Raw genomic sequence first — 56,748 nt, 5'->3', positions numbered from 1 at the left:
AACCAGTTATTCTAGAGAGACCACCTACGAAAGAAGAAAAGAAAACCCCACCTCCAATTACGAAGGAAGGGAAAGGGTCTATCATTAAGCGAGGCGATAATGTAGATTCGAAACCATCAGTAGGTGATAAGGGAAGTATTACTGAAAAAGGAAGTAATACGACGCCCCCACCTTCTACTGGAAGCAAGGGTAAAATTACAAAAACACCAGGTGGTTCAAGTGGATCAGATGTGAAGCCGAAATCATCTATTAAAACGCCGCCAAGAAATACATCTCCTCCGAAAACGAGGGTCGGTGGTTCAGGGAAAATTACGAAGAGAAGATAGTAGAGAGACCGAAAAGTGTAAGTTGCTTTTTGGTCTTTTTTCTTGTTATAGGAACTAATTCCTTTCGGGTGGTGCAATTTAGGCGTAAGAGGGGAGAGTAAAAATATATCAGCGATTATTAGAATATATCGACCACAACTCAAAATATATCAGCGATTATTGAAATATATCGACTTACCGACAAAAACTGACAACGATAGCAACTTAATAATAAGAAGAGGGTGTGCCAAAATTTTAGCACACCCTCTTTTTTCATAATGATTAATGAATATCACGTTTCTTGAAATTACCGCCTTTTACTTCTGCTACATCATAAACGGTAATAAAGGCATTAGGATCGATTTCATTAATAAGTTCTTTCATTTTACTTTCTTCTAAACGGTTAATTACGCAAGAAATTTCTTTGAATTTCTCTCTTGAATAACCACCGTATACTTCGTTATATGTTGCACTTCGGCCTAAACGATCACGAATTGTTTCTACCATCAATTCAGGCTCTTTTGTAATGATTTTAAATGCTTTCGAACCACTTAAACCAACTTCAACGATATGAATCACTTTCGAAGCGATAAAGTAAGCAATTGCCGAAAGGATAGCTCCTTGAAGACCGAATACGGTTGATACGAAAATAAATACGAACATGTTTAAGAATAAAATAAGGTCACTCGTTCCAAATGGTAACTTACGAGAAAGCAATACAGCAAGCATATCGATTCCATCTAATGCCCCACCGTTACGTAATGCTAGTCCCATACCAAAACCGATGATAATACCACCAACAACTGTAACTAATAATGTATCGCCTTCAATAATAGCTGGTATTCCGTGCATGACAACGGTACCTATTGCTAATGAAGCAATCCCGATAATGGAATAAATCGCAAAGCTTTTACCGATTTGCTTATACCCTAACCAAACGAAAGGAATGTTAATAACTGCGATTAGAGCTCCTAATGGCAATCCAAATAATCTTGAACTAACGATACTTAAACCAGTCACACCACCGTCTGATACGTTATTTGGAATTAATACTGCTTCTAATCCGTACGCTGTGATAAATGCCCCAATAATAATCATCAAAGCTTTCGAAGCAATTTTTAGCTTATTGGGCTTGTTTTTGATAATTTTCTCCATGTAATTTCCTCGTTTCAAACTAGTTTCTTATTTGTTACGTAATTCACACCTAAATTCCATTTTAACATTTAATTTGAAAAATTTCTCCTTTAATGGATGTATGCAGGGAATATTATGACCATATTATCTTTAAAATATTTTTGAAATCAGTATAAGAAATCCCATCCTTTCAAAGGATGGGATGCTATTAAGAAAATATAAAACTAAGTACTGATACGAATAAAGCGAAACCTAAAATAGTTCCACATATTTTCATATGACGCTTACGTCCCATTACGACAATCGCAACATATTCACGGATCATTGCGTTAGGCCAGTAATAAAATGCAGTTTTTGATCCAATACCTTGGCTATTAAGACCGGCTTGTCTTGCATATATACCAGCACGGAAAAGGTGGAAATTATTCGTTGTAAAAATACTTTTATATTTACCTTCTGGTTTTAAAGAATCCATAATTTCTTTAGAGAACAGCATATTTTGATATGTGTTTACAGAGCGATTTTCCTGGACTGTATGTTCAAGAGGAATTCCTTTTTCAACAGCGTAACTTTGCATCGCTTCCGCTTCTGGAAGACCTTCATCTGGACCTTGTCCACCAGAAAAAATAATTGTTGGTGGTGTATTAACAGCGGCTTGTTTCCAATAGAAGTCAATCGCTTTATTAATGCGGCTTGCAAGTAAAGGTGGTACTTTATCATTAATTAAGCCGCTACCAAGAACGATGATGAAATCTTGATTACGTCTTGGTCTGTTGAATTGGTATAAAAAATATGCACTTAAGAAGTTAGATAAGTGTATAAAGAAATATATGCTTATAAGAGAAATAGCTGCAAAAATAGGCTCTAAATGCGATGAAACCAAACTTGCTGGATTTATAATAGGGAGTAACATAAAGAATAACATCCCTAAAGCAGCAAGGAGTGTTAAACAGTTAGTGAACCGTCGTCCTTCTCGCTTCATTAAAATTCTAGCATTAAGAAATAGCCCAAACATTAAAGCAACAATACCGAAAGGAAGCATAATGAGAAGTGCTAAAAAAGGTAAAAATATAATGTAGCGTAGGACATCACTATCTGAGTTCAATGATACAATCACACAAAAAAGAAGGAAAAAACAGATAAAGGCATTAAATAAAAAGCCGTTTATTATTTTTCGCGGATCTTTTAAATAGGAAATAAGAAAAATAATAAATAGTATAAGAGGAATAATTCCGAAATACATCATAAATATAGTACACCTCAATTTGTATAAGAATTTGACATACCTTTTATATTACATGATTTTATAAGTAAAAATGAAAGAAAAAATGATTTTGAATTTTCTCAATAAAATATATAGATACGTATGTTACAATATATTCAAAGCGATATATTAAAAGTAAAATGGTTGAAAAGGCACTCAGTAGAGTGCTTTTTCTTTTTGTATGCAATTGTGCATATTATATTTTTTTTCAAATGAAGAGGATTACAATATAAGTTGTAGACAGACTTTATAAAGCAGAATTTAATACAAACATTTCCCTCTACTTTTTGTATCTAACAATCGTATAACAATAAATAATTCTGTTTTATAGTGTCTGTTTTTGAAAAGTGGCTTCTTTGAAGGCACCTTTTTTTTATTAGTATAGATAGTTTTCACTGTTAGCATAGTGTAAACTATCTATACTAAACATTAGCAATCTTCCGTATAAATATTATCAATTTACTATATATTCCAGTGGTGTTAACCTACATATGAAAGGCTTTCTTTTTCAAAATATTACCCCTAATAAAATTTTGAAGAAGTCAACTGTCTCCAAACTTGTCTTTATGCTTAAAGAAAAAGCACTCAATTTGAGTGCTTTTTCTTATTGAAACATGCTATTTTTCTAGGCGATTTTCATAAAATAAAAGTAAAGAAATGAAAGTGGGTGACAAAATGCCGGCAGTTGTGGAAGGTGTTATTATTGAAAACTGCAATGGAACAATTAATGTAGGTGACAAATATAACGTACAGCCGATTGAAAAGACGAAGGCTTATAATGGATCGGGATCATCAAATACAGGAATGAAAGTACAAACGTTTAGTGGGATTAGTACAGCTGATGTATGGGATAATGATGCGAATGATCAGGGGATACAGTTTACTTTATAGTACAGTATGTAAAATTGCATAAAATGATGAAGTTGCCCTATGATACAATCTAGCTGTGAGCTGTTAATGATTCTTCTATAGTGTAGTTGTTAGATTAGAAATATAACATCTTATCGAAAATCATACGTACAAAAAAAGACACTTCAAACGAAGTGTCTTTTTTATTTTAGTGATATCCTTTAGCAGAGTCTTTATGAATTTTATTTTTAAAAATACTGTAGCTCCAAAGCTGATATCCAATAACGATTGGTACCATGACCATTGCTACGAAGAACATAATTTTTAAGTTTAATTGACTACCAGCTGCGTTGTATAACGTTGTACTGTATGCATCGTTAATACGGGATGGTAACATTCTTGGGAACATACCTGCAAAGCCAGTTGTCATAAACATTGCGATTGTTAGGCAAACGAATGTGAATGCAAGGCCAATTTTATGTTTGTACACCATAATAAGTGCGAGTACACTCATTAGCATTGCAAGTACTGGAAGAATGAATAGTACCGGATATTCCGTAAAGTTTTGGAATAAGTTTGTCCGATTAGCAGTTGCTACATAGAAGATAGGTAAAATAATAGCTGCTGCCATTGAAAATGGTCTTGCGATTTTATAAGCACGGTCGGATACTTCACCAGTCGTTTTAATCATGACCCAAAGGGCACCGGATACGACAAATATAGCAGTGAAGAACAACCCTCCTAAAATACCGTAATGGTTTAGTAAGCTAAGTAAATTTCCTTCATAACCATTTTTTCCGATTTGTAGTCCGTAATACAAGTTAGCGAACGTAACACCGAATAGGAAAGCAATTAAAAAACTGCCAATTGCAAATGCCCATTTACAAGTTTTTTGCCAAATCGGTGAATCATCTTTATGCATGAATTCCAGTCCAGCGGCACGCGCAAACAGTGCAAGTAATACTAAGAATAACGGTGTATATAGATAACTAAACATATTTGCATATGTGACTGGGAAGGCAGCAAATGTTGCGCCACCAGCTGTAATTAACCACACTTCATTACCGCCCCAGAATGGGCCAATTGCTTCTTGTAATTGATTTCGTTCTTGTCGATCTTTCGTAACGAAAGGAAAGATCATTCCGTTACCAAGTGCATACCCGTCAAGGATGAAGTAAACTGTCCAAATCACGCCCCATAAACCGAACCAGATGATTGCAAGCATATCATGAGACATGGGCCACACCTCCCTCAGTAGCAGGTTCTTCTAATGCTGCAGGTCCTTTTTTCGCGAACTTCAGCATTAAGTATACGTCTGCGATTAAAAGTAAAGTGTAGAACAAAATTAAACTAATTAATGAGAACCAAATTTGCGGGACAGATATAGGTGATACAGATTCTGCTGTACGCATTAGTTTATATACTGTCCAAGGTTGACGACCTACTTCAGCGACAATCCATCCTGCGTTAATCGCGATATAAGGAAGTAAGACAGACCATATTGTAATTTTTAAATAACGTTTTGAGTTTTCTAGTTTTCCTTTTCGGTTTAAATAGAAGCCATACCAAGTTAATGCCATAAAGAACATACCAAGTGCAACCATTAAGCGGAAGCTATAATACACGAGGTTAACATTTGGACGTTCATCTTTCGGAATATCTTTTAAACCAATAATTTCGCCATCAAATGAGTTTGTATAGAAGAAGCTTCCGAGTTTTGGAATCGTAAGGAATTCAAAGTTTTTCTCATTTTTTACATCAGGAATTTGAACAATTGAGAAGCCTTGTCCTTTTCCAGTTTCCCAAACTGCTTCCATCGCAGCTCCTTTTGCTGGTTGATATTTAGCTGCTGATACACCAGATTGATGTCCCATAAACGGTGTAATTGTTGCGGCGAATAAGCCTAACATTAAACCAAACTTAAATGATTTTTTGAAGAATTCCACTTCATTTTTACGTAATAAGTGATAGGCACTAATTGCCATAACGAAGAAAGCACCTACGATATAACAACCAATGACAGTATGGAAGAACATATTCCAAGCGTATGGATTCGTAACGAGTGCCCAGAAATCATTTAATTCAGCGCGGCCATTACGTACTACGTAGCCAACAGGGTTTTGCATAAACCCGTTTGCTGTAATAATCCAAAGTGCGGAAATGTTTGTTCCAAGTGCAACCATCCACATACAGAAGGCACGGAACTTTGGTGAAATTTTGTCTTTACCGAATAACCATATTCCCATGAAAGTAGATTCTAAGAAGAAGGCAACGAGTGCTTCGATTGCGAGAGGTGATCCGAAAATGTCTCCCATATATTTGGAGTACTCAGACCAGTTCGTTCCAAATTGGAATTCCATCGTAATCCCAGTTATAATCCCCATTACGAAGTTAATTGTAAATAATTTACCCCAGAAATTTGCCATTTTACGGTATGTTGGATTCAATGTGCGGGCGTATTGAGTTTCCATACATGCTACTAAAATGACAAGTCCGATTGTCAAAGGTACAAATAAAAAGTGATAAAAAATAGTAATTGCAAATTGAAAACGACTCAGTAACAGAACGTCGGACATAATAAATATTCACTCCTTTTTTACATTATCTACAATCAGTTTATAGTGAAAATACGTTTAAAGTATGTGAGACTTGTTACAAAGCTGTGTGTATATTTTGAAAGAATTATGTCGATTATCTGAAAATATCTTATTTTTACTATAAAGCGATATCCTTTTTGAGTTTTTCATATTTTGGTACACTATATAAGTAATGTAAATGAGAGAAAAGAGGGTTTTTTACTATGAAGTCATTAGAAGAGATTTTACAATACAATGAAAAATTTGTTGAAGAGAAAAGATACGAAGAGTATGAAACGGGAAAATTCCCGAATAAAAAAATGGTAATTATCTCTTGTATGGATACTCGTCTTGTTGAATTATTACCAAAAGCAATGAATATGCGTAACGGTGATGTGAAAATTATTAAAGTAGCAGGAGCTGTTATCTCACATCCATTCGGAAGTATTATGCGTAGTATTTTAGTTGCTGTATATGAACTTGGTGCTGATGAAGTTTGTGTAGTTGGTCACCACGATTGCGGTATGGCAAAAATTCAAGCAAGCAGTACAATTGAGAAGATGAAAGAGCGGGGTATAACAAATGAGAAATTAGATACACTCCGTTATTCTGGAATCGATTTAGAAAGATTCCTACAAGGGTTCTCTAGTGTAGAAGAAAGTGTAGAACATAGCGTATCGATACTTCGCAACCATCCATTACTTCCAGAAGAAGTACCTGTTCACGGTCTTGTTATAGATCCTGATACAGGAAAATTAGATTTAGTTGTGAATGGTTACGACAATTAAGAATTTACTTTGTCATCCTTTTTATCTGGGACAGGATCAAATCCTCCCGGGTGGAAAGGGTGACATTTTAATATACGCTTACAAGTAAGCCAAAAGCCTTTGAGTGCACCATGTTTTTGAAACGCCTCTAATCCGTAATGAGAACAAGTCGGATAAAAGCGGCAAGTTGGTGGTGTCATCGGAGAAATGAACTTTTGATAAAAGCGTATAATCCCAATAAAAATCTGTTTCATAATGGTCTCCTTTTCAGCATAGTCTTAAAGTATTATAGCACGACGGTACATAATACTTTACTAATGTGCATTTCCGTTATATCATATTGGATATAACGGAATTAAATTAAAAGCGGGAGAGATGTTGTATGCCATCAGTAGAAAGCTTTGAATTAGATCATACGATTGTAAAGGCACCTTATGTAAGACATTGCGGAGTTCACAATGTAGGTAGTGACGGTATTGTAAATAAATTTGATATTCGTTTTTGCCAACCGAATAAACAAGCAATGAAACCAGATGTTATTCATACGTTAGAACATTTATTAGCATTTAATTTACGTAAATATATTGATCGTTATCCGCATTTTGATATTATCGATATTTCACCGATGGGCTGCCAAACAGGATATTATCTTGTAGTAAGCGGAACACCGACAGTACGAGAAATCATTGATTTATTAGAATTAACATTAAAAGATGCGGTTCAAATTACAGAAATTCCAGCTGCAAATGAAACACAATGTGGTCAAGCGAAGCTTCACGACTTAGAAGGAGCACAACGCTTAATGAACTTCTGGTTAAGCCAAGATAAAGATGAACTTGAGAAAGTGTTTGGATAAAATAAAAAACTGCCTGTGAAAGGGCAGTTTTTTTATTGTCCTAAGAGCAACCATACTCTTCTTTTTTATGAAAATATATTACATACTCCAACATATAAAACAAAGGCAGAACAGAGAAAATAAACAAATGCTTTCGTTTTTTGCTGCTTCTTTATTTCATCGATTCCAAAAAGGATACACATAATACTTAAAAGGATAAACACGTAAGGTAAAAGAATAGTGAAGTTTGCAAAGAAGCTAAATAGGGCGAGAAAAAGAGCGATAGTGGCGATTATAATTTGAATGTTTTTTAACATGGAATCCCCCTTAAGTAGAAAGAAATAGTTACTGAGAGAAAATAATTATAAATGCTAAATTGGTCAAAATTTCATTCTACATATAACGAAAGTAGTTTGATATTAAAAAGAAGAATATGAGACTGGAAACGAAAAAATACGGGATACTCATTGATTTTCGTCCGGATTTCAATTCATTAATTCCTAGAAGAATAAAGAAACAACTGAGAATAAATTGTACGTATGGGAGAAGTGAAAAATTATCGGTAACATGGATATAAGTGCTTAGAATGAGTAAGAGAAGCATGAGAAATGCTAAAAAACTCCGTAATATAGTTAGAGTTAGCATTGTATAGCCTCCTTTAGACCATTTATCGGAATATTTCTGTGAAACCAATAAATAAAGCAGCGGCTCCTGCTAGTAGAGCGAGCACACTACCTCCTGTTTGCCTTTTTAATATTTCCTCTAAACTTATGGTGAGGGCCATAACTCCTAAAGAGATAAACATATACGGCATTATTTCTCTATTACTAGTAAAAAATCCATAGATTGCTATACATAAAGCAATAAGTGATAAAGTAATCCGTACTCCTTTTAGCATGCATGTACCTCCTTTTATTTGATATAGCTAATGATGAGAACAATCCAAATGAAAGCACCGGCAATAATACAAATAAATCCAGTTGCTGCCTCCTTTTTCTTTATTTGTTCAAATGCGATGAGAAACATTAAAGCCCCTAATAGAAATTGTGAAAGAGGTAAAAAATTATTTTGACCTGTATATAATCCAATTGCCGACATAACGATCACAGTGAGTGCTACTATGATGCGAAGTATACGAAGCATATTAGGAATTCTCCTTATTCTTTTTTGTATAAGGATTGTCTTCTAGTTTATCGACGGAATGTTTATAAGCATAGCCTTTATTAATTGTCATGATGGAGAGTACGAGGATGATTAGGACGATGATAATACCGATAATTAATATTTTGAACATAAAATCCCTCCTTTTCTTTATTTTACATAATTTTGTAATTGATGAAAACAATAGAAAATAAAAGGATGAAAGAAGGGTGTTACATGGAGACGAAAAAAACATATTATATATCAATAGGAAATGGTCAAATTTCACAAGTGAAGACGGCGGATACGTATAATTTTGAGATTTCCGCAAATGATGAGGAAATTACGGAATTAAGAGAGCACTTTGATCAAGCGTATGTAGAAGATTTAGGGTCATTTGTACGCTCCCACGTTCCATTTGTTGAGTATCATCACGATTCAAATAATGACCGATATGATGAACAACTACAAAAAGCATATAAAATGATTTACGATTTAGGAAATCATGAGACGAAAGAATTAGTCGCGCAAATGGGAATAATCAATGGATTGTAATTGGATAATATTATGCAGAAAAGCGAGAATATGCTACAATTTGTGGTAGGAAAAACTTGTAACCATCAATAGGGGAGTAATGGCATGTACAAATTTAAAGATTATTACCACAACACTGTACAATTATCGTTTGAACGTTATCCATTTTCTCCTGAGCCAAAGCATGTTTGGGTTGTATGCCGGTACGGGGATCAATGGTTATTAACACATCATTTACGTCGCGGTCTTGAATTTCCAGGTGGTAAAGTAGAAATAGGGGAAACACCGGAAGAAGCGGCAGTTCGAGAGGTTCATGAAGAAACCGGCGGCATAGTTTCTGATTTAACTTACTTAGGACAATACAAAGTATCTGGAAAAGACAAAATAATCATTAAAAACATTTATTTTGCAACAATTAGTGCGGTAGAAGAACATACGCATTACGAAGAAACGAAAGGGTCTGTTTTATTAAAAGACATTCCTGACAACATTAAAACGAATAGAAAATTTAGCTTTATAATGCGCGATGACGTATTAGCGCGTACGATGAAACATATAGAAGAAATCGGCTGTTTTACGAAGTAAAGTAGCCGGTTTCTTTTTTTTGTATGTAAGAATAAATGTAAATATATCTTTACATTTTAGGAGGGGGAAGATGGATAAAAGAAAAGAAACGACTGTTACTGTGTCTATGGTTAAATTAAATGTCTATGCATTTCTTATAATATTTGTTTTGGCATTTGGAATTAGTTTTTTACATGCACTTCTTTCAGGCGGGGTTCAAGTTGAAATTACGTTACCAACTGTGTTTCTTTTTATTATCGCAATGATTGTTCTCGTTTGTATTCATGAGGCAATACATTTAATTGGCTTTCGCTATATCGGAGGTGTTCCATGGAGTGAACTAAAATGGGGCGTTAATTGGAAATTAGGTGTTGCATATGCTCATTCTAAACAGGCGGTTACAGTAAAGCAAATGAAGAAAGTGTTAATGCTTCCGTTTTTACCAACTGGAATTTTGCCAATTGTATTGGGAGTAGCTATGAATCTGGAGCCACTCTCATTTTTAGGAATTCTACTAACAGCAGGTTGTATCGGTGACATTGCCTTATATCAAAAAGTTTCAAAGTTTCCAGATGATGCGCTAGTAAAAGATCATCCGAGTAAACCGCAGTTTACAGTATATGAATAATAAAGGAAGGGGAGGCGTTTTTGAACAACTGCTTCCTCTTATTATTTTTTGTCGGTGAATCAATATATTGTGAAAATTATTGATATAATTTAATTACTATTATTGTGTTTTTATCTCCACCTCTAAAAACGAAAGCACCTCCAACAAATCATCTACGATACGTGAATGCTTAAAATCACCCCAAAACGAATCTTTTTTCCAAACACCAAGAATTCCTACTTGTTCAGAACCAAGCACATCGTTTTCTGGATGATCTCCAACATAAAGACATTCTTCTGCCTTAACATCTAGTCTTTGCAAAGCACGTTCGAAAATTTCAGGGTGAGGTTTTTTAATTCCTTCAGCTTCTGAAACGAGAATGGTGTTTGTATACGTATGTATATGTAGTGCTCGAAGGTTGCTCATCTGAAATTCAGTAAAACCATTTGTGATAATACCAATTTTAATGTTTCGCTGTTTTAACTGTTGAAGTAGTTCATGCGTGTTTTTGAAAGGAATACAATGATGTTGGAAGTTTGTAATATAGTCGTGTAGCAGTTGCTCTTGCGTTAAAGTAGTAATGTTGTATTCGGAAAGGAGAGTAGCATATACTTTATCCTTCCACGTATAGCCATTATTATCGAGTTCAAGAAATCGAGAACAATACTCTGATTTCTCTATACTCATCAAATGTGAGGAGAAGCGATTATATTGCTCACAAATAAATTGTTCTAAAGATTGGCGCCGATCTAATAGTGTTCCATCTAAGTCGAATAAGATTGCACGAATCATGAGAAGCCTCCTTGCAGTTTTTATAATTAATTATCGCATATTCGTTAAAAAATGATTATTATATTTTTGTAGAATGTATTGATGGAGGACTGTATGAAGAGACTGTATGGCAAGTTAGTAGGGGGTATCGTTGCAATCGGCTTACTAGCAGGATGCGAAAGTTCTATGAAGAGTGTGAAAGAAAAAGAAGTGTGTAAAACAGACGAAGAATGTGTGGAAATAGGAGATAAGAAACTTCAAAAAGTATATGAAAAAATAGATGGATTATCTGAGCTTGAAGCAGTAGAAGATTATGAAATAGAAGAGCATGAAAGTGCGGATATGAAAGAGGCAGAGCAGAAAAAAGATGATGAGGATGATGATGAAAGTTATTTCTTTTTAGCTTCTTATTATATCGATGGTGATGAAATTGTAGATCCTTATTTTGAAAAAATAGAACGGAAACGTTTAAATAAAGTATTCGCTGAAGATAAAGAAGCGAAAGAAGAGGTGCTACAACAACGTCAAGATAGAGGGTATCATGAAGACTTATGGGATATGTATCGTACACTCATTCCAGCTAAATATCGTGGGAATATAACAGAATTTGATTTAATAACAGATGGTTATGACGGTGTTGTTGCCCATGTTATGCCGAGTATGGAGAATCCGAAAGACTGGACTCTTAGCCTAGATACGCTTGATTCTGCGGTAAATATCGATGAAGTGATGAAAACATTAATTCATGAGACGGCTCACGTGTTGACGCTCGGGCATAAGCAAATACCAGTAGATGAAAACTATGTAAAGGCTTTTGAAGAAGATAAAGATATTTCAACGTACCGAAATAAATGTGGAAATCTTTTCTTACAAGAGGGATGTGCGAAGGGAAAATCTTATATTAATCAATTTTATAACTCTTTCTGGAAGCCTATTGAGCAAGAGTGGACAGAAAAGAAAGTAGAAGAAAGTGAAGAAACTCAAATTGAGTTTTTTAAAGAAAAGCAAGATGAGTTTGTCTCACAGTATGGAACGACAAATGTAGCAGAAGATATCGCAGATACATTTACAGCGTTCATTTTACAAGATTCAAAAAAAGTGAAAGAAGGAACAGAGTTAAAATATAAGAAAATTGCTTTCTTCTATCAGTTCCCTGAGCTTGTAAAAATGAGAGCGGAAGTGCTGTCAGGATTATATGATGTTTCGAAAACGATAGAACAACAAAGTGGAGACTAATGTAAGTTATGTGTTCGATATAGTTTCGTTAAAGTAAAGCGTGAAGAATTTTTAATTCTTTGCGTTTTTTTATGTTGATAAAATTGAAAATTCTGTATTTTTCTTTAAAAGAAGAAGGAACTGGAGGTATAAAATAGAATTAGTATAAAAATGTCACAATTTAGACACAATTATAATGCGCGTGTTGTAGGGACTATAAGTTTACTCTCGAGGAGGTAATGAAACGTATGAAAACGATTCTTGCTGTTGCTGGTCTCATTTGGGTAATGTCTCACGGTTTTCCGATTTTTGAAGGGGAGCAAATTCGTAGTGCTTTGAATGAAAAGTTTAATGATTATCATGTGATAGATCGAAAAGATAATGTCGTTACAGTACGTGTGAAAGACTGTTTCCATACAGTTACGGTTGCGGATGGAAACATTACAAATGAAACGAAAATGTGTGATAAAAGGTAAAAGAAAGAAGCTGACTATAGCGTACTGTTTTGAGTCAGCTTCTTTTTCTTTTTCCAATTAGAATTTTTTCAAATGCCTCAACAAATACATACATAAGAGTTGCAAGAACACATGTGAGTAGTACGCTAAGTAAGACGAGTGTGAAGTTAAAGACTTGGAATCCGTAGCTAATTAAGTAGCCAAGTCCTTGTTTGGAAACGAGAAGTTCTCCGAAAATAACACCGACCCAGGATAAACCAACGTTTACTTTTAACGTTGAGATAATTGCTGGAAAGGATGCAGGGAGAACGACTTGCTTATAACATTGCCATTTATTTGCACCAAATGTGTCCATCACTTTTATATAGTTAGAATCGACTTCTTGAAATGCACTGTAAATAACGAGAATGGTAATGATGATGGAAATGATTACTCCCATTGCGATAGAAGATGAAATGTTTGGACCGAAAATAACGATGATGATTGGACCGAGTGCAACTTTTGGCATTGCATTTAGGACGACGAGATAAGGATCAAGTACGCGGGCTAGAAGTGGCATCCACCAAAGGAACGTGGCAATAATAGCACCAAGTACTGTTCCGAGAATGAAGCCTACTCCTGTTTCCAGTAATGTCGTCCATATGTGGGCCCAAAGTGAACCGTCGATCCATTTCGTTAAGAAGAGATCCCAAATACTCGAAGGAGAGCTAAAGAGTAAAGGATCAATCCATTCTTTTTTACTAGCTATTTCCCATAGTGCAAAGAAAAGAATAAGTAGTAAAAGTTGTAGCGAGCGAGCAATCCAAGCGCGTCTGCGTTCGTTCTTTCGAAATTGTTCATGTAGTTGTTTTATATTATCCAAGTCGTTCCAGCTCCTTCCATATATCTTGAAAGAGGGCTGGGAAATCATAGTGATGGCGTGCTTCTAACGGTGATAAAGAACGGATACTTTCCGGGACGATAAAGGTTTTTGCGATTTTTCCGGGATTCGCTTGCAGTAAATAAATACGATCACTCATCGCGATCGCTTCTTCAATATCATGAGTAACAAGTAGTGATGTTTTCTTATATTTATTTAGTAAGTTGAAAACGAGTTCTTCTAGTTTTAATTTCGTTTGATAATCGAGTGCGGAGAATGGTTCATCTAGTAATAAAATTTTCGGATCAGTCGCTAATGTTCGAACGAGAGCGGCACGTTGACGCATACCGCCGGATAGTTCACGAGGATATTGTTCTTCTACACCATGAAGACCGACTTGTTTTAAAAGATTTAAAGTATGTTCTTTCATCTGCTCATCATAAATCTTTCGAATATGAAGTCCAAGCATAATATTTTCTTCAATCGTTTTCCAAGGGAATAAGTAATCTTGTTGCAACATATATCCCATAGATGATGTTTTCGTTGTAATCGGTTCACCATCTAAAAAGACAATACCGTCAATTGGATCAAGTAGTCCAGCAATGATTGAGAGGAGCGTTGTTTTACCGCAACCACTTGGACCGAGTATAGAAATAAATTCGCCTTCTTCCACTTGTAAGCTCATATCTTCGAGAATAAGTTTGGCATTCTCTTTTGCAAAAAAACAGTGAGAAACGTTACGTATTTGCAAAAAACTCATACACTTCGCCTCTATTTCTTAATAACGCTTTCGGCAATTTTTGTATTGACGAGCGCTTCATGTGGGACTTCTTTTTGTAATTCACCAGCGTCTTTCATAATAGTTTGGAGCTGTTTCCATTCTTCTGCATCTAATAGTGGATTTGTCGCATAAGAATGTTGCTTTTTATACCGTTCAATTACTTTTACTGTAATGTCTTTTGAAGTGTCTTTAAATAGCGGGGAAACAGTATCAGCAATCTCTTCTGGACTATGTGTATCAACCCATTGCTGTGCTTTATAGAGAGCACGTGTGAACTTTTCAGCAGCAGCTTTATCTTTCTTTAAGAAACTTTCTTTTGCCATGAACGTTGTATAAGGAACAGTACCAGATTCATTTCCGAATGAAGCGACGATATAACCTTTACCTTCTTTCTCAAGTATACTTGCAGTCGGTTCAAAGAGCTGTACAAACTCTCCAGTACCAGATGCGAAGGCATTTGCAATATTAGCAAATTCGATATTTTGAATTAAGTTTGTATCTTTATGAGGGTCAATGCCATTTTTCTTTAAAACGTATTCTCCAACCATTTGCGGCATGCCGCCTTTACGTTGTCCTAAAAACGTAACACCTTTCACGTCATTCCAATTAAAAGAGTCTAGTTTTTTACGTGAAACTAAAAATGTCCCATCTGTTTGTGTAAGCTGTGCAAAGTTAATGACAGGGTCTTTCGCTCCTTGTTGATGAACGTAAATAGACGTTTCAGAACCGACGAGAGCAATATCAATTCCGCCAGATAATAGGGCGGTCATCGTTTTATCGCCACCAGCTGTTGTTTGTAGGTCAATATTTAGTCCTTCATCTTTAAAAAATCCTTTTTCAATCCCAACATATAATGGGGCATAGAAGAGAGAATGGGTAACTTCGCCGACGCGAATGTTTTGAGTTTGTTCTTTCGTACCTTCTTTTTTACTACTACAAGCAGCAAAAGTAAAAACAGCTAGTAACATGATGCAAAAAATCGCGATTAATTTTTTCACTATATAACACCTCCTAGAAGTCACTCTACAAGCATGATATGTAGGTAATCGCCCATATGTGAGTGTAGATAGCAGGAATTTTTTTGGTGGTAAAGAAGTACAAATATAAGGGGTGATAAAATGGAGTACGAATACGATGATAGCGTACATTTACATCTTGATTATTTCGGGACAGAATGTGATATGGAATCGATTGCTTATAAGAGAAAGAATGAAGACGTATGGGATGTGTATTTTAATTTTGGAGTATACGGTATTCAGAAAGACGATGTAGAGTTAGGGAGATTTATGGACGAATATGCTGGTCATTACGTTTTTTCTGTACATGCTCGCGATCTTAGCTGGGAATTTGGAAGTGCCCAGTTTGAAGAGTGGGTGTTGAAAAATCGGATAGTAGAAAAAACGCTACAAAAATAGGAGGAATTTTGTGATTGGATTTCTCATCTTATTATTTATTTTTGTGGCCGGATTTTTTATCATGCAAATGCTTATTTACCGATTTGCAAAGAAAAACATCCATAAATATACAAAAATAAAGTGGTTTCATATGTGGCTACATATGAATATGAAAAAAGGTCCGAGATTAGATTTTTTTGATTTTGTAATTATAGTACTCGTATGTATCGTATGGAAAATATGGCTGCTTCCCTTTATATAATACACATACTAATCATTTTCTCTTTTATCATAAAATAACGAAAAGAACCTGTCTTGTGGCAGGTTCTTTTCGTTATAGTAATAGTTGTTAAAAACGTGCAACGCCTTTTTATTAATTCTTTCGTATTTTCATGTTAAATCTTTAATAGCAGGACTTCTAAAAAATAGTTATTGTATCATAAAGTGGAATGCTGAAATTAAGTTTTTCAAGAATGAGTAATTTGTATGCCACAATTTAACTATTGATTAAGGGAATATTAAGACAATACATTTATGATAGAAACAAGTATGCAGACGAAATATGTAATATATGTTATTTTAATAGAAATAGTTCTTTCGATGCGAGGGAAATTAAGACATAGAAACGAGGGAATGAATTGAAGTATGGTTCTACACTTTTTCATCTTCCAAAAAGAAATATATTAATTTCTAGCATTATAAGTAGTATGGTGACTTTATTAGTAATAACTATGCTGTTTATGATTTTAAAGGTTTTTAATTTAGACATGATGAAAGATCATTTAAATCAAAAGCTTGTTTTAAGTGTTATGATGATTTTCATATGGGGCATAACGTTTTATATTACGCATTTCAATAAAAAAGAGATGTCTATACTTAGAGCATCCCTGCGAGTGCATTTTATATTACTTTTACTAGCTCATACAGTAGCGTTATTTTATATTGTCATGCAAGTTAATATGATTTTCATAGAGGCAATGAATTGGATTTACTTTTATAATATGCAGTTTATATTAAGTTTTGTAGTAATTTATGCAATATATATTCTTGTATATAATTTAATAGGTAAGGTTTTTCTAAGTATGGTTTTAACGAGCTGTACGTTAGTCATTTTAGGTATTGTGAATTATTTAAAGCTTATTTTCAGAGGCGATCCGTTATATCCTTCTGATTTCACACAAATTACGCATATGCAATCTGTTATACCGATGGTGATGGACTATTTTAGCTGGAGCTATATTTTTGTCATTATCTTAAGTATCGTAGCTTGTATTGTAGCAGGGATATATATGAGAAGATATATTCAAAATGTAAAGATTCATCTAGGAATAAGAACCTTATTAGTAGTAGGATCTATTTTTGTTCTATATGCGTACGGTAATTTTGCGAATACATTTATGAATAAAGTATTTCAAAAATCAGGTGTAGATTTTGTTTTGTGGAATCAAAATGAGAACTATGCTTCAAATGGTTTTGTACTTGGGTTTATTAGCAATTTAGATACAACAGTTATGGAAAAACCAAAAAATTATTCTAAAGAAAATATGCTTCAAATAGCAAACGATATAAAAAAACAATATAGTGGAAATATAGGGAGCCAAAAGAAAAAAGAGAAACCGAATATTATTTTTGTAATGAGTGAATCGTTTTGGGATCCGACGAAAGTAACTAACCTTTCTTTTAGTGAAGATCCTGTACCAAATTTACATCATTATATAGAAAACTTTCCTGGTGGACAAACTATTTCTCCTACATTTGGGGGAAATACGGCGAACGTTGAATTTGAGGCATTAACAAGTTATTCAATGAGTTTGTTAAAGCCAGGTTCTATACCATATCAGCAGGTCATTACAAATAAGAAAGAAATTCCATCAATCCCTACGGCGTTGAAAAAAGAAGGTTATTATACAAGTGCAATTCATTCATTTGGTCGCACATTCTTTAAACGTGACGATGTATATAAGGTGTTAGGATTTGATAAGTTTAATGCAGAGGACACGATGGAAAATGTGGATATTGATGGAGATTATATTAGTGATTTAGCGATGAGTAAAGAGATAATTGCTGAGTTAGAGGAACAAAAACAGCCAACATTTATTCATGCAGTTACGATGCAAAATCATTTTCCATTTACAGAAGGCCGATTTGGTGAAAACCTAATAGAAATTAGCGGTCTAGAAAATGAAGAATCAAAGGGAGAATTAGAGACGTATACAGAAGGATTAAGACGTTCAGATGAGGCCCTTCAATATTTAATAGAGCAACTAGATAATTTGGATAGACCTACATTATTAGTATTCTTTGGAGATCATCTTCCATCATTAGGAACAAATAAATCTTTTTATAAAGAAAATGGGTATATAACGAATGAAAAAACACCGAGCGAACGTTTAGCGATGGCGCAAACTCCGTTATTAATGTATGCAAACTTTGATATGCCAAATGATAATTTAGGTTTAGTAAGCCCAATTCATTTTTCTAATCTTATTTTTGATTATGCAGGATTAAATAAATCCTTATTTTATCAATTTTTATCGGAACTTTACAAGGAAATACCAGTGCTTAGAGATGAATTAAAAGTTGATAAAAATGGAGAAGTAATCAATGATTTAACAAAGAAACAAAAAGAAATGTTAGAGCAATATAAAATGCTTCAATATGATTTACTCGTTGGAAATCAATATAGTAAAGATATTCTCTTTAAATAAAAGAAACAAAAAGAACTTGTATAACGATACAAGTTCTTTTTTCATAGTATTTAACGGGGTAACCAGACAAGCTGGGTTTAGGGAGTATTACTTGTACATTTAGTATATATGAAAATATAATCGTTTTATTTGTGTATTTGTGAGAAATGTGTGAATTTTATGTTTTATAAAAACGATTATATTAACTTTCGTTCTTGTATTGCAGTTGTTATGTCTGTAAAAATTTTATCAGTTCTTTATTTAATTCATCCGCTTGATCGATTGGTGAACCATGACCACTATTTGTAAGAGCATGTAACTGAGAATTTTTAATTCGTTGTTGCGTAAGTTCAGCACTTTTGTAAGGAATTAGTTGGTCGTGAACGCCGTGGAAGATTTTTGTTGGGACGTTAATTTTATTTAAATCTTTCGTTACATCTTCATTTGCAGCTGCTTGTAAAATTTTGATAAGGGCATAAGAAGCGGACTGCATACCGAGATAAGAAAACCATTCAAGGGTTGCAGCTCCTAAGTTTCTATTGAAAAAGGATAAAGATACATCATTTAAAAATTTTGGTAAATTAGCATACATTTGATTAATGAGAGCATCTGCTTGTTCTTTCGGTACACCGTAAGGGGACTCTTGATTTTTAACGAAAGAGGGAGAGACAGCGTCAATTAATGCGAGCTTAGAAATGCGGCGCCCATTATAGCGAGACATATAGCGAATAGAAAGAGCACCACCAACTGAGAAACCGACTAATGTAGCGTTCTCTACTTGGAGTGCTTCTAGAACAATTGCGATATCATCGGCTAATCGATCATACGTGTAACCAGTCCATGGCTTATCAGATTGTCCATTCCCTCGTATATCCATGGCGATACAGCGAAAGCCATGCTCTGGTAAAACATTGAGTTGATATTGATACATTTGATGATTTAAAGGCCATCCGTGAACGAAGAAAACAGTCTTACTACCTGGACCAGGATTAACGTCTTGCACAAAAATATGCACATCTTTCTCGACAGTAACAAACATAAATTTCCCCCTATTTTATGAATATGCTCTATCCCAAAAGCGTTGTTTTGTCATAGCTTTAATAAATTCATTTGCTAGTCGCGTAGGGTCTTGTTCTATTAAAACACCAGGCTTTCCTTCGATATTTAAAGATTGAATAATAGAAGAGCCGTTTTGGAAGGAGCCAATCGGCTTAAAGTGATTATATGATTCTACGACAAATGAACTTGCTTTGTTAAGAAAATGATCATCCATCTTTCCGCCAATAAGAAGTAATCCATCATAAAGGAGTGGTGAGCCTGTTAAGAAAGTATCATTTACTTCCCACTGTCCATTTGGCGTTCCCTGCACTATGCCTAATCGTTCGGAAACGATCACTGGTTGAAGACCTACTTGTTTGAACTGATTTATTATATATTGTGCGCTTGGTCCATCATATCCATTTGCAACAATGACACCTACTCGTAATGTATTAGGACTAAAGGTTGTATTTGCCATACTTAGTGCTGGAGATGATTTTGTAACGTTGGATTCTTGCACATTTGGGACTTTTGCTCCGAGAGCTTCTGCAACTAAAGTAGCCAATTCTGTACTAATATGTCCAATCATATCCACGACTTGTTGGCGGACAGATTTACTTTTGACTTTTCCTAATTCAAAGGAGAAAGCCTGCATAATATGGATTTTTTCGAAGTGACTCATACTATTCCAAAATAAACGAGCTTGAGAGAAGTGGTCTTTGAAGCTAGCAGCAGTTTCCCTTGTTTTATGACCAGATACAGTAGAAGGATATGTAACGAATCCCCCCTTTGTTCCAGGTACAGTATAAGGAGAATTCTTTGCTAAGGAATTGTTATGGTAGGCAACTTTTCCTTTGTCGATTATATATTTAGACGCACCATCTCTTTGGTTGTTATGAAATGGGCATATTGGACGGTTAATCGGTAGTTCTTGATAATTTGTACCAACGCGTGCTAATTGTGTGTCTGTATAAGAAAAGAGTCTACCTTGTAAGAGAGGGTCATTGGTAAAGTCAATACCACGGACGATACTTCCAGGGTGTAGTGCCACTTGTTCAGTTTCAGCAAATACATTATCTACATTGCGATTTAAGGTCATTTTCCCAATGATTTTAACGGGAAAATCTTCTTCAGGCCAAATTTTCGTTGCATCTAATATATCGAAGTCGTATTTAAATTCGTCCTCTTCTTCTAAAATTTGAATGCCAAGTTCGTACTCAGGATAGTTTCCAGCATTAATATTTTCCCACAAATCACGGCGATGGTAATCTGGGTCAGCACCACCTAGTTTTTGTGCTTCATCCCAAATTAACGAATGAACGCCAAGCTTTGGCTTCCAGTGGAATTTCACGAATCGTGACTTTCCATTTTTATTAACTAGACGAAATGTATGAACGCCAAATCCTTGCATCATTCGAAAGCTTCTTGGAATTGCACGATCGGACATAATCCACATCATCATTGCAGCTGATTCTTGATTGTTGGCGATGAAGTCCCAAAAAGTATCATGTGCTGTTTGACCCTGTGGAATTTCATTATGTGGCTCTGGTTTAAGGGCGTGAATAAGATTAGGAAATTTAATGCCATCTTGAATAAAGAAAATGGGAATATTATTTCCTACTAAATCAAAATTTCCTTCTTCTGTATAAAATTTAACGGCGAATCCTCTTACATCTCGATTCGTTTCATTTGCTCCTTTTGATCCAGCTACTTCAGAGAAACGAATAAAAAGCGGTGTTTTTTTTGAAGGGTCTTGTAGAAAGTGGGCCATTGTTAGCTCTTCTAAAGATTCATATAACTCAAAAATGCCATGTGCTCCGTATCCTCGTGCGTGAACGACTCGTTCTGGAATTCGTTCACGGTCAAAGTGAGAAAGTTTTTCTCGCATAAGGAAATCTTCTAGAAGGGTAGGGCCACGATCACTGGCAGTTAAAGAGTTTTCATCATTTGAAATTTTAACACCTGTATTTGTTGTCATCTCCTTTCCTTCATTTTCACGCGTGAAAGATTGGAGTTGTTCTGTCTTTTTATTTTTTTTGCCGTCCATAAAAAACACCTCCCATAATATACGTATTATTTTTTGTGTTTTTTATGCTTGTATATAGCATGAAGATGTTGTGTCGTTGGGATGATTTTCCTCAAATGTTCGATTTATCTTTGTTTGTCTATGAAAATCATTTATTATAATAAATGGTATTCTTCGAGATATTATTTTGAAGGGGTGTTGAAGTGAAAGAAAGTTTTCTATCATATAAAGAAGAAGAAAAGAATGCAAAAATCCTTTTATGGGTGTTATATGTCATTGTTATTGTATATCAAATTTTCTATGCAATCGTATTAGACGATAAATCAATAATGGATAAGGGATACAACATAGTATGGCAAGTTATTTGCGGAGTAGCAATACTGTGCGTGAATATATATTTAATGAAAAAAGAGAAGGCAAACCTTGTTAAATATGCATGGATATTTGCATACATAGGGATAGAAATCGCTAATATATTTTCATATATTTTTTATAATAAGGCGGCGTTTGATGCGACAAATATAATAGAAATTATTCTCATTTTCTTTGTACCCATATTTTTAAATAAAAAATTTTATGTGATTTTACTTTCTTCTATTGTAGGAAAATATTTGATTTATTTATTTGTATTAGAGGAAGTAAAAGCATTTATGTATCTTATTATGTATACACTTATGCTAATTGCGGCGTATATCATTTTAAACCGATTTTTACAATATCTTTCAGCTGTAAAGGAAAGTATTGCGATTGCTAGCGAATCACAGAAATTAGCAGTAATCGGAAAAATGGCAGCGACGGTTGGACATGAAATTAAAAATCCACTCGCTTCATTAAAAGGATTTACGCAATTACAACGAGAGAAGCATGAAGAGGATCCTATTTATAAACGTATGATTTTTGAAATAGAAAATATGAATAATATGATAAGTGAGTTAATGGAAGTTGCTACATGCAAACCTTCTATTTATAAGAAACATGATGTAGGAAAAATTGTATTACAAGTAATAACAAGTCTTCGCGAAAAAATGAATGAATTAAACGTACAGTTTATTTCTAATGTGGAAGAAAAAATAATAGAAGTTGAATGTGATGAACGAAAAATAAGAGGAGTCTTTTTATATACGATAAAAAATGCTTTAGAGGCAATGGAACAAGATGGCATATTACATGTAAGATTAGAAAATAAAGGGAAAGAGTATGTAATGATCAGCGTGATTGATAATGGTCATGGTATTAAGCAAGAAAACTTAATTCGTGTTACAGAGGCCTTTTATACAACGAAACAAGATAAAATTGGTCTGGGACTTACGGTAGCGAATCGAATTGTCGCCGAGCACCTTGGTGAGCTGCATATTTCAAGTGAAAGAGATACTGGAACGAGAATAGACATCATTCTCCCAAAGAAGTGTGGAAATACTGAAATCCAAGTGGAAGAAAAGCTAGGAGTTACCATATGAATAAAGGCTATATATTTAAAAACGAAGAAATAAAGGCGCTGAAAGCATTTTTAAGTTTATTTTTCATTATATTTTTTGTATATGATCTTGCTTATGAATTTATCGTACCGTTAATCGGTGGAGAGCAAGAAGGTGTAGGTGAGTTTGAAGATGGTTTAGGTTTATGGCTTTACTTTTTGATGGTGGTATTGTTTTGCGTTGGGATATACTTTATGAAATGGAAGAATGCTTTTGCGGTAAAGTATATTATTCTAATTGGCTATAATGTATTAGATTTTATCCATAACATTATGATTTATTATGGTAGCGATGCAGAATTTGACGGTGGAAATATAGTAGAAGGATTTTTTATTTTGTTTGCACCAATCTTTGTGAATAAAAGATATTTCTGGTTAATTCCAGCGATACTTGTCGGAAAGTATGCTCTTACAGGAATCATTATTCAATCTTCTCTCGTTTTAATCCCAATGGCATTGTATAGCGTATTTACTATCATATGTTGGATTATATTTTTGAGGGTTCAGTCTTATGTTCGTACGCTTGAGATGATGGACAAAGAAATAAAACAGACAGAAAAACTAGCAGCTGTTGGAAAGATGGCAACGGTTATTGGTTATAAGATTAGAAGACCTTTAGCAAACTTAAAAAAACTTGTGAATAAACAAGCAGACAAGCATCCAGAGGATAAAATTTATAGTGATATTATGAAACAAGAAGTAGATCGGATTCATATAATTGCTACAGAACTTAGTGGATTTGAGAAATCTAAATCACTAGAATCAGAAACTCATAACATACAAGAAATTATCTCTTATGTTATTCGAGTTATGGAAAAGCCTGCTTTAAAACAAGGAGTCTACATACAAGGTATTTACAGTAAAGACTTACCATCAATTACATGTGATGAAAAACGATTAAAACAGGTCTTTTTTAATTTAATTAAAAATGCAATTGAAGCAATGTCAGTTGGCGGAACAATTACGATTAAAGTTACTGTAAAAGATGGAATCATCATTCAAGTGAAAGATGAGGGATGCGGCATTCCGAAAGATAAAATTCCAAAGTTAAATGAAGCCTTTTATACAACGAAAGAAACAGGAACTGGTCTAGGTTTAGTAGTTACAGAAAAAATTATTAAAGACCACAACGGTAAAATGAGTTTTGAAAGTGAAGTTGGGGTTGGAACGACGGTTGAGGTTATGTTACCACTGCATTAAATAGAAAAAACATCACTTCCAAGTAAGTGATGTTTTTCTATTTTATCTTGCTATTTGTGGATAGTAAAAATCTCATTTTATCGATAAAGAATGTATGATGTATTTCTAAGATCAAAATGTTTTTTTTAGTTTTTATTATGGATTTTCCAGTAAAAAATTTAGACTATAAAAATTAATTGTTTTTTTCTAAAAAAACTATTTTCTTTTTTGGGTTTTAATGGTATATTCAAAACACGATAAATAAATACCTATTTTTGGCACACTATTCGAAAGGATAGGTCGCAAAGCTAAGAGTCTAAAGTAATGAAAATTACTATGATAGTCTGGTTGCAGTTTGGATTTTCACACATAGTTGTATGTATGAAAATCGAAGAGGCAACCGGATTTTTTATTGTCTTAAAAAGAAAAAATAAATGGGCACACTATTCGAAAGGATAGGTCGCAAAGCTAAGAGTCTAAGGTAATGAAAATTACTATGATAGTCTGGTTGCAGTTTGGATTTTTACACATAGTTGTATGTATGAAAATCGAAGAGGCAACCAGATTTTTTATTGTCTCAAAAAGAAAAAATAAATGGGCACACTGTTCGAAAGGATAGGTCGCAAAGCTAAGAGTCTAAGGTAATGAAAATTACTATGATAGTCTGGTTGCAGTTTGGATTTTCACACATGTTGTGATGTATGAAAATCGAAAAGGCAACCAGGCTTTTTATTTTCTAGGAATACACATTATGATTGTAAATTTAGCTGAATAATAAATTTAATGTTCGAAATATTCGGTTCATAAGAAGTGAGGGAGGGAAGTACATTGCAAAATCAAATAGGTAAATTTGGGCGTATACTTCTCGCTGGAGGAATATTATTTACGCAAGTTGGTGTGCTAGATTACTCTGCAACGAAAGTTTATGCGGTTACAAACGACGAGCAAGGACGTTTTATCGTTCATATGGATAAACAAGAAATAAAAGTTGATGAAAATGTAGTATTAAAGATTACAAATACAAATAAACAAGATGCTAATATCGAGCTGAAATTATCTAATGAACAGCTGTTCAATGAAGCAGAAACGAAAAAAATGAACGAAAACAATAAAGCGATTCAAAACATTTCAGTAACAGAAGATCACATTGTAAAAATTGAAAAGAATGAACAAAGTAATTTTATCGGTGACGTATATGTAGTCATTCAAATGAAAAAAGCTGGAGAGTACAAATTTGAACCGATAGTGAAGTTTGAAGGGAATGAAAAGAAAATTGAATCTCCTTCTCTACATGTTGTAGAGAAAAAAGAGGCTTTAAATGTAGCCATTTCTGATGAAAATCCAAAGGCTTCAGAGGAAGTTATGAAAAAAGAAATAAGTGAAAAAGTGAAAGTATCGGAAGAAAATAAAAAACAAGAAATAAATTCTACTAATGCTGAAGTTCCAAAAGAAACGAAGACTTTAGCGAAAGAAAAGGTTAATGAAGAACTCGTACCAAAGGAAAATGAATTAAAAGAGAGCAATAGGATAAACGAAAATAATCAGGAATTACCTGCTATTCAAGCTGAGAAGGTATTAAAGAGCCAATCTCTACTAGCTGCTAGTCCTGTTACAAGTATTCTTAAATATCCAAATGTAAAGGTAATAAATAATAGAACAGGTGAAGGGCCTTCTATCTCGGGTAAATATGCTTTTAGATTTGTTTGGAGCCCACAAGTAACATATGAGGTAAAGGGTAGTAGCAATGACAGAACTGGTCAAAGTCAATATACATTTAGAAATTCAAATAGAGAACAGTACGTATTAGTAAAAAAAGCTGGTGAATATCAAGGGAAATGGATTGATGTCCGTATTAATATTCACTCTATGACAGCTTCATCTGTAGATGTTAAAACACCAATAACTAAAGGTGATGCAAAAAACTTTTTACAATTATATGGGAACGGAAGGTCAGGACAAACTTATAATGCTTCCTTTGAATTTTATGAACACGGAACAAGTAAAAAAGTACCATTAACGGCAATGTGGAATTTCAAAAGGATAAATAGTTATAAAAATGTAACGTTACGTAATGATGGTAGTCATTTAACGAATTTATACGTGTATGATACGAGTTCAATTAGGTATCAAGACAAAGGGAATAATAAAATCGAGTTTTCTGGCACAGCAGGTCCAGTAGCTACTCCAGAAGCAGATATGACAATTACATTTGATAATTTAACAGAATTACCGCTAGAAGTTAGATTAAATGCTTCAGGTGTTAATGTATCATACGACCAATTAGCGATTGCACAAATTGAAATTCCAGCTCCAAGTGTAATAGGAGATATTGTGGAAGATAATTCCCGTCAACTTTCTTATAAGGTATATCAAAATATGCCTGCTCAATCGAAAGAGATTCACTATGCGAAATCTTTTGTATTAGAAAGTGAAGTGAATAAGGATTTTACTGTGAATGATGTTTCCATTCAAGATGTGGAGAGTGGAGATGATGTAAGTAGTTTCTTTGATATTAGCAGGACAAACAATAAAGTCACTGCGGTTGCGAAAGTAAATGCGCTAAAAACAGAAGAATTCAACGGGAAAATTTATGAAATGACAATTACAGGTTCTCCTGTAAAAGGTGCTGATGTAATGAAATATTACAAAGGTGGTTATCTTGAAATACCGGTGTCAGCTAAAAATTATTTAGATGGCGATAAGAATGGACAAGATAGTAATCGAGATGGAATCGCAAAAATAAGGTATAAAGGTATTCCAACTGGGAAACCAGTCCTACAAAAAGTAGTGCAAGGAACAGATTTAACAAAAATGGATATTTCTAAATTTGTGACAGATTTATCTGTAGATACGAATTTGGATGTAGATAAACCAATATCAGTAGTGAAGTTAATCAATATTCCAGATACCAAAACAATAGGGAATCATACTGTAACGGTTGTAATTGAAACGAAGCAAGGTGTACAAGCGGAGATTCAAGTGCCGGTTACTGTCGTTGATGGGACTTTAAAGTTAGTAGACGTACCAAAAGAAATTACATTTGGAGATTTAACAATTCCATCGAAAACAACGACATACGCACCGAAGGCGATTTCAAATCCTTTAAAGGTAACCGATGATCGTGTTAAAAAGCAAAAATGGAGTGTATATGTAAAGGAAATTACACCATTAACTTCAGCGCAAAATGACACATTGACAGGAGCATTGATTTACAAACGAAATGGAAAGGATACACCTTTAAGTACTTCTAGTATAGAAGCATTCTCGTATACTTCTAAAAACGACGAGGAGGTTTCACTAAATTGGAAGGAAAACGAAGGAATTCATTTACAAGTAAAACCAGGGCCGAATGTCAAAGCAAATACTAAATATGCTGGACAGCTAGAATGGACATTAACCGATGCTCCTCTCTAAAAATATATGAAATATATAAATTTTAGAAAGGAGAGAGTAATGAAAAAAATAGTTGGTATTATCGTTTCCACAGTTATATGTGTGCCGTTTCTTATGGCAAATGTAGTAACGGCTACAAGTACGAATTCAAAAGCGGGTATTACATTTTCGAATAGCTATACACCAAATACATCAACTGATCCGACAAAGATAAATACAAAAAAAGAGACAGTTGATAAAAATAAAAATGGAGATAAATATTTACCGAAAACAGGAGGCCAGACACGGGACTTCAAACAATATATAGGATTGTTTTCAATTGTTTTATCTCTATATGTATTCAAAAGAATTAAGGGAAAGCAAGTGTATTCAAAATAAAAAATAGATGAAAACAGAGAAAAGGGGAAGGTACATATGAAACTAGCAAAATTAGCATTAATCGGTGCAGTATCATTAACATCAGTTGCAGCAGTAGGAACTTCAGCATTTGCGGAAGAGAAAGCAAATATGAAATCAAAAACAGATGTAACGTTTATTGAAGATACAAGCACAACAGATCCAAACAATCCAGAAAATCCAAATGAAAAAGTTACACCAGAGAACCCTGGTGACCATGAAATAGGAACAAAAGGTCCATTAAGTATTAACTACGTTTCTAACTTACACTTCGGCGAGCAAGTTATCTCTGGTAATGATCAAACGTACTTTGCAAAATTGGATAAAGTGAAACAAGGGAGCAAAACAGTTGAAGTACCTAACTTCGTATCTGTAACAGATAACCGTGGTACAAATGCAGGATGGAAATTGAAAGTAAAGCAAAATGCACAATTTAAAAGTGGTAATAGTGAGTTAACAAATGCAGCTTTAAGCTTAAGTAACCCAGCTGTAAATTCTGTAACTGATGCACAATATGCACCTACAACATTTAAAAATAAAGTAACGCTAGCTCCAGGTGGAGATGCGGTGGAAATTACTACTGCCGCAAAGAATAAAGGTATGGGTGATTGGACGACTGCATTCGGTAAAGGAACAGAACAAGGTAAAAAGAGTGTGAGCTTATTCGTACCAGGTACGACAGCGAAAGAAAAAGGTGCGAAATATTCAGCTGAGTTAACTTGGACTTTAGAAGATACACCAAACTAAGCTTATACAAGATTTAAAATTAAGAATGACTGAATTTTAAAAATGATCATAAAGGGGTATAAAACTATGAAACTAGCAAAAATAGCATTAATTGGAGCGGTAACATTATCATCAGTATCAGTAGGGACGTCTGCATTTGCAGCTGAGAAAGATGGCGGGAAATTAGACTCAAAAGCATTCATTAAATTCGAGAAAAATACAGATAAAATTGATGTTGTTAATCCAGAGAATCCAGATGAAACTGTAGATCCAGTTGATCCAGATAAAAAAGGTACAGATGGTCCACTAAGTATTGATTATGTATCTAACTTCAACTTTAAAACACAAAAAGCATCAGGGAATAACGAAATCTACTTTGCAGAATTAGATAAAGTAAAGAAAAAAGTAGACGGTTCTGTAATTGACGTGCCGAACTACGTTCAAGTAACAGATAATCGTGGTACAAATGCTGGATGGCATTTAACAGTAAAACAAAATGGTCAATTCAAAACTGCAGATGATAAAGCGTTGGATGGCGCGGCATTAACATTAAAAAATTCAGCTTTGAAATCAAATGCAGGTAGCGACGCACCAACAGCAGAACAATCTATCACATTAAATCCAAGTGGTGCAGCATCTGATTTAATCGATGCAAAAGAAAACCAAGGTATGGGTACATGGGTAAATACGTTTGGTAAAGATGCAACAGAAGCGAAACAAAGCGTAGAGTTATCTGTACCAGGTAAAACGAAAAAAGAACAAACACAATACACAACTTCACTAACTTGGGAACTAACAGACGCTCCTATGTAAGTAAGAGGAATTTTAAGATAAAAGAGGAAAATGAGAAGAGATAAGGGAATGGCTTTAACCTTGTCTCTTTCTTGTCTATAAAATGGATATGAAGGGGATTACATAAGAGATGGTAAAAAAACTATTTACTAGCTTACTATTAATTACATTCTTCATGGTAAACGCTTTTTCAGTATATGCAGCTGAAATGAAATTCGCTGTGACAGCAGTTATACCAGAAAATCAAATTGATAAAAATCAAACGTATTTTGATTTGAAAATGCAACCTGGACAAAAGCAAACAATTCAAGTCCAAATGAAAAATGATACGAATAAAGAAGTTGTGGTAGAATCGTTTGCTAATACAGCAATTACGAATAGCAATGGTATTACAGATTATAGTACAGTAGAACCAAAAACGGATTCTACTTTGAAATATCCGTTTTCTAAAATTGCTAAAATGCCAAAAGAAACGAAAGTCCCAGCTAACAGCATAGTGACAGTTGATATAAACCTAGAAATGCCAAATGAGTCGTTTGATGGTGTTATTTTAGGTGGTTTATACTTTAAAGAAAAAGAAGATGAGAATGCAAAGAAAAAAGATGAAGGTGTGCAAATTGAAAATAAATATGCATACGCAATTGGTGTTGTTTTAAAAGAAACAGATGCTGAAGTAAAACCAGACATGAAATTAAACGAAGTAAAGCCAACACAAATTAACGGGCGTAACGTTGTTACTGCAAATTTACAAAACGTAAAGCCAGCAATGTTAAAAAATTTAAGTGTTGATGCAAAGGTATATAAAGAAAAAGGTACAGACATTTTATTTGAAGCGAAAAAAGAAAATTTAAGAATGGCGCCAAACTCAAACTTTGATTACGCTATTAGCTGGGAAAACAAAGCATTTGATCCAGGAACGTACCGAGTAGAAGTGAAAGCCACTGATGGCGATCAAAAATGGGAATGGACGAAGAAATTTACAATTGAAGGAAAGACAGCTGATAAGTTAAATGATACAGCGGTAGAAGCGAAAAAAGACTACACACTATATTACATTATCGGCGGAGTACTACTGTTAATTATATTATTAGTTCTTGTATTCTTCTTAGGTAGACGTTCTAAAAAAGAGGACGATAACGAAAAATAATATATTGATAGTGTAAAAAGAAATTAATGGATGTTTTACTACGAAAAATATATAATGGCTTTGTCTGTTATTTGTTGTAGTTCATTTATATTTCTATTTGTTGACCCGAATCTCGGGTCTTTTTTTATGAAATGAATTGCTATATGTTAGTAATTAGAAAACCAGAATATACAGCACTTGCAGTATGAATATAAAGAGCGGTTGTATCCTCTCACAAAAATAGGTTTCCAGCTGTAATACTGGTAGCACCAGTAAAGTCGGTGCTACCAGTAGGTTCATTTTTCGGCACAATAAAAGCGTTTACGTAGGTACATGTGCTTTCTCATTTATCTATTTTTCTGTGGTCGGTTGTATTGTGTATATAAATTTAAAAAATGATAGTGTTAGAGCCACCATTTCTCCTGCGGAAGCAAAATAACATCCACATCAAAATTCTCTTTAAACCAATCATACATCAATGTCTCTTTTACTAAATATTCAGAGGCAGAGTGTGACACACCAATTAGAGACATATTCGTTTCTTTTACATAATCCATAATGAGCGAGTATTTATGTCGGCCGTAATCATTGTCGATATGGCAATGGATTTCTCCTGTAATATATGCTTCAGCACCTTTTTCTTCTGCTTCCTTCATTAAAGATACAACATCGCCACATCCAGCGATAATTGCGATTTTTTTGATGGAATCATGTCGTTTACCTTCGAAGTCTGTGTAAGGAATGTGGAAGAGTTGTTTTAGATGTTTTTGGAGTGCTTCTGTTGATGTTTCATCTATTTCACAAATAAGGCCAATTGGTTCTTGTTCTGGACCTCCATATGCAAAGTCGTCCACTACAGTAGCGTTTAATGCTTTTGCAATTGAAATACTCGTTCCATGTGTTTGATGAAAATCCATTGGTACGTGACATGTATATATAGAAAGTTGTTTTTCTTTTATTCCTTGCAAATATTTTTCAGGAATTGGTATGAAACCGCGGCCTGATCTTCCAATTGGATCACCGCACTCCATTACAAGGGGATGGTGCATAAAGAGTAAATCACCGGGTGTGGATTGTGAAATGAATGTTTCAAGAACGTCATCTGTAGGGAATACAGCTAAAAATACTTTGTTTACATTTTCAGATCCGTGCATCATAAGGCCGTTAAATAAATCTACAAAATTTGCTTCGAAAAATTGTTGCCAAGGAAATTTGATAGGATCATATACGGCTGGGATAAATCGACTAAAGGCGCTATCTTTTCCGTATTTTTCAATTTGAAATAAGTGATCGAGTGATTGCTCTATTTTTTTTAAGGCTGGCATGTTTGATAATCCTCCTTAAGATGATTCTTGCTTTATGAGTTGTTTGTATTCTTCGTAGCAAAATAAGAAGCGGATAGGAAACAAATAAAACCTAGAATCCAGTCAATAGAAGGAGAATAGGGAAGTACATGCTGTAATAGCATTCCGCTAGAAATGAAGAAACTACTAAATAGACCTAATAACATAGGATATCGTTGTAGTTTGAACACGGATAGTAAACATCCTTTCTCCTGCATGAACTACTCATAAAAGCTCGATTGCTGAAACTTTATCACATACATTGTATATTAGTCTTAATTTTCTGTATATAATTTTTGAGAAAAATGGTGATACAATATATGAATGATAAGAGAAGAGAGGATGAAGATTAACATATGTACGTTACTGTAACAGAAGCAGCATATAAAAAGATTATGGATACGATTCCGAGTGAAGCGAAATATATAAAGTTATTTTACGATAATGAGGGTTGCGGTTGTGTTATGAGCGGAATCATCGATTTAGTAGCTGTAGCAGAAAAAGATGAGCGCGATGTGGATATTGAATCAAGCACAATGAATTTTATCGCTGATCGTACAAAGCTTGTATTTATGGATGATAAGTTAACGGTTGATTGGCATGAAGGTGGAGGAACTTTTCAGTTGAAGAGCCCAAGCCAGTTTTATAATCCAAATATGAAGTTACACGTTCGAGTATAGTAAAGGAAATGTGAGTCCAAAATGTATTTTGGACTCACATTTTTTTATTTTATAAGTCGCTATTATTGTCGATATATTGAAAAAATCGCTGATATAAATGGAGTTGCGCCGATATATTCAGAAAATCGCCGATATAATTTCATTTACCAAAACGTCCCAATAGTAAAAAGGTTTTTTCACATAATGAAATGTACATGTGATTGAATTTTCTGTATAATTTTATTTGCGGAGGGGATACGCATGAGAAGATGGGGAATTGAGTTATTAATTTTAAGTGTTGTTATTATTTGGGGGATTAACTATACGATTGCAAAGTATGGATTTTTAGAATTTACAGCAATTGAATTTACTGCACTTCGTATGATGGCGGCGGCACCGCTTCTGTTACTCCTTACCTTTTGTATTGAAAAGTCGGTTTATATGGAGCGAACGGATATACCTAGATTAATTATCGTTAGCGTTGTAGGTATTGTACTGTATCAAACGTTATTTATGGAAACTGTCAAATATACATCCGCTACAAATGCCTCTTTACTCATTTCTATTTCACCTATTTTTACAACTGCATTTGCGATTTTCTTGAAACAAGAAAAGTTTTCTTCTCGAAAGTTAATCGGTTCTATGACTGCCTTTGTTGGTGCAGCCTTAGTTTTAGTAGCAGGACATTCACTTACTAGTTCTTTTTATGGCAATGGAATTGGACTTATTACATCAATATGCTGGGGGCTTTATCCTGTTTTAGCAGGACCATTAATTAAAAAATATTCAGCATTACGTGTTACTGCATGGTCTGCATTAGTGGGTGCGATTCCGCTATTATTGTTAAGTGGTCCACATGTGTTTGTCATGCCATTTCACATTACTCACGGAATGACACTATTTGCTTTACTATATTCTATTTTCTTTGTAACAGTATTTGGTCTAGTAATGTGGTATGTTGGTGTTCAAAAAATTGGGGCGTCACATACGATGGTATATATGTATATAACGCCGCTTGTAGCGGTTCTATTTGCAGCTGTCTGGGCAAATGAATATGTATCGTTTCAACAAATCATCGGTGGAATTATCATTTTTGTCGGTCTATGGTTTGTGAAATCGGAGAAAGTAAAAGTTCATTCTATTGCAGGGGAACCTATATCAAAATAGGAAAACAGATCACCTATGATCTGCTTTCCTATTTTTTTATTTTTGGTAAGAAGATGAGAAACAAGATAGCAGTAATAAGTGGAATTAAGTTTAAAAATGGAATACGGAAGAGTGTAATAAGAATAATACCTGGAAGAAGAACACCGAGGACAGCGTAAAAAATGCTATGATTTTTCGTGTACCAATACAATGAAAGTCCAATAAGTGCAGGGATAATGAGGTGAATGAGAGCCATTAAAAAATAAATCATTAGACGCCCCCTTTATTTGTGTGCTTATTACATCATATCCGTATGTTCATAGATTGATATCATTTTTTTCATAAATGGACGAAAAAAGTTTGAAAAACCGTCACAAAATATGAGAATATAATGTTTGAAATCTTGTATAATATTATTTTCTAAAAACATTTAAACAACATAAACATACTGTTTATGTTGTTTTTAATTTGAGTGAAATGGATGTAAAGAATATGAATTTGAAAGAAATTTTTTGTCGGATAGATAAGAACGAATGAAGAGAGGTACAGCATGATTAGTATGTCACTAAGATCATTTAAAATCCAATCGTATTATATACTAGGTATTTTGTTACTAGGTTGGATGTTAACACCGTTTTCAGCACACTTTTTAGGCGCTGGAATTGGGCTTATTGTAAGTATGTATTGCGTTTGGCTTTTAGGGAGAAGAATTGAGAAGCTTGGAGATAGTATTGTAAAGAAGACGAAAGCACCGACACTCGGTATGTTTAACCGTTTTGCAGCTGCCATTTTGGGTGCTATTATTATGTACGAAATTGAGCACCACATGGTAATGTGGGCATTTGCAGTAGGGATTATGGGTGGTTATTTCTTAATCGTTGTGAATTTAGGATACTATAGCATGAAAGATGAGAAAGAACTAACAAAGAGCTAAAAGAGATAAAAAGATAAAAGACTTCTTTTTAGATGGAATAGATGATCCAGCCACGAATAGAAGCGGTCAGGGCCTTTTTTAACCCCATACGATGTGAAACCCGAGAGATGTAGCGAGTAGGGATATAATGTATATATTCGAAGCTGTAATTTTATAATCTAGATCACAGATGAAGAGATTAGCATTTCACCTTATATAAGATATAGAAAGAAGCTTACGTTTTCACGTAAGCTTCTTTTTTATGTAAGTGTGTGTAACCGTTAAGCCGCATTGGGTTTTGTCGGTGAGTACGCGAAACTTTACGGTTACACGACACTTATTCATATGAGTAAAGGGTTATTCCAACAGAAAGTTTTAATTTAAGCGATTGGACCGCCTAAGTTAATAATATCTTCAGAAACGCTTTCGAACTTTTTGAAGTTCTCTTTGAATTCATTTGCAAGCTCGATTGCTTTTGCTTTGTAAGCAGCTTTATCAGCCCAAGTTTGTTCAGGCATTAACACTTCGTCAGGTACACCTGGTACGTGAAGTGGAACTTCAAGACCGAAGATGTCATGTTTAGCTGTTTCAGTTTTTGCAAGTTCGCCGCTTAATGCTGCTTGAATCATTGCACGAGTATAACCTAAGTTCATACGTTTACCAACTCCGTACTCGCCGCCAGTCCAGCCAGTGTTTACTAGGAATACTTTCGCATCGTGTTTCTCGATTTTTTCACCAAGCATTTCAGCGTAGCGAGATGCATCAAGTGGTAAGAATGGTGAACCGAAGCAAGTTGAGAATGTAGCTTGCGGAGATGTAACGCCGCGCTCTGTTCCTGCTAGTTTACTAGTGTAACCACTTAAGAAATGATACATAGCTTGCTCTTTTGATAACTTACTGATTGGAGGCAATACGCCAGATGCATCAGCAGTTAAGAAAATAATTGTATTTGGGTGTCCAGCAACACTTGGTAGTACGATATTGTCGATCGCATGCATAGGGTATGCAGCACGAGTATTTTCTGTTAAAGTAGTATCGTTGTAGTCGGCGATACGCGTTTGGTCATTAATGATAACGTTTTCTAAAACAGATCCAAATTTGATTGCATCGAAAATTTGTGGTTCTTTCTCGTGAGAAAGGTTTACACATTTTGCATAGCAACCGCCTTCAATATTGAATACACCGTTATCAGACCAACCGTGCTCATCATCACCGATTAATTTACGGTTTGGATCAGCAGATAATGTTGTTTTACCTGTTCCAGATAAACCGAAGAATAGTGCTACGTCGCCTTCTTCACCTACGTTTGCAGAGCAATGCATAGAAAGGATATCTTGTTCAGGTAATAAGAAGTTCATAATAGAGAAGATTGATTTTTTCATTTCTCCAGCGTATTCTGTACCACCAATTAGTACGATACGTTTTTCGAATGAAACCATAATGAATGCCTCAGAGTTTGTACCGTCAACAGCTGGATCAGCTTTGAAATTCGGTGCAGAAACAATTGTGAACTCTGATTCATGAGTTGTTAATTCTTCTTCAGTTGGACGAATGAATAATTGATGTACAAATAAATTGTGCCATGCATATTCGTTAATAACTTGAATTGGTAGGCGGTAATTGCGGTCAGCGCCTGCAAATCCTTTGAAGACGAATAACTCTTCTTTTTCTTTTAAGTATTCTAAAACTTTAGTATATAATTTATTAAAATGTTCTTCAGAAATCGGTTGATTCACAGCTCCCCAAGCAATTTTGTCAGCAACCGATGCTTCTTTCACAATAAATTTATCTTTAGGAGAACGTCCTGTATATTTTCCAGTTGAAGCAGAAACGGCACCAGTCGAAGTTAATTTCCCTTCATTTCGCATTAATACTTTTTCCACTAATTGCGGAACACTTAGTTGAATCTGTGCATTGCTTCCGTTCAATAATTCGTGTAAACCAATTTGGACATTCACAGTACTCATATTTATATACCATCCTTTTCATTTAATGAAATATTTCTCGTAATCCCCAACAAGAGTATAACACAATTATATAAATAATGTATACTATTTATTTCTTTTTGTTTGTGTGAATGCATTATTTCCCTATTAATATTTCATTTCAGGCGTATTGAGAAAAACTTTCAGGAAAATGTGAATATTAATTGACAAATGAATATCATTTCTTTAGTATAGGTTGGGACGGATACTCTCTTATCCCGAGCTGGCGGAGGGACAGGCCCGATGAAGCCCAGCAACCTCACTTGTATTGATAAATGCAGGTGAATAGGTGCTAAAACCTGTGCGAGGCTACAGGTCTCGAACGATAAGAGCGAAGGGCAAAAAGCAGTATGCAAGTAGCAAATTAAACCTTTCCTCTATGTAAAGTAGGAAAGGTTTTTCTGTATGCTTGTGTGGGAGAATAAATGTATGTCGCAGTTTGTGGCAAATTAAGGATGAGTTCCGTACAATATATACAATTACTGTAGGGAGGTTTACCACATGACAAAAAAACGTCATCTGTTCACATCTGAGTCTGTAACTGAAGGACATCCAGATAAAATTTGTGACCAAATTTCTGATTCAATTTTAGATGCGATCTTATCAAAAGACGCAAATGCACGTGTAGCTTGTGAAACAACTGTAACAACTGGTTTAGTATTGGTAGCGGGGGAAATTACGACTTCTACTTACGTAGATATTCCAAAAATCGTTCGTGAAACAATTCAAGGCATTGGTTACACACGCGCAAAATACGGATTCGATGCAGAAACTTGTGCTGTTTTAACATCTATCGATGAGCAGTCTGCTGACATCGCTATGGGTGTTGACCAAGCGCTAGAAGCACGCGAAGGTCAAATGACTGACGCTGAGATTGAGGCAATTGGTGCAGGAGACCAAGGTTTAATGTTTGGTTTCGCATGTAATGAAACACAAGAGTTAATGCCACTTCCAATCTCGCTTGCTCACAAATTAGCTCGCCGTTTAACTGAAGTACGTAAAGATGATACATTATCATACTTACGTCCAGATGGAAAAACGCAAGTTACAGTTGAGTATGATGAAAATGGTAAACCAGTACGTGTTGATACTATCGTAATTTCTACACAACATCACCCAGATGTTACATGGGAAGAAATCGATCGCGACTTAAAAGAGCACGTAATTAAAGCTGTAGTACCAGCAGAATTAATGGATGGAGAAACGAAATTCTTCATTAATCCAACTGGCCGCTTCGTAATTGGTGGACCACAAGGTGATGCTGGTTTAACAGGACGTAAAATCATCGTTGATACTTACGGTGGATACGCTCGCCACGGTGGCGGTGCATTCTCTGGTAAAGATGCAACAAAAGTTGACCGTTCTGCAGCGTATGCAGCTCGTTATGTTGCGAAAAACATCGTAGCAGCTGGTCTTGCTGACAAAGCAGAAGTACAACTTGCATACGCAATCGGTGTAGCACAACCAGTATCAATTTCAGTTGATACATTCGGCACAGGTAAAGTATCTGAAGACGTACTAGTAGAACTAGTTCGTAACAACTTCGATCTTCGCCCAGCTGGTATTATTAAAATGCTAGACTTACGTCGCCCAATTTACAAACAAACAGCAGCTTACGGCCACTTCGGACGTACTGATGTAGATCTTTCATGGGAACGTACAGACAAAGCTGCAGCTTTAAAAGAGCAAGCTGGTCTATAATATATGAAAAAAAGCTTTGCGCGGTGAGCGCAAAGCTTTTTTTATTTCGTTTTACTTACAATTTGAATGCATGATTTGCAATATACTTCGCCTTCTAGCTCAATATACTTTTTCGTATTAGTCATGCCTTTTCATACGTTTGTATTTCCTTTTTACATGATTTACAAAGGGTGGGTTTCTTCTGGAAGATATGCAATCAACCTTTCATTTGACGTGCTTTACCTGCGCAAAAGGCACTGCTTAGTAAAAATAGTGTCGCGAATATAATGCTTACTAATGTAGCGTATGGAATTGCACCTTTTAAGGAAAAGCCGACAGTGATTGAAGCGATGAATAAGAGGATGAATGTTGTTGTTAATTTTTTATAAAGTTCCATACTATGTAGACCTCCAATTTATTTTTTAGTACAAGTTTTAAAATTGAATTCTATTATGTAGAAAATATAAAGAGTAGCTAAAGATGTGTAGTCTAGGATTATAAGAAAGTGCACTTTCCTTTTTGTGGGTTAGTATACTTATATTGTATCATGGCGCATGATTGGCTTCATACATAATTGTGTAAAGATATGTATGATAAAATGAAGAAAAGTTTTTAAGAAAGGAAAGATAAAAAATGAGTGTAACTGAACATAAAAAACAAGCTCCAAAAGAAGTGCGTTGCAAGATTGTTACGATTTCCGATACACGTACGGAAGAAACGGATAAGAGCGGACAACTATTACATGAATTGTTAAAAGAAGCGGGCCATATAGTAACCTCTTATGAAATTGTAAAAGATGATAAAGAAAGTATTCAGCAAGCAGTGTTAGCTGGTTATCATAGGGAAGATGTAGATGTTGTATTAACAAATGGCGGTACTGGTATTACGAAGCGTGATGTAACAATCGAAGCAGTGTCAGCTCTATTAGATAAAGAGATTGTCGGGTTTGGTGAGCTGTTCCGCATGATTAGTTATTTAGAAGATATCGGAAGCAGCGCAATGTTAAGTAGAGCAATTGGCGGTACAATTGGACGCAAAGTAGTTTTCTCGATGCCAGGGTCGAGCGGAGCGGTTCGTCTTGCGATGAATAAATTAATTTTACCGGAATTAGGCCATATTACATTTGAGCTGCATCGCCAATGAGTAAGTGGGCTGGAATTGTATTAGCGGGCGGTATGTCGAGTAGATTTGGTGAGCCAAAAGCGTTAGCGAGCTGGCAAGATAGTACTTTTATTGAGCATATTTTGAAAGAGATGACGAGTGTGCTCCAAGAAGTTGTAGTCATCAGTCATTCTGATATAAAAGAGCGAGTAGAGCAATTCGTACAAGTTCCTGTTATAGAAGATATTCCGCACTATAAGGGAAATGGGCCGCTTGCCGGCATTGTATCAGGAATGGAATACATAGAAGCAGATTGGTATGCTATTATGCCTTGCGATGCGCCAAATGTTTCGCATGAATGGTTTACCATTTTACTGGAGCAAACGAACAATGAATATGATGCGGTTGTACCTATTATTAATGGAAGAAAACAACCGCTACTTGCGGCGTATCATAACCGCGTGAAAGAAAAGATTTATGCTTTACTTCAGGAAGAAAAAAGAAGTATGGGGCAGCTTTTATCACAATGTAATGTGAAGTATGTTTCTGGAGAAGATGTACAAGTGAATGCGGGTTGGTTTATAAATGTAAATACGAAAGAAGAATATGGGCAGGCTCAAAAAGACCTTTCAAATGAATGAAAGGTTTTTTTGATATACAGAATTGGGGAACAATTGCTGTATAAAGGTATGTGAGTAAGTTGATTTTAAGGGGAATTCTTAAAATCATTATACAGTTAAAATACTGTATAACCATATATTAATTTTTATGGGTTTTTATTACAAGTCTGTTTAGTTATGTTTATTTTTGCTATAATGAATATGGAAATAAATGATATTTCACCTTATGTATCATTCATTCAACTAAAATTTACAAGTGTGTAATAAACTCCCTTCGTTTTTTGAAGGGAGTTTTTCTGTTCAAGCAAGTAACTCTGATGCGGTATGCTGAATGACTTCTTCATACTGGTTAAGTAAGCCGCGAAAGATCTCATCCCAGCTTTTTGATTTCGCAAAAGATGAAGCTGCTATTCCCATTTGCTCAAGTTTTTCTTCATTTTGCAATAAAGAATAAATGGATGATAGAAATGCATCCACATTTTTAGGGGGACAAAGAATTCCCGTTTTTCCATCTGTAATAATATTTTTAACCCCGCCACTATTTGCACCAATAACAGGTGTACCACATGCGAGTGATTCAAGTACGACATTTCCGAATGTTTCAGTAGCTGATGGAAATACCATTATGTTAGAACAAGCATATGCTTCAGCTAAATCTGCACTTTGTAAATAGCCAGTAAAAGTGACATTTGTTTGCGGAACAGCTTCACGCAAATTTGTTGCTAGAGGGCCGTCTCCTGCGATGAGCCAATGAATGTCGTTTCGAGTATGCGATGTTTTAACGATAAGGTTTTGCAACGTATCAATATCTTTTTCAGGAGCAATTCGTCCTACATAGGAAAGAACATACTTCGCTGTAATATTATATTTTTTTCGGAATAGGTCTGTATTGTAAGCTGGATGAAAGAGTGTGCAATCTACACCACGTCCCCAAATGGAGAGGGCCTGAAAGCCTTTATTTTTTAATTGATGTAATGTTTCAGGGGAGGGAACGAAATTTTTTTGCATATGACTATGAAACCATTTTAAATAGTTCCAAAGCATATTGGAGAGAAATTCAATTTTGTAATAGCGTAAATACGCATCGAAATCAGTATGATAAGAACCGACAACTGGGATGTTTAATTTTTTGGCGTAATACAGTCCACAAAGTCCCATGTTGAAAGGTGTGGCAATGTGAATAATGTCAGGTTTAAAGGAATGAAGTTCCCGTTTAATACGCGGAGTAGGAAAAGAAAAGCGACATTCTGGATATAATATTGTTAACGGGATACTTCTCATCTTGTTCACATTAGCCACGAAATTATCTTCAGCTGTATGTTGAGGGGCGAAAACAGAATAGGCGATCTGTTCTTTCTGAAAGTAACTTGTTAATCGTTCTAACGTTTTCGTAACCCCGTTAACTTGTGGCGTAAAAGTATCGGTAAAAATGGCGACTCTCATCATATCACTCCTTTATGTGAAAAGTGGGATGAATTGATAAAAAGAGATGATACCAGAGCAAGTGCCAAGGCACATGCCGACGAATACATCTGACGGATAGTGAAGCCCTAAATAAATACGAGAAATACCGACGCATAATGCTAACGGTAATAGGAAAGCAAGTAAGCTTGGATTATAGCAAATAAATGGAATGAAGACAGAGAAAACGGCTGTTGTATGACCAGACGGGAAAGAGTGGTCTTTTAATGGATGGACTGGATATTTCGCATCCTGAATTGTTAAATACGGACGTTTTCGTGGATACCACCTTTTTAATATTTGTACAGGAATATGGCTAATTGCTAAAGAAATAGCAGCAGCGATTGCCGCTTGGTGTAAAGTCCCTTTTGCAAAAATTAAAAAGAAAAGTGTAAGTGCAATGGAGAAAGTAGCACCACCGATATGGGTAATATTGCTGAAAAAGATATTTAATGTTTTTTGATCAAAGTAGCGATTAATTCCTTTAAAAATGTAACATTCTATTTTATATAATCCACTGACCTTCATGAAAATTCTCCTCCCTCGTTTACATATATATGGAGATATTAGCTTTTATTTTAATAAGATTTTGTTGAGGGAGTAATAATGTTTTGTAAAGAAAAAGTTAGTTTTTATATAAAAAAAGCTGCCAGTATTATGGCAGCAGTAAAATCATTTTTGTAGTGATTTATAATATTGACCTTTTTCAACATACTGCGTACGAATACGCTCCATATCTTTACGGTCTTCTTCTGTTAATTCACGAATGACTTTTGCGGGGCGACCGAAAGCTAACGTGTTTGGTGGAATTTTCTTTCCTTGTGAAACGAGGCTTCCAGCGCCGATAAAAGCTCCTTCGCCAATTTCAGCACCATCTAATATAATGGATCCCATTCCAATTAAAGCATCTTTTTTAATATGACAGCTATGTAAAATAACTTGATGTCCAACTGTAACATCATCTTCTAAAATAAGAGGATACTGAGGGCTTTGGTGGAGGGTACATTGGTCTTGTACATTTACTCGGTCTCCAATGATTGTTGGTGACACATCACCACGGATTACCGTATTAAACCAAATACTTGATTCCTCTCCAACGGAAACATCGCCTGTAATCGTAACATAGTCAGCGATAAAAGCACTACTCGCAATTTTCGGATTTTTTTCTTTGTAAGGATATATCATGTAAAGTCTTCCTTTCCTAGAGACTAGTTTTAGTGTATCAAATTATGAGAAAGAGTGAAATGGAGGAGGTCCGTATGTGGAATTATGAAGCAGAGGAAGCGAAAGCTGTCATTGTTATTGTGCACGGCGCAATGGAATATCACGGACGTTACGAAGCCGTTGCGGAAATGTGGAATCATATCGGCTACCACGTCGTGATGGGGGACCTTCCGTCACATGGAACGACTTCAAGAAATAGAGGACATATTGATTCATTTGATGAATACATAGAGGAAGTTAAATTATGGGTGAAAGAAGCAAGAAAGTATAGATTACCTATTTTTCTATTCGGTCATAGTATGGGTGGTCTTATTGTCATTCGTATGATGCAAGAAACGAAGAGAGAAGATGTAGAGGGTATTATTTTGAGTTCGCCTTGTTTAGGGGTAGTGACTGGACCCTCTGCTCCGCTTCAATTTGCTTCAAAAATATTAAATGTTGTGGCTCCAAAATTGCAATTTGCAACGAATCTTACGGTGGAAATGTCAACACGTAACCATGAAGTGAGAGATGCAATGGAGAATGATTCTTTGTTCTTGCGCAAAGTATCAGTACGTTGGTATAGTGAATTGATTAAGTCTATCGAAATTGCTCATAAAAAAATAGATGATTTTCCAGATGTTCCGCTCTTGCTAATGCAAGCTTGTGAGGATAAACTTGTAGATAAAACACGTGTCCGCACTTGGTTTGATAATGTTAAAATAAGTGATAAGGCTTTTAAAGAATGGCCGAATTGTTATCACGAGTTATTAAATGAGTATGAGCGTGATGAAATTTTGAGTTATATTCAGTCATTTACTGAAATGCATGTCAATAATATAGTAAAAACAAACAAATAAATCATTATTTGTACATTTAATAGAGGAGATGAAGGAAGAAGTGAACGTACCGAGTAATCCCATAACGCTCATGGCGAAAGTATACCGTGATGTGTTTCCGGTTGTACACCATGAGCTAGCGATGTGGAAAGAGCGTGCCTACCATATTCCGAATGATGAGCTTCATAGTCAGGCAATCGCAAGTATTGAGCATAAAACGTTTCATTGTGAGGGTGGTGGCATTTTATCGCTGCTAGCAAATGAACACCGAGAGGAATGTATTCGTTTTATCGTAGCGTATCAAACAATCAGTGACTATTTAGATAATTTATGTGATCGCAGTACATCACTTGATCCGAATGATTTTGCCGCGCTACATGAATCAATGTTAATGGCACTATCACCTGAAGTGGAAGGTGGCGGTAATTATTATCGTTACCGTGATGATCAAGATGATGGTGGTTATTTAGATGAACTTGTTGAAACGTGCCAAGATGTTTTAAAGAAAACGAAGCACTATGACAAAATTGCTCCTGTTCTTCATGAACTTGCTTGTTATTATTGTGATTTACAAATTCATAAACACGTGAAGTTAGAAGAAAGAGAACCGCGCCTGAAAAATTGGTTTGAAGCACATAAAGAAAACTTACCTGAGATGAGCTGGTTTGAATTTTCAGCATGTGCCGGTTCTACACTTGGAATCTTCTGCCTTGTAGCATATGCATTTCATGATGAGTTACATGATGAAGATATTGCGAAAATTAGACAAGGATACTTTCCTTACGTACAAGGACTTCATATCTTACTTGATTATTTCATTGATCAAGAAGAAGACCGTATAGGCGGGGATTTGAATTTCTGTAGTTATTATGAAAACGAGCAAGCTATATTAGATCGTATGAAACACTTTGTAGAAGAAGCAGAGAAGAGCATTGGTGATTTGCCTCATGCGAAGTTTCATCGCCTTATAAGCCGAGGGTTACTTGGTATTTATTTATCAGATCAAAAAGTATCAGCACAAAAGAATATGCACAAAATGGCACGGCGCATTGTAAAGTACGGAGGCCTCACTTCACGATTCTTCTATTGGAACGGGAAGATGTACCGAAAGAAAATGGCGCAGTGATGAAGAAAACCACTCATGTAGAGTGGTTTTCTTTGTTATAATATGGTAAAGGTGGTGGAAATGAAGCCATTGTTTCAAAAGCTATATGACAATATTGAAGTAACATTACTTGTGCTACTTTCCATTTCATTTGTAACTGGAATGTATATGATGATGAATAAAACCGGCGGTCCTACAACGATGGATTATGTAGCTCAAATTATCATTGCATTGATTATTATAGTAGATATTGTTTTTTTAATAAGTGGTAGAAAAAAAGAGAACAGTAAATAAAAAGCATTTGTACACGAGAGTACAAATGCTTTTTATTATGATCGTATTTTTGAAAATACATATATAAGAAGTTCAATTGCAAAAATAACTAAAACAGATAGTCCGAATAAAGGCATGACAGCGCCTAATATAACCATCATGATAAAGAAAACGAATATACTTTTCTTATCTCTTTGCTTTGGAGGTGCTGCTAATTTTCCTTTTGGCTTTCTTGCTAACCACATTTTTACTCCGTAATAAATAAGAAGTAATAGAGATAATGTCGTTAGTAAGCATAATATTTTATTTGGCCATCCGAATAAATGTCCTTCATGAAGCGGGATACCGTAAGTGAACCATTGTGCAAGTAATCCATAATCACGGTAGTCCGTTTTTGAAATGAGTTCCCCGCTATATTGATCAAAGTAAGCTGTTATCTCTTCACTTGGTGCAACATGCATCCCTGTAATACCAGAACCGCTCGATTTTGAAACAGTGAATACACCTTTCGGATCAGCTGGTAGTGAAATAACATATGGCTTCTTTATTTCAATTCCTTTTTGTAATTCATCGACAGAAATTGCTTTCGGTTCATTTGAATTCGATTCAGGAGGAGCTTCTTTTCTTGTTGCCCACGGCAATTCTTTTACCTTTGATTCAGGCGGTGCCATGTACAATTTTGGATATCCGAGTGATTCATTAGAAGATGCAATTTTATAAATTTGGTTCCCCATAAATCCTGACCATGGCAATCCAGATGCGATTAGCAGAAAGAGAGGAATTGTAAATATAATACCGATAATAGAATGACGTCTTTTTGCTTTTTCTCGCTTATTGGATGAGGGTGTGTTTTTGAATTGGCGTATACTCATGTACAATCCGGTTACGATTAAAAAGATTGTCCAGCATGCTGCAAGTTCTACAGTATAGTTGACGACAGTGCCACCAACTAAAAGAGAACTATGTAATTCCCTCATTATATTGGCAAATGTTTCACTTGCGTTTTGATCCCCAACAATTTGATTATTACTATCTAAATACACATATTTTTGTTGCCCAGTATACTCATTTGCAATTGTAAGTCTTGTATTATAATCCCCATTAAACTCACTAATTTTCGCCACGCTATAATGTGGATATTTTTTCTCTGTTAAGGAAATAGAATCAGACATCGAAATAGATTCTGTTTGAGCACTCTTCCCAAAATATAAATCTTTATAGATGAAATCTTCAACTTCCTCCCGAAATAAATACCCAATTCCGCTCAGTGACAACGTAATAAGAAGCGGCGTAATAAAAAGTCCAGCATAAAAATGCCAACGCCAAAAAATGTAATGAAGCGAACGATTTTGTTTCATACTTTCAGTTCCCCTAACCTTCCCTATATGAATAACTACTTATTTAATATAGCGAGATTAAGTGTGATTACTTTGAAAGAATTGTGAAGAAAGTTAAAAGTTTTTAGGGTTTTCAACGTTTATAAATGTTTCTACTTATTTGATAAATACATTTCAACAACCGCTTCAGCAAGACATTGAGAGGAATCAACAAAATCCTCATTTGCCACTACATTCAAATCGGTACATGCGATAATTGCAGTATCTACTTCATCTTCCAACTGTAAAACGAGCGCATTCCACAATTCGCGAGCTTCTTCACTCTCTCCAGATTTAATCCAAGTAATAATTTGATTAATCATTTCCTGCCATTTTTCATGATGAATGAACTCTATATTACGTTTTGCAATCCCATCTTGGTAAATCCCAGCTTGAACAGTTGCTTCTGTTGCGAGAAGAGCAACTCTTTTTGTATTTTCAGGAATTGTTTTTAACGTCTCATCGACTATATTTAAAATCGGGATAGAAAGCGAACGCTGTAATTCTTCAAAATAAAGATGCGCCGTATTGCACGGCATAGCGATAAAGCTTACGCCAGTACTTTCAAGTTTTTGTGCTCCTTCAATAATCGCTTTTTTCATCGCTTCGTGATTAATAGGGCGATCCATGTAAAAAGGTGTTGGGCACGAGTAAATCATCATATGAGGAAAGTCCATATCATGCTTTGCTCCGTATATTGTTTGGCACTTTGCTACAACTGTATCGACGAATGGCCCAGTTGATTTTGGTCCCATTCCTGCTAGTATTCCGATCATTGTTTCGTCTCCTTTAAGAATGTTTATATCCATTATATAGGAGAATAAAAAAAGACGTGCAATGAGTGCACGTCTTTTTTTGTTATGTTTTGTCGAACAATCGATATATCCGAGAAATCGTTGATATATTGTAAGTTATGATAGATATATCGAAAAAATCGTTGATATATCCTGAGTTACGATAGATATAATTGAAAAATCGTTGATATATTACCCCGCATTAACGGGCAGTAAAACTCCCACCTTAAAATTCGCCTGGAGCAAAGAGGTTAGGTGGGAGATAAACTGCCCATAAATGCCCGATTGGTTCAACTAATAATCAGTGGGGATGCCCCCACTGATTAAAGTTTCACTTTATCGCTTCTCAATCGCCACAATAAATGGTGGGTTATTTTGCTGGTTAATGAAGCCGTATCGCAGTACGTGTGCTTGTTTTTGGTCTAGTTCTTCGGCAAATGTAAGCACAGCGTCGCGTTCTACTTGCCCTTCTGGGTGTCCGTGGTAAATAACAAGGACGATGATACCTTCAGGTGCCATTACTTCTAATAATTGTTCGATCGCTGAGATTGTTGAGTTCGGTTTTGTAACGATATGCTTGTCTCCGCCTGGAAGGTAACCTAAGTTGAAAATTGCGCCTGTTACTTTTCCTTTTGCATCTTCCGGTAATACGGATAGAAGCGTATCGTGACTATCGTGAACTAAAACAGTACGTTCGAAAAGCTCTTTTTCTTTTAGACGAGTTGTTGAGCTTTCAATTGCCTCTTTTTGAATATCAAATCCAAATACTTTTCCGTTATCTCCAACGATTTCAGCTAGGAAGCAAGTGTCATGGCCGTTTCCTAAAGTTGCATCTACAGCGTAATCGCCTTCCTTTACTGCTGTTTGCAAGAGAGTGCGAGCAAACGGTAATACACGTTCTAATTTCATTTTTGTTTCTCCTCATTTGCATATTTTCCTTGCCAGCTTCCGCGGCGTACAAATTCTGCATCGATGGAATTTAATACTTCCCATTTATTTAAGCTCCACATTGGGCCAATCATTAAATCAGGTGGACCGTCACCTGTGATACGGTGCACAATTACGTCTTCTGGAATAATTTCAAGTTGGTCAACAACGAGACTTACGTAATCCTCAAGAGAAAGGAACTCGAGTTGTCCTTTTTCATATTGCTTCACCATTGGCGTTCCTTTTAATAAGTGAAGTAAGTGGATTTTAATTCCTTGTACGTCAAGCTTAGCTACTTCACGAGCTGTTTCCATCATCATGTCGTAATCTTCAAGTGGAAGGCCGTTAATAATATGAGAACAAACTCGAATGCCGTGCTTACGTAATTTATTTACACCTTCCACATAAGACGGATAATCGTGAGCGCGATTAATAAGATTTGCAGTACGTTCATGAACAGTCTGTAGTCCGAGTTCAACCCAAAGGTAAGTGCGTTTATTTAAGTCCGCTAAATATTCAACAACATCGTCCGGTAAACAATCTGGACGAGTCGCAATAGAAAGACCGACAACGTCTTTTTCTGCTAGAAGCGGTTCGAATTTTTCTTTTAACACTTCAAGTGGTGCATGTGTATTTGTGTAAGCCTGGAAATAAGCGATACATTTTCCATCTTTCCACTTTGAGCGCATTTTTTCTTTCATTTCATGATATTGCGTTATAACATCATCGCGGCGATCGCCAGCGAAGTCACCAGATCCAGCAGCACTGCAAAATGTACAACCGCCATAAGCAACTGTACCGTCACGGTTCGGGCAATCGAAGCCAGCATCTAATGAAACTTTAAAGATTTTTTCACCAAATTCATTTCGTAAATGATAATTCCATGTATGATAACGTTTATTGTCGTTTGTATATGGAAAAGGGTTTTGAACCTTCATTACTTTCCCTCCTAAGCCGAGTCAAAATAACACAAAATCCATTATAACATACTCATAAGGTTCATAAGGAAGGGACACACTAAAGGGGAATTGAAGCAAGGAGGGACAATTATGGCAGAGCGTCAATCACTTGAATCGTATATTACACAAGCGGAACAAGCGGTGGAATATGCGAAAGAACAATTAGACCAAGGTATGAGACAAGAGCATTATAATACGATGGAGTATTCGGATGCGCAGTTGCAATTAGAACAAGCATATAACGATTTACAAACGATGCAACAACATGCGAATGATGAGCAACGTGAGCAATTAAATAGAGCACGTATGGCAATTCGCCAATTGCAACATCAAATGATTATTACACCGCACTAATAAGGAGTGAATGTAATGGCGAAACGTTCAGATCAAAATAACCCAGAGCAAAAAACGCAAAATGGACATAACGCTGAGTTTTCGAATGAGCTTGATCCGATTGTTCAAGTGAAACAGCGTAATAGTAAAAAAGGACAACCTCAAAAATCAAAACAATCAGAGTAAACCAGGTCGAAATATGACCTGGTTTTATTTTGCTATATGACAATAATGTAAGATTTATGTAAGGTTTGTCGATAGTTGTGAACAGCTTTCTCCAGTAGAGTAAGGAAGGATTAAATTTTATACAAGGAGTTGCTTTATGGGGAACAATATTACAAACAAGCGAATTGATGAGTTAGATTACATTCGTGGCTTTGCATTACTGGGGATTATTTTAGTAAATATTCTTGCACTACTTCATATTAAAATCCCAGATCCTAATACAGTGGATGCGAGCTATCAAAGATTTTTATATTTATTTGTAGAAGGTCGTTTCTTCTCAATCTTCTCATTCTTATTTGGAGTGGGATTTTATATCTTTATTTCAAGAGCGATTGCGAAAGGGAAAAATGGCTATGTTTTATTTTTACGCCGATTAGTTGCACTATTTATTTTTGGTTTAATTCATCAAATGTTTCAGCCTGGAGAAGCGCTAGCGTTATACGCAATTTGCGGGTTAATCGTTTTACCGTTTTATAAAGCGAAAAAAGAAGTGAACCTAGTACTAGGACTTATTTTGACAATTGCCTTCAGTGTAATGGGAGTTAAAGAACTATTACCACTTGGCTTAATTTTATTAGGGCTTGCTGCAGGACAATATCGTGTATTTGAAAATCTCGCGCAAAATATAAAGAAAGTCGCTATTTTTACAGGTATTATGTTTGTTTTAAGTGTCATAGCTGTATGGTATCAATATGGGCACGTTCCTGCTGAACCATTTATAAATATGATACTTGAGAATGAGGATGGAACAATGAATGCTGCAAGCCAATTTTTAAAAATTGGTGTTACAGTTGGACCGATTATTTCAGCTTTCTATGTTGGAGCATTAATTTTATTACTTCAATTAAAACCAGTTCAAACATTGTTAGCACCACTGAAATATTATGGCCGCATGGCTTTAACGAATTATATTGGACAAACTGCAATGATTTTAATCGCAGGAAGTGTATTTAACTTTGCAGAAAACTTAACGTACATGCAGACTTTATATGTGTGTATTGCAATTTATGCAATTCAAATTGTGTTTAGTGTGATTTGGATGAAAATCTTTAAAATGGGTCCATTAGAATGGATTTGGCGAGTTGTTACGTATTGGACGGTAACACCTTTAAAGAAATAAAGAGAGAAGTGGGCTGTCCCTTTTGTGGAACAGCCCATTTTTATTGTCATCTTTTTCGGTAAGTCGATATTCGTTCGCGAATCGCCGATATATTTGAGAAATCGCTAATAAAATTTCATTTATCAACGAACCTTACACACTCATCTTTTTATATTACAAAAGTGTAAGGTAAATGTAATGTTAACAAATAGCAGTTCGCCTCTAAAAAGCGCAAAATAGGTAATGGAAAAACAAGCGTAGGAGGATATATATGACGAAACCAGTTGTAGACGTGAAAAACGTTCAAAAAGTGTACGGTAAAAAAGGTGAGAACCAATCACATGCATTAAAAGGTGTTTCATTCTCAATTCAAGAGGGTGAGTTTGTAGGGATTATGGGACCATCTGGTTCTGGTAAAACGACATTATTAAATGTAATTTCAACGCTTGATAAAGCAACGGGCGGCGTTGTTGAAATTGCGGGTACGGATATTACGAAAATGAAGCAAGGTGAGCTTTCTGATTTCCGTTCACAAAAATTAGGATTCATCTTCCAAGACTTTAACTTATTAGAGAACTTATCTATTTATGAAAACATCGCACTTCCATTATCTCTTCAAGGTGTCGCGTCACGTAATATTGGACCGAAAGTAGAAAAAGTAGCGGATATGTTAGGGATTACAGAAATTCTTCAAAAGTATCCATCTGAAGTATCTGGTGGACAGAAACAACGTTCAGCAGCAGCGCGTGCTTTAGTACATGAGCCTGCAATTATTTTAGGGGACGAGCCAACAGGAGCGCTTGATTCTAAAAATGCAACGAGTTTACTTGATGCGATGACAAACTTAAATAAAGATCAAGGCGTATCTATTATGATGGTTACACATGATCCGTACAGTGCAAGTTACTGTCAGCGTATTTTATTCATTCAAGATGGTGAGCTATATAAAGAAATTCATCGGGACGGTACACGTGAAGAGTTTTATAAAGAAATTTTAGATGTGCTTGCGGACTTAGGTACACAAAAAGCGTAAGAAAGGAGGTTCTAGAGCATGTTATTCAAACTTTCCATGTCAGGGCTAAAAAGTAAGCTGAAAGATTATATCGTCTTACTTGTCGGTCTTGTCATGTCTATCTCAATTTTTTATATGTTTCAAACGTTAGCGCTGAATAAAGCGTTTATTGAATCCAACTCAGTTATTCAATCAATTGGATTCGTATTCCAAGCAGGTTCATTTTTATTAGCAATCATAACGTTCTTCTATATTTTATATGCGAACTCTTTCTTATTATCTCTTCGTCAAAAAGAGTTTGGTATGTATATGATGTTAGGAGCGAAAAAACATAAAGTTACATTACTTATGTTTATTGAGACGATTGTATTAGGGGCTGCTTCTCTTGCAATTGGACTTGTGGTTGGGATAGGACTTGCAGAAGGTATCGGACAGTTATTAATGAAACAATTAGAATTTGCTGGTGAAGGCTATAAAGCATTCTACCTGCCATCTATGACTGTTACTTGCATCTTCTTCTTTGCGCTATTTATATTATCAGCAGTTATGAACAGTATTAAATTATCACGTATTTCTGTACTGCAACTTGTACATGCAGATGCGCAAACAGAGCGTGTTGCAGTAAAAGGAAAAATGACAGGTTTAGTTGCATTCCTAGCGGTTATTTTATTAGGAATTGGCTATGCATCAATGATTTACATGGAAAAACTAAGAGAAATGGGAATCCTTATTGCATTAATTACAACAACAGCAGGTACTTACATGCTATTTGGATCACTCCTTCCAGTCATTATTAAAAAGTTAAAGAGTAATAAAAAGCGTAGTGAAAAAGGACTTAATGCTTTTACATTTGCACAATTAAATTTCCGTATTAATAGCTTAACGAAAGTGCTTGCTACGGTAGCGATGTTAGTTGCTCTTGGAGCTGGTGCAATTTCAGGTGGTATGGCGTTTAAAAATAACGTTATAAAAACGGTTGATGGATTTGAAATTTATGATTCAGTTATTCATAATCCTACAGCTGAAGAGAAGAAAATTTTAGAGGGCATATCATTTAAAAGTAAAGCTGAGTATCGTTATAAGGTAGACGACAAATATATTTATTATGTAAAAGAAGATTTAGAGAAACATAAGCCATTTATTCGAAATGGTGTAGGTAAAGAGAATTTCGGTAAATATAAAGAAATTTCAGGAGAGGCTCCAGTAGGTACAGTAGCAGGAGTGAGCTCAGAACAAACTCAAAATGAAAAAGCAATGCCTGAAGAATGGGATGAGGCATTTAGAACAATCCAACCATATTATATATACCAAGATCGTGCCATTAAAATTGTAGATCAAAAAATGTACGATACTGTAAATGGTAAAGAAGGAATCGTATTTACTGGAAAAACAGGCGATTTCGTAGCACACACAAAAGAATGGAAAAAACTTGACGAGTTGCAGCTAGCTAAATATAAAAATATAAAAGCTGAGCAAATGAGTAGTAAATATCAAGTATATGACATGTTCTACGGTCTTGCGAGCGGAACAGTGTTTATGGGCTTCTTCCTTGGAATTGCTTTCTTAGCAATGATGGCAAGCTGTCTTATGTTCAAAATTCTTTCTGGTGCATCAAAAGATATTACGCGTTATCAAATGCTTCGTAAAATCGGTGTACGCCGTGAATTATTAACGAAATCAATTTATAAAGAGTTATTCTTAGTATTCTTATTCCCAGCAATTGTGGGTATCGCTCACGTATTAGTTGGTATGAATATTTTCGGATTTATTTTAGTCGATCCGTACTTCCGTATTTGGGTACCAATCGTAATTTTCGTAGTTATTTACACGATTTATTACCTTATTACAGTTCAATTGTATAAAGGAATTGTTCTTCCGAAAGAAGATTAATAAAAAACCGAGCGAAATCGCTCGGTTTTTATTATTTTCAGAAAAAACACTTTAATGTTACTGAAATGTATAATATAATGTAAATAAGTAACGTAATATGAAAGTAGAAGCAGCTGGATAAGGAAAGGAGGAATCCAATCTATAGAAAGAAGCTGAACTTTTATCCCCTATTTCTTTTCTAACCACAACGTATTTGTACAATTGTAAATTTCCAAATTGAAAATTGCTTGAATCACAAAAGTATATTGTGAAAATAATGGATAATACATGGAAATCTCATAGCATGATAAGGTAAAATGGACAACATGATGAGAAAATTACCGTTCATAAGATGAGGAGAATACATGTATGGAAGTTGTAGAGGCATTAAAAGATATAAGCCAAATTGAGGCTATGAAAAAATATTTAAAAGAGCACTCCCAGCGAGATTATCTTTTATTTGTTATTGGAATTAACACAGGATTAAAAATTACAGAACTACTTAGTATGAAATTTGAAGATGTATTAAATGAAGACGGGACTATTAAAGAGTTTTATACTCTTCCTGTGAAAGATGAAAAATTTAAACAAGATATTTATTTAAATACAAAAGTAAAAGAAGCGCTTTTAGATTACGTACAATCTATTGGCGTTAAAAGAGAAAATTACGTATTTCAATCTAATAAAACGCCAAATTCAATTACGCGCCAACAAGCGTATCGTGTAATTCATAATGCTGCAGAAGCAGTTGGAGTTGTTGGTAAGATCGGAACAAATTCAATGCGAAAAACGTTTGGATTTCATGCGTACAAAAGAGGGATAGCGATTGCGTTATTGCAAAAACATTTCCATCACGCGACTCCATCAGAGACGCTAAAGTATTTAGGCATCTCAAAGGATGAGACCTTTAAAACGGAGATTGATGTCGATTTATAAAAGCCGTAACTAAAAAAATTAGGAGGCGGAAAATATGAATATTAGAGAGAGTGAACTGCCGGGTATTGGATGTAAGTTTGAAGTGATTACAAAAGGTAATGAAAAGATGGTTATCGTTATTCATGATGATGGCCGAAGAGAAATGTACCATTTTGATGCTGATCATGAGGAGAGTATTTCAAGCGTCTCTCTTCGTGATTCCGAAGCGAGACAAATTGCAGCTATATTGGGCGGAATGGTATATAGGCCACAAGCTTTAGATACGATTGAAATGGCCTTTGAAGGATTATCAATTGAGTGGTTTAAGGTGGAAAATAATGCACCAGTCGTACAAAAAACAATTGGTAGTTTACATGTCCGAAACACATATAATGTAACGATCATTGCCATTTTGAAAAAGAATATGAAGAAGTTCTTTAATCCAGGTCCAGATTCTATCATTGAAGCTGGCGATATGCTTGTATTATCAGGCGAAAGACATGAAGTAAAAAGAATTATTAATGAGTTGCTTTCAGTAGGAGGGGATTCATAATCGATGGATACTTTAATCTTTGAAGTTGGGACTGCGTTAGTATTAGTCGCTTTTGCAGCTATTCTCGCTGCAAAGTTAAAGTTCTCGATTATTCCGTTTCTCATTATACTCGGTATGCTAGTGGGGCCACATGCGCCAGATTTAGGGCTTATCGATTTAAGATTTATTGAAAGCGGAGAAGTTATTTCCTTCCTCGGCCGTGTTGGCGTTATATTCCTCTTATTCTATTTAGGCTTAGAATTCTCAATTAAAAAATTAATTAAATCAGGAAAATCAATTGCTTTTGGGGGAACTGTTCATATATCGCTTAATTTTATATTAGGTTTACTTTACGGATATATAATGGGTTTCCCCTTATTAGAAACATTAATTATTGCTGGGATCATAACAATTTCATCGAGTGCAATTGTTGCGAAAGTAATTGTTGATTTAAGAAGATCTGGTAATAAAGAGACGGAGCTAATTTTAGGAATCATTATGTTTGATGATATCTTTTTAGCAGTATATTTATCAGTCGTTTCAGGATTAGTACTCGGAGGGGCAACGTCATTTGTAGGTGCTCTTACATCTATTTTAATCGCAGTAGGGTATATGCTACTATTCTTTGTAGTTGCTAGAAAAGCTACACGATTCTTAAATAAAATGTTAGATATTTCGTCCAATGAAATTTTCATTATCGTAATATTCGCTATTTTATTCTTTGTAGCAGGATTTTCAGAAACGATTCATGTCGCGGAGGCAATTGGAGCATTATTATTGGGGCTCGTCTTTTCTGAAACAGAGCATAGTGATCGAATTGAACAGCTCGTTGTTCCATTTCGTGATTTCTTTGGAGCTATATTCTTTTTCAGCTTCGGTTTAAGTATAGACCCATTTTCGCTTGGGGGAGCAGTGTGGTTGGCATTAGGAGCAGTTTTCATTACTCTTATCGGTAATTTTACTGCTGGAATGGTAGCGGGGCGTAAAGCTGGGTTATCGCATAAGGCTTCTACGAATATCGGTTTAACACTTGTATCACGCGGAGAATTTTCCATTATCGTCGCGAATATTGGAATTGCGGGCGGCTTAATGGCAACGATTAAACCATTCTCAGCTTTGTATGTTTTAATATTAGCATCGTTAGGACCTTTGTTAACGAAAGAATCTGGGAGAATATATTCCTTATTAGATAAAATATTTAAATGGAGCGCTAAAGAAAGTGCGAAGCGAGAAAAAGAAGTTGGATAGTATAAATAAGGGTAGACTGCATGAAAATTTCATGCAGTCTACCCTTTTATATATTGTTACTGTTGTCGTTTTTTGTCGGTAAGTTGATATATTTTAATAATCGCTGATATATTTCAAGTTGTGGTCGATATAATTGAAAAATCGCTAATCTATTTTGAGTTGCGGTCGATATATTTCCAAAATCGCTGATATATTTTCAAGCAGGGATAAATATAATTTCATTTACCGTCGAACCATTATCTGA

Annotated in this window: 62 protein-coding genes and 4 riboswitches (1 of these 66 cut by a window edge); of the genes, 36 read left to right on the top strand and 26 right to left on the bottom strand. The window is 35.1% G+C overall.

Annotated features, from left to right (window positions below):
• Positions 1 to 326: the 3' portion of a DUF4247 domain-containing protein gene (locus tag N2V79_RS23575; protein WP_242807147.1), read on the top strand. It extends 493 nt beyond the left edge of the window; 326 of the gene's 819 nt are visible here — the last part of the coding sequence; its start codon lies beyond the left edge, outside the window; its stop codon occupies positions 324 to 326.
• Between the two features lie 261 nt (positions 327 to 587).
• On the opposite strand, the gene N2V79_RS23570 is transcribed toward N2V79_RS23575, so the two are convergent.
• The gene (locus tag N2V79_RS23570) at positions 588 to 1,460 is read right to left on the bottom strand and encodes a YitT family protein (protein ID WP_000411241.1); all 873 of its coding nucleotides are present in this window, start codon (positions 1,458 to 1,460) and stop codon (positions 588 to 590) included.
• A gap of 187 nt (positions 1,461 to 1,647) precedes the next feature.
• Positions 1,648 to 2,685 carry a YdcF family protein gene (locus N2V79_RS23565; RefSeq protein ID WP_000990094.1) on the bottom strand — a complete coding sequence of 346 codons (1,038 nt, stop codon included), beginning with the start codon at positions 2,683 to 2,685 and terminating at the stop codon, positions 1,648 to 1,650.
• A 675-nt stretch (positions 2,686 to 3,360) separates the two neighbouring features.
• Between N2V79_RS23565 and N2V79_RS23560 the strand changes: the two genes are divergently transcribed.
• Complete coding sequence (locus tag N2V79_RS23560; protein WP_002001299.1) at positions 3,361 to 3,594, top strand: spore germination protein; 234 nt, start codon at positions 3,361 to 3,363, stop codon at positions 3,592 to 3,594.
• Positions 3,595 to 3,760: 166 nt separating this feature from the next.
• Here the strand turns inward: N2V79_RS23560 and cydB are convergent, their stop codons facing one another.
• The gene (gene cydB, locus N2V79_RS23555) at positions 3,761 to 4,789 is read right to left on the bottom strand and encodes a cytochrome d ubiquinol oxidase subunit II (RefSeq protein WP_340720255.1); all 1,029 of its coding nucleotides are present in this window, start codon (positions 4,787 to 4,789) and stop codon (positions 3,761 to 3,763) included.
• A complete protein-coding gene (gene cydA, locus N2V79_RS23550) occupies positions 4,779 to 6,128 on the bottom strand; it encodes a cytochrome ubiquinol oxidase subunit I (RefSeq protein ID WP_053563495.1) in 1,350 nt (449 codons plus the stop codon). The genes cydB and cydA overlap by 11 nt, the downstream gene beginning before the upstream one ends.
• A 224-nt stretch (positions 6,129 to 6,352) precedes the next feature.
• Here cydA and N2V79_RS23545 point away from each other — a divergent pair, with 224 nt between their 5' ends.
• The gene (locus N2V79_RS23545; RefSeq protein WP_000838173.1) at positions 6,353 to 6,916 is read left to right on the top strand and encodes a beta-class carbonic anhydrase; all 564 of its coding nucleotides are present in this window, start codon (positions 6,353 to 6,355) and stop codon (positions 6,914 to 6,916) included.
• Here the strand turns inward: N2V79_RS23545 and yidD are convergent.
• Positions 6,913 to 7,149 (bottom strand): membrane protein insertion efficiency factor YidD, encoded by a 237-nt coding sequence (gene yidD / locus N2V79_RS23540; protein WP_000809334.1) that lies wholly within the window; start codon positions 7,147 to 7,149, stop codon positions 6,913 to 6,915. The two genes, N2V79_RS23545 and yidD, sit on opposite strands and share 4 nt — an antisense overlap.
• A gap of 128 nt (positions 7,150 to 7,277) precedes the next feature.
• Here yidD and luxS point away from each other — a divergent pair, with 128 nt between their 5' ends.
• The gene (luxS, locus tag N2V79_RS23535; RefSeq protein ID WP_001141371.1) at positions 7,278 to 7,751 is read left to right on the top strand and encodes an S-ribosylhomocysteine lyase LuxS; all 474 of its coding nucleotides are present in this window, start codon (positions 7,278 to 7,280) and stop codon (positions 7,749 to 7,751) included.
• 65 nt (positions 7,752 to 7,816) lie between these two features.
• Here luxS and N2V79_RS23530 read toward each other — a convergent pair whose 3' ends face one another.
• The 4 genes from N2V79_RS23530 to ytzI form a co-directional block, all read right to left on the bottom strand.
• A complete protein-coding gene (locus N2V79_RS23530; RefSeq protein ID WP_071731803.1) occupies positions 7,817 to 8,047 on the bottom strand; it encodes a YczI family protein in 231 nt (76 codons plus the stop codon).
• A 350-nt stretch (positions 8,048 to 8,397) separates the two neighbouring features.
• Positions 8,398 to 8,628, bottom strand: a complete 231-nt coding sequence (locus N2V79_RS23525; protein ID WP_000912054.1) for a DUF3953 domain-containing protein — start codon at positions 8,626 to 8,628, stop codon at positions 8,398 to 8,400.
• A gap of 14 nt (positions 8,629 to 8,642) precedes the next feature.
• Positions 8,643 to 8,873, bottom strand: a complete 231-nt coding sequence (locus N2V79_RS23520) for a DUF3953 domain-containing protein (RefSeq protein WP_000944455.1) — start codon at positions 8,871 to 8,873, stop codon at positions 8,643 to 8,645.
• A 1-nt stretch (position 8,874) separates the two neighbouring features.
• Positions 8,875 to 9,024, bottom strand: coding sequence for a YtzI protein (gene ytzI, locus N2V79_RS23515; RefSeq protein WP_000472791.1), 150 nt, complete (start codon positions 9,022 to 9,024; stop codon positions 8,875 to 8,877).
• Between the two features lie 83 nt (positions 9,025 to 9,107).
• On the opposite strand from ytzI, the gene N2V79_RS23510 reads away from it, so the two are divergent.
• The 3 genes from N2V79_RS23510 (at position 9,108) to N2V79_RS23500 (ending at position 10,596) form a co-directional block, all read left to right on the top strand.
• Complete coding sequence (locus N2V79_RS23510) at positions 9,108 to 9,425, top strand: hypothetical protein (protein ID WP_000448409.1); 318 nt, start codon at positions 9,108 to 9,110, stop codon at positions 9,423 to 9,425.
• Positions 9,426 to 9,509: 84 nt separating this feature from the next.
• Complete coding sequence (gene mutTA, locus N2V79_RS23505; RefSeq protein ID WP_000276382.1) at positions 9,510 to 9,989, top strand: antimutator 8-oxo-(dGTP/GTP)ase; 480 nt, start codon at positions 9,510 to 9,512, stop codon at positions 9,987 to 9,989.
• Between the two features lie 70 nt (positions 9,990 to 10,059).
• Positions 10,060 to 10,596 (top strand): DUF3267 domain-containing protein, encoded by a 537-nt coding sequence (locus tag N2V79_RS23500; RefSeq protein WP_098390751.1) that lies wholly within the window; start codon positions 10,060 to 10,062, stop codon positions 10,594 to 10,596.
• A gap of 99 nt (positions 10,597 to 10,695) precedes the next feature.
• On the opposite strand, the gene N2V79_RS23495 is transcribed toward N2V79_RS23500, so the two are convergent.
• Positions 10,696 to 11,367 carry an HAD family hydrolase gene (locus tag N2V79_RS23495; protein WP_088024712.1) on the bottom strand — a complete coding sequence of 224 codons (672 nt, stop codon included), beginning with the start codon at positions 11,365 to 11,367 and terminating at the stop codon, positions 10,696 to 10,698.
• Between the two features lie 93 nt (positions 11,368 to 11,460).
• Here N2V79_RS23495 and N2V79_RS23490 point away from each other — a divergent pair, with 93 nt between their 5' ends.
• Positions 11,461 to 12,582, top strand: a complete 1,122-nt coding sequence (locus N2V79_RS23490) for a hypothetical protein (protein ID WP_098127437.1) — start codon at positions 11,461 to 11,463, stop codon at positions 12,580 to 12,582.
• Positions 12,583 to 12,809: 227 nt separating this feature from the next.
• Positions 12,810 to 13,037: a hypothetical protein gene (locus N2V79_RS23485; RefSeq protein ID WP_000849112.1), complete on the top strand. Its 228-nt coding sequence runs from the start codon at positions 12,810 to 12,812 to the stop codon at positions 13,035 to 13,037.
• 34 nt (positions 13,038 to 13,071) lie between these two features.
• Here N2V79_RS23485 and N2V79_RS23480 read toward each other — a convergent pair whose 3' ends face one another.
• From N2V79_RS23480 to N2V79_RS23470, 3 genes are read right to left on the bottom strand one after another with little or no spacing between them, the layout of a single operon-like run.
• Entirely contained in the window at positions 13,072 to 13,878 is an 807-nt protein-coding gene (locus N2V79_RS23480; protein WP_088024708.1) for an ABC transporter permease, read from the bottom strand.
• Positions 13,871 to 14,635, bottom strand: a complete 765-nt coding sequence (locus N2V79_RS23475; RefSeq protein ID WP_000009022.1) for an ABC transporter ATP-binding protein — start codon at positions 14,633 to 14,635, stop codon at positions 13,871 to 13,873. The genes N2V79_RS23480 and N2V79_RS23475 overlap by 8 nt, the downstream gene beginning before the upstream one ends.
• Before the next feature lie 11 nt (positions 14,636 to 14,646).
• Complete coding sequence (locus tag N2V79_RS23470) at positions 14,647 to 15,654, bottom strand: ABC transporter substrate-binding protein (protein ID WP_053563500.1); 1,008 nt, start codon at positions 15,652 to 15,654, stop codon at positions 14,647 to 14,649.
• Positions 15,655 to 15,774: 120 nt separating this feature from the next.
• Here N2V79_RS23470 and N2V79_RS23465 point away from each other — a divergent pair, with 120 nt between their 5' ends.
• The 3 genes from N2V79_RS23465 (at position 15,775) to N2V79_RS23455 (ending at position 18,758) form a co-directional block, all read left to right on the top strand.
• Positions 15,775 to 16,071 (top strand): DUF3986 family protein, encoded by a 297-nt coding sequence (locus N2V79_RS23465; RefSeq protein WP_000455579.1) that lies wholly within the window; start codon positions 15,775 to 15,777, stop codon positions 16,069 to 16,071.
• A gap of 10 nt (positions 16,072 to 16,081) precedes the next feature.
• Positions 16,082 to 16,312, top strand: coding sequence for a hypothetical protein (locus N2V79_RS23460; protein WP_000578980.1), 231 nt, complete (start codon positions 16,082 to 16,084; stop codon positions 16,310 to 16,312).
• A 376-nt stretch (positions 16,313 to 16,688) separates the two neighbouring features.
• A complete protein-coding gene (locus N2V79_RS23455) occupies positions 16,689 to 18,758 on the top strand; it encodes an LTA synthase family protein (RefSeq protein ID WP_340720254.1) in 2,070 nt (689 codons plus the stop codon).
• A gap of 208 nt (positions 18,759 to 18,966) precedes the next feature.
• Here the strand turns inward: N2V79_RS23455 and N2V79_RS23450 are convergent, their stop codons facing one another.
• Entirely contained in the window at positions 18,967 to 19,776 is an 810-nt protein-coding gene (locus N2V79_RS23450; protein ID WP_000498279.1) for an alpha/beta fold hydrolase, read from the bottom strand.
• Positions 19,777 to 19,791: 15 nt separating this feature from the next.
• Entirely contained in the window at positions 19,792 to 21,822 is a 2,031-nt protein-coding gene (locus N2V79_RS23445) for a catalase (protein WP_340720253.1), read from the bottom strand.
• A gap of 182 nt (positions 21,823 to 22,004) precedes the next feature.
• Between N2V79_RS23445 and N2V79_RS23440 the strand changes: the two genes are divergently transcribed.
• From N2V79_RS23440 to N2V79_RS23410, 7 genes are all read left to right on the top strand, one after another.
• Positions 22,005 to 23,258 (top strand): ATP-binding protein, encoded by a 1,254-nt coding sequence (locus N2V79_RS23440; RefSeq protein ID WP_078400715.1) that lies wholly within the window; start codon positions 22,005 to 22,007, stop codon positions 23,256 to 23,258.
• Complete coding sequence (locus N2V79_RS23435; protein WP_053563505.1) at positions 23,255 to 24,475, top strand: ATP-binding protein; 1,221 nt, start codon at positions 23,255 to 23,257, stop codon at positions 24,473 to 24,475. The genes N2V79_RS23440 and N2V79_RS23435 overlap by 4 nt, the downstream gene beginning before the upstream one ends.
• A 246-nt stretch (positions 24,476 to 24,721) precedes the next feature.
• Positions 24,722 to 24,810, top strand: a riboswitch (cyclic di-GMP riboswitch).
• 71 nt (positions 24,811 to 24,881) lie between these two features.
• Positions 24,882 to 24,970: riboswitch (cyclic di-GMP riboswitch) on the top strand.
• 71 nt (positions 24,971 to 25,041) lie between these two features.
• A riboswitch (cyclic di-GMP riboswitch) is annotated at positions 25,042 to 25,130 on the top strand.
• 152 nt (positions 25,131 to 25,282) lie between these two features.
• A complete protein-coding gene (locus N2V79_RS23430; protein WP_340720252.1) occupies positions 25,283 to 27,868 on the top strand; it encodes a WxL domain-containing protein in 2,586 nt (861 codons plus the stop codon).
• A 39-nt stretch (positions 27,869 to 27,907) separates the two neighbouring features.
• A complete protein-coding gene (locus N2V79_RS23425; protein WP_340720251.1) occupies positions 27,908 to 28,225 on the top strand; it encodes a cell wall anchor protein in 318 nt (105 codons plus the stop codon).
• A gap of 36 nt (positions 28,226 to 28,261) precedes the next feature.
• Positions 28,262 to 28,990: a WxL domain-containing protein gene (locus N2V79_RS23420; RefSeq protein WP_000761531.1), complete on the top strand. Its 729-nt coding sequence runs from the start codon at positions 28,262 to 28,264 to the stop codon at positions 28,988 to 28,990.
• A 66-nt stretch (positions 28,991 to 29,056) separates the two neighbouring features.
• A complete protein-coding gene (locus N2V79_RS23415; protein WP_000761506.1) occupies positions 29,057 to 29,782 on the top strand; it encodes a WxL domain-containing protein in 726 nt (241 codons plus the stop codon).
• Between the two features lie 109 nt (positions 29,783 to 29,891).
• Positions 29,892 to 30,908, top strand: a complete 1,017-nt coding sequence (locus N2V79_RS23410) for a DUF916 and DUF3324 domain-containing protein (RefSeq protein ID WP_095690109.1) — start codon at positions 29,892 to 29,894, stop codon at positions 30,906 to 30,908.
• A gap of 383 nt (positions 30,909 to 31,291) precedes the next feature.
• On the opposite strand, the gene N2V79_RS23405 is transcribed toward N2V79_RS23410, so the two are convergent.
• A complete protein-coding gene (locus N2V79_RS23405) occupies positions 31,292 to 32,212 on the bottom strand; it encodes a Nif3-like dinuclear metal center hexameric protein (RefSeq protein ID WP_254489370.1) in 921 nt (306 codons plus the stop codon).
• A gap of 374 nt (positions 32,213 to 32,586) precedes the next feature.
• Here N2V79_RS23405 and N2V79_RS23400 point away from each other — a divergent pair, with 374 nt between their 5' ends.
• Both N2V79_RS23400 and N2V79_RS23395 read left to right on the top strand, forming a co-directional pair.
• Positions 32,587 to 32,910, top strand: coding sequence for an iron-sulfur cluster biosynthesis family protein (locus tag N2V79_RS23400; protein ID WP_000289570.1), 324 nt, complete (start codon positions 32,587 to 32,589; stop codon positions 32,908 to 32,910).
• A 240-nt stretch (positions 32,911 to 33,150) separates the two neighbouring features.
• The gene (locus N2V79_RS23395; protein ID WP_088024859.1) at positions 33,151 to 34,056 is read left to right on the top strand and encodes a DMT family transporter; all 906 of its coding nucleotides are present in this window, start codon (positions 33,151 to 33,153) and stop codon (positions 34,054 to 34,056) included.
• A 28-nt stretch (positions 34,057 to 34,084) separates the two neighbouring features.
• On the opposite strand, the gene N2V79_RS23390 is transcribed toward N2V79_RS23395, so the two are convergent.
• Positions 34,085 to 34,306, bottom strand: coding sequence for a hypothetical protein (locus N2V79_RS23390; protein ID WP_000639042.1), 222 nt, complete (start codon positions 34,304 to 34,306; stop codon positions 34,085 to 34,087).
• Between the two features lie 279 nt (positions 34,307 to 34,585).
• On the opposite strand from N2V79_RS23390, the gene N2V79_RS23385 reads away from it, so the two are divergent.
• Complete coding sequence (locus tag N2V79_RS23385; protein WP_000624926.1) at positions 34,586 to 34,969, top strand: ATP synthase subunit I; 384 nt, start codon at positions 34,586 to 34,588, stop codon at positions 34,967 to 34,969.
• 359 nt (positions 34,970 to 35,328) lie between these two features.
• On the opposite strand, the gene pckA is transcribed toward N2V79_RS23385, so the two are convergent.
• Entirely contained in the window at positions 35,329 to 36,915 is a 1,587-nt protein-coding gene (gene pckA / locus N2V79_RS23380; RefSeq protein WP_053563510.1) for a phosphoenolpyruvate carboxykinase (ATP), read from the bottom strand.
• A gap of 228 nt (positions 36,916 to 37,143) precedes the next feature.
• A riboswitch (SAM riboswitch) is annotated at positions 37,144 to 37,265 on the top strand.
• A gap of 169 nt (positions 37,266 to 37,434) precedes the next feature.
• Here pckA and metK point away from each other — a divergent pair.
• Positions 37,435 to 38,634, top strand: coding sequence for a methionine adenosyltransferase (gene metK, locus N2V79_RS23375; protein WP_000163117.1), 1,200 nt, complete (start codon positions 37,435 to 37,437; stop codon positions 38,632 to 38,634).
• Between the two features lie 196 nt (positions 38,635 to 38,830).
• Here metK and N2V79_RS23370 read toward each other — a convergent pair whose 3' ends face one another.
• A complete protein-coding gene (locus tag N2V79_RS23370; RefSeq protein WP_000424797.1) occupies positions 38,831 to 39,010 on the bottom strand; it encodes a hypothetical protein in 180 nt (59 codons plus the stop codon).
• Between the two features lie 236 nt (positions 39,011 to 39,246).
• Here N2V79_RS23370 and N2V79_RS23365 point away from each other — a divergent pair, with 236 nt between their 5' ends.
• Both N2V79_RS23365 and N2V79_RS23360 read left to right on the top strand, forming a co-directional pair.
• Entirely contained in the window at positions 39,247 to 39,756 is a 510-nt protein-coding gene (locus tag N2V79_RS23365; protein ID WP_078400712.1) for a MogA/MoaB family molybdenum cofactor biosynthesis protein, read from the top strand.
• Positions 39,753 to 40,355, top strand: a complete 603-nt coding sequence (locus N2V79_RS23360) for a molybdenum cofactor guanylyltransferase (protein ID WP_078400711.1) — start codon at positions 39,753 to 39,755, stop codon at positions 40,353 to 40,355. Before N2V79_RS23365 ends, N2V79_RS23360 begins: the two co-directional genes overlap by 4 nt.
• A gap of 279 nt (positions 40,356 to 40,634) precedes the next feature.
• Here the strand turns inward: N2V79_RS23360 and N2V79_RS23355 are convergent, their stop codons facing one another.
• The 3 genes from N2V79_RS23355 to N2V79_RS23345 all read right to left on the bottom strand — a co-directional run bounded on the left by N2V79_RS23355 (position 40,635) and on the right by N2V79_RS23345 (position 42,980).
• Positions 40,635 to 41,777 carry a glycosyltransferase family 4 protein gene (locus N2V79_RS23355; RefSeq protein WP_053563512.1) on the bottom strand — a complete coding sequence of 381 codons (1,143 nt, stop codon included), beginning with the start codon at positions 41,775 to 41,777 and terminating at the stop codon, positions 40,635 to 40,637.
• A gap of 12 nt (positions 41,778 to 41,789) precedes the next feature.
• A complete protein-coding gene (locus N2V79_RS23350; RefSeq protein ID WP_000868578.1) occupies positions 41,790 to 42,323 on the bottom strand; it encodes a phosphatase PAP2 family protein in 534 nt (177 codons plus the stop codon).
• 144 nt (positions 42,324 to 42,467) lie between these two features.
• Positions 42,468 to 42,980 carry a gamma carbonic anhydrase gene (locus tag N2V79_RS23345; RefSeq protein WP_000640208.1) on the bottom strand — a complete coding sequence of 171 codons (513 nt, stop codon included), beginning with the start codon at positions 42,978 to 42,980 and terminating at the stop codon, positions 42,468 to 42,470.
• Between the two features lie 74 nt (positions 42,981 to 43,054).
• Here N2V79_RS23345 and N2V79_RS23340 point away from each other — a divergent pair, with 74 nt between their 5' ends.
• From N2V79_RS23340 to N2V79_RS23330, 3 genes are read left to right on the top strand one after another with little or no spacing between them, the layout of a single operon-like run.
• Positions 43,055 to 43,858, top strand: coding sequence for an alpha/beta hydrolase (locus N2V79_RS23340; protein ID WP_000267421.1), 804 nt, complete (start codon positions 43,055 to 43,057; stop codon positions 43,856 to 43,858).
• 40 nt (positions 43,859 to 43,898) lie between these two features.
• Positions 43,899 to 44,963, top strand: a complete 1,065-nt coding sequence (locus N2V79_RS23335; RefSeq protein WP_053563513.1) for a tetraprenyl-beta-curcumene synthase family protein — start codon at positions 43,899 to 43,901, stop codon at positions 44,961 to 44,963.
• A 42-nt stretch (positions 44,964 to 45,005) separates the two neighbouring features.
• The gene (locus N2V79_RS23330) at positions 45,006 to 45,236 is read left to right on the top strand and encodes a hypothetical protein (RefSeq protein ID WP_140155680.1); all 231 of its coding nucleotides are present in this window, start codon (positions 45,006 to 45,008) and stop codon (positions 45,234 to 45,236) included.
• 35 nt (positions 45,237 to 45,271) lie between these two features.
• Here N2V79_RS23330 and N2V79_RS23325 read toward each other — a convergent pair whose 3' ends face one another.
• The 4 genes from N2V79_RS23325 to N2V79_RS23310 all read right to left on the bottom strand — a co-directional run bounded on the left by N2V79_RS23325 (position 45,272) and on the right by N2V79_RS23310 (position 49,250).
• Positions 45,272 to 46,573 carry a PepSY-associated TM helix domain-containing protein gene (locus N2V79_RS23325; RefSeq protein WP_098236127.1) on the bottom strand — a complete coding sequence of 434 codons (1,302 nt, stop codon included), beginning with the start codon at positions 46,571 to 46,573 and terminating at the stop codon, positions 45,272 to 45,274.
• A gap of 131 nt (positions 46,574 to 46,704) precedes the next feature.
• Positions 46,705 to 47,367, bottom strand: coding sequence for an aspartate/glutamate racemase family protein (locus N2V79_RS23320; RefSeq protein WP_340720250.1), 663 nt, complete (start codon positions 47,365 to 47,367; stop codon positions 46,705 to 46,707).
• A 354-nt stretch (positions 47,368 to 47,721) separates the two neighbouring features.
• Positions 47,722 to 48,294 (bottom strand): class I SAM-dependent methyltransferase, encoded by a 573-nt coding sequence (locus N2V79_RS23315; protein ID WP_000764492.1) that lies wholly within the window; start codon positions 48,292 to 48,294, stop codon positions 47,722 to 47,724.
• Positions 48,291 to 49,250, bottom strand: a complete 960-nt coding sequence (locus N2V79_RS23310) for a TIGR01212 family radical SAM protein (protein ID WP_000868033.1) — start codon at positions 49,248 to 49,250, stop codon at positions 48,291 to 48,293. Before N2V79_RS23310 ends, N2V79_RS23315 begins: the two co-directional genes overlap by 4 nt.
• A 111-nt stretch (positions 49,251 to 49,361) precedes the next feature.
• Between N2V79_RS23310 and N2V79_RS23305 the strand changes: the two genes are divergently transcribed.
• The 8 genes from N2V79_RS23305 (at position 49,362) to N2V79_RS23270 (ending at position 56,504) form a co-directional block, all read left to right on the top strand.
• Positions 49,362 to 49,625, top strand: a complete 264-nt coding sequence (locus N2V79_RS23305; RefSeq protein WP_000840869.1) for a YtzC family protein — start codon at positions 49,362 to 49,364, stop codon at positions 49,623 to 49,625.
• Positions 49,626 to 49,640: 15 nt separating this feature from the next.
• Positions 49,641 to 49,790, top strand: a complete 150-nt coding sequence (locus N2V79_RS23300) for a hypothetical protein (protein ID WP_001129340.1) — start codon at positions 49,641 to 49,643, stop codon at positions 49,788 to 49,790.
• A 136-nt stretch (positions 49,791 to 49,926) separates the two neighbouring features.
• Positions 49,927 to 50,949 carry a DUF418 domain-containing protein gene (locus N2V79_RS23295; RefSeq protein WP_069356334.1) on the top strand — a complete coding sequence of 341 codons (1,023 nt, stop codon included), beginning with the start codon at positions 49,927 to 49,929 and terminating at the stop codon, positions 50,947 to 50,949.
• Positions 50,950 to 51,199: 250 nt separating this feature from the next.
• Positions 51,200 to 51,961: an ABC transporter ATP-binding protein gene (locus N2V79_RS23290; protein ID WP_000165835.1), complete on the top strand. Its 762-nt coding sequence runs from the start codon at positions 51,200 to 51,202 to the stop codon at positions 51,959 to 51,961.
• 18 nt (positions 51,962 to 51,979) lie between these two features.
• Positions 51,980 to 53,830: an FtsX-like permease family protein gene (locus tag N2V79_RS23285; RefSeq protein WP_088024867.1), complete on the top strand. Its 1,851-nt coding sequence runs from the start codon at positions 51,980 to 51,982 to the stop codon at positions 53,828 to 53,830.
• Between the two features lie 348 nt (positions 53,831 to 54,178).
• A complete protein-coding gene (locus N2V79_RS23280; protein WP_168410140.1) occupies positions 54,179 to 54,745 on the top strand; it encodes a tyrosine-type recombinase/integrase in 567 nt (188 codons plus the stop codon).
• A gap of 34 nt (positions 54,746 to 54,779) precedes the next feature.
• Positions 54,780 to 55,277 carry a cation:proton antiporter regulatory subunit gene (locus N2V79_RS23275; RefSeq protein WP_001026053.1) on the top strand — a complete coding sequence of 166 codons (498 nt, stop codon included), beginning with the start codon at positions 54,780 to 54,782 and terminating at the stop codon, positions 55,275 to 55,277.
• A 3-nt stretch (positions 55,278 to 55,280) separates the two neighbouring features.
• Positions 55,281 to 56,504: a cation:proton antiporter gene (locus tag N2V79_RS23270; protein WP_000380176.1), complete on the top strand. Its 1,224-nt coding sequence runs from the start codon at positions 55,281 to 55,283 to the stop codon at positions 56,502 to 56,504.
• Positions 56,505 to 56,748: the final 244 nt, after the last annotated feature.

This window comes from Bacillus sp. CH_70 (genome assembly GCF_038007045.1).
GTDB lineage: Bacteria > Bacillota > Bacilli > Bacillales > Bacillaceae_G > Bacillus_A > Bacillus_A cereus.
Note: the sequence above shows the minus strand (reverse complement) of the source record. Positions and strands in the feature narration are given on the sequence as shown.

Coding starts and splice junctions, on each gene's coding strand:
- N2V79_RS23570 (WP_000411241.1), bottom strand. CDS start 1,460: ATGGAGAAAATTATCAAAAACAAGCCCAATAAGCTAAAAATTGCTTCG.
- N2V79_RS23565 (WP_000990094.1), bottom strand. CDS start 2,685: ATGATGTATTTCGGAATTATTCCTCTTATACTATTTATTATTTTTCTT.
- N2V79_RS23560 (WP_002001299.1), top strand. CDS start 3,361: ATGAAAGTGGGTGACAAAATGCCGGCAGTTGTGGAAGGTGTTATTATT.
- cydB (WP_340720255.1), bottom strand. CDS start 4,789: ATGTCTCATGATATGCTTGCAATCATCTGGTTCGGTTTATGGGGCGTG.
- cydA (WP_053563495.1), bottom strand. CDS start 6,128: ATGTCCGACGTTCTGTTACTGAGTCGTTTTCAATTTGCAATTACTATT.
- N2V79_RS23545 (WP_000838173.1), top strand. CDS start 6,353: ATGAAGTCATTAGAAGAGATTTTACAATACAATGAAAAATTTGTTGAA.
- yidD (WP_000809334.1), bottom strand. CDS start 7,149: ATGAAACAGATTTTTATTGGGATTATACGCTTTTATCAAAAGTTCATT.
- luxS (WP_001141371.1), top strand. CDS start 7,278: ATGCCATCAGTAGAAAGCTTTGAATTAGATCATACGATTGTAAAGGCA.
- N2V79_RS23530 (WP_071731803.1), bottom strand. CDS start 8,047: ATGTTAAAAAACATTCAAATTATAATCGCCACTATCGCTCTTTTTCTC.
- N2V79_RS23525 (WP_000912054.1), bottom strand. CDS start 8,628: ATGCTAAAAGGAGTACGGATTACTTTATCACTTATTGCTTTATGTATA.
- N2V79_RS23520 (WP_000944455.1), bottom strand. CDS start 8,873: ATGCTTCGTATACTTCGCATCATAGTAGCACTCACTGTGATCGTTATG.
- ytzI (WP_000472791.1), bottom strand. CDS start 9,024: ATGTTCAAAATATTAATTATCGGTATTATCATCGTCCTAATCATCCTC.
- N2V79_RS23510 (WP_000448409.1), top strand. CDS start 9,108: ATGGAGACGAAAAAAACATATTATATATCAATAGGAAATGGTCAAATT.
- mutTA (WP_000276382.1), top strand. CDS start 9,510: ATGTACAAATTTAAAGATTATTACCACAACACTGTACAATTATCGTTT.
- N2V79_RS23500 (WP_098390751.1), top strand. CDS start 10,060: ATGGATAAAAGAAAAGAAACGACTGTTACTGTGTCTATGGTTAAATTA.
- N2V79_RS23495 (WP_088024712.1), bottom strand. CDS start 11,367: ATGATTCGTGCAATCTTATTCGACTTAGATGGAACACTATTAGATCGG.
- N2V79_RS23490 (WP_098127437.1), top strand. CDS start 11,461: ATGAAGAGACTGTATGGCAAGTTAGTAGGGGGTATCGTTGCAATCGGC.
- N2V79_RS23485 (WP_000849112.1), top strand. CDS start 12,810: ATGAAAACGATTCTTGCTGTTGCTGGTCTCATTTGGGTAATGTCTCAC.
- N2V79_RS23475 (WP_000009022.1), bottom strand. CDS start 14,635: ATGAGTTTTTTGCAAATACGTAACGTTTCTCACTGTTTTTTTGCAAAA.
- N2V79_RS23465 (WP_000455579.1), top strand. CDS start 15,775: ATGGAGTACGAATACGATGATAGCGTACATTTACATCTTGATTATTTC.
- N2V79_RS23450 (WP_000498279.1), bottom strand. CDS start 19,776: ATGTTTGTTACTGTCGAGAAAGATGTGCATATTTTTGTGCAAGACGTT.
- N2V79_RS23445 (WP_340720253.1), bottom strand. CDS start 21,822: ATGGACGGCAAAAAAAATAAAAAGACAGAACAACTCCAATCTTTCACG.
- N2V79_RS23435 (WP_053563505.1), top strand. CDS start 23,255: ATGAATAAAGGCTATATATTTAAAAACGAAGAAATAAAGGCGCTGAAA.
- N2V79_RS23425 (WP_340720251.1), top strand. CDS start 27,908: ATGAAAAAAATAGTTGGTATTATCGTTTCCACAGTTATATGTGTGCCG.
- N2V79_RS23420 (WP_000761531.1), top strand. CDS start 28,262: ATGAAACTAGCAAAATTAGCATTAATCGGTGCAGTATCATTAACATCA.
- N2V79_RS23415 (WP_000761506.1), top strand. CDS start 29,057: ATGAAACTAGCAAAAATAGCATTAATTGGAGCGGTAACATTATCATCA.
- N2V79_RS23410 (WP_095690109.1), top strand. CDS start 29,892: ATGGTAAAAAAACTATTTACTAGCTTACTATTAATTACATTCTTCATG.
- N2V79_RS23405 (WP_254489370.1), bottom strand. CDS start 32,212: ATGCCAGCCTTAAAAAAAATAGAGCAATCACTCGATCACTTATTTCAA.
- N2V79_RS23400 (WP_000289570.1), top strand. CDS start 32,587: ATGTACGTTACTGTAACAGAAGCAGCATATAAAAAGATTATGGATACG.
- N2V79_RS23395 (WP_088024859.1), top strand. CDS start 33,151: ATGAGAAGATGGGGAATTGAGTTATTAATTTTAAGTGTTGTTATTATT.
- N2V79_RS23390 (WP_000639042.1), bottom strand. CDS start 34,306: ATGATTTATTTTTTAATGGCTCTCATTCACCTCATTATCCCTGCACTT.
- N2V79_RS23385 (WP_000624926.1), top strand. CDS start 34,586: ATGATTAGTATGTCACTAAGATCATTTAAAATCCAATCGTATTATATA.
- pckA (WP_053563510.1), bottom strand. CDS start 36,915: ATGAGTACTGTGAATGTCCAAATTGGTTTACACGAATTATTGAACGGA.
- metK (WP_000163117.1), top strand. CDS start 37,435: ATGACAAAAAAACGTCATCTGTTCACATCTGAGTCTGTAACTGAAGGA.
- N2V79_RS23370 (WP_000424797.1), bottom strand. CDS start 39,010: ATGGAACTTTATAAAAAATTAACAACAACATTCATCCTCTTATTCATC.
- N2V79_RS23365 (WP_078400712.1), top strand. CDS start 39,247: ATGAGTGTAACTGAACATAAAAAACAAGCTCCAAAAGAAGTGCGTTGC.
- N2V79_RS23360 (WP_078400711.1), top strand. CDS start 39,753: ATGAGTAAGTGGGCTGGAATTGTATTAGCGGGCGGTATGTCGAGTAGA.
- N2V79_RS23355 (WP_053563512.1), bottom strand. CDS start 41,777: ATGAGAGTCGCCATTTTTACCGATACTTTTACGCCACAAGTTAACGGG.
- N2V79_RS23350 (WP_000868578.1), bottom strand. CDS start 42,323: ATGAAGGTCAGTGGATTATATAAAATAGAATGTTACATTTTTAAAGGA.
- N2V79_RS23345 (WP_000640208.1), bottom strand. CDS start 42,980: ATGATATATCCTTACAAAGAAAAAAATCCGAAAATTGCGAGTAGTGCT.
- N2V79_RS23340 (WP_000267421.1), top strand. CDS start 43,055: ATGTGGAATTATGAAGCAGAGGAAGCGAAAGCTGTCATTGTTATTGTG.
- N2V79_RS23330 (WP_140155680.1), top strand. CDS start 45,006: ATGGTAAAGGTGGTGGAAATGAAGCCATTGTTTCAAAAGCTATATGAC.
- N2V79_RS23325 (WP_098236127.1), bottom strand. CDS start 46,573: ATGAAACAAAATCGTTCGCTTCATTACATTTTTTGGCGTTGGCATTTT.
- N2V79_RS23320 (WP_340720250.1), bottom strand. CDS start 47,367: ATGATCGGAATACTAGCAGGAATGGGACCAAAATCAACTGGGCCATTC.
- N2V79_RS23315 (WP_000764492.1), bottom strand. CDS start 48,294: ATGAAATTAGAACGTGTATTACCGTTTGCTCGCACTCTCTTGCAAACA.
- N2V79_RS23310 (WP_000868033.1), bottom strand. CDS start 49,250: ATGAAGGTTCAAAACCCTTTTCCATATACAAACGACAATAAACGTTAT.
- N2V79_RS23305 (WP_000840869.1), top strand. CDS start 49,362: ATGGCAGAGCGTCAATCACTTGAATCGTATATTACACAAGCGGAACAA.
- N2V79_RS23300 (WP_001129340.1), top strand. CDS start 49,641: ATGGCGAAACGTTCAGATCAAAATAACCCAGAGCAAAAAACGCAAAAT.
- N2V79_RS23295 (WP_069356334.1), top strand. CDS start 49,927: ATGGGGAACAATATTACAAACAAGCGAATTGATGAGTTAGATTACATT.
- N2V79_RS23290 (WP_000165835.1), top strand. CDS start 51,200: ATGACGAAACCAGTTGTAGACGTGAAAAACGTTCAAAAAGTGTACGGT.
- N2V79_RS23285 (WP_088024867.1), top strand. CDS start 51,980: ATGTTATTCAAACTTTCCATGTCAGGGCTAAAAAGTAAGCTGAAAGAT.
- N2V79_RS23280 (WP_168410140.1), top strand. CDS start 54,179: ATGGAAGTTGTAGAGGCATTAAAAGATATAAGCCAAATTGAGGCTATG.
- N2V79_RS23275 (WP_001026053.1), top strand. CDS start 54,780: ATGAATATTAGAGAGAGTGAACTGCCGGGTATTGGATGTAAGTTTGAA.
- N2V79_RS23270 (WP_000380176.1), top strand. CDS start 55,281: ATGGATACTTTAATCTTTGAAGTTGGGACTGCGTTAGTATTAGTCGCT.